Here is a 57,671-nt window from a genome sequence, read left to right as displayed (position 1 = left end):
TTCAGCACTGCGGCCAACAACAGGGCCTCGTTGCCCTTCACGCGGTAGGGACGGGGACGGGTACGACGCCCTACCTCAACAAAGTCCAAATCTACCCAGGTGGTGGGATAACGCCGGTGTACTTCTTCGTGGGCCTGCAGCAACAGCTCATCCAAATCCAGCAGCGCCATGGGCAGCAGGGCGGGGTCATCTGAGGCCCGCGCAATCTGCAGGAGTCCGTTGGTGAGGTCGTTCAGCCGGCGGGCCGAATCAAGCGTGGCTTGTACCACGCGCCGGTACTCTTCGGGGCTGCGCTGGGGTAGCAGCAACGTTACCTCCAGCTGCCCGATGAGGGCGGCCAGGGGCGTGCGAAGCTCATGGGAAGCATCGCGCACAAACGTGCGCTGGCCCACAAAGGCCGTTTCGAGCCGGACCAGCAGCTGGTTGAAGCGCTGGGCCAGGAGAGACACCTCGTCCACGCCCTCGGCCTGCGATAAGCGCTTGGTAAGGTCCGTGGCCGTGATGCCATCTACTTCTTCCACCATCAGGCGCACGGGGCGCAGGGCCTGGCCGGCAAAAAACCAGCCACCAATCCCGACTACAATCAGGGAGCTTAACAACCCGATTATGAGAATTTTCTGCAGGCTATTGAGTTTGTCCCGGCCATCGGCATCTACCGATGAGGCAACCACGACAAAATCGCCACGCGCCGGGTCGCGGTACAGCAGGCCTACCGTCTGGTGGTAGTTGGAGCCGCGCTCGAGTACATCTTTCCCGGTTTTGCGCACATCACTCAGCCAGTCGCGTGGCACCGCCAGGGAATGGCTCGCCTGGCCTTCCCGAAATACCAATCGGTTCTGGGCGTCGTACACACTGGCTTCTTCTTCGGGCAGGGTGCGGTAGAACTGGCGCAGGTAGCCCCGGTACGAGGCTTCGCGCTCGGCACTGGCGCCGTTCAGGCCATCTACGTACACGTGCGCTACCACCCGGGCCCGGGTAAACAAGCTTTGCGTAAACGACTCCCGCCGGGCCTGGTAGGTCGAAAAATAAATGACCAGAGAAAACAGCAGCAGCGTCAGCGCCAGAATAGCTCCAAACTGTAGCGCAAGGCGCAGACGGATAGACATCCCTTTTTGAATTATGAATTATGAGTTATGATTTAGCAATTATGCTTCTTTAAGTATAAAGCCTAACTCCCAATAACTCATAATTCATAATTCATAATTCCCTTCATCATTCTCCCTTCACGCGCCTTCCTTCATCACGTAGCCCATGCCTACCAGGGTATGGATGAGCTTGGGCTCAAAGTCTTTATCAATTTTCTTGCGCAGAAAGTTGATGTACACGTCAATGACGTTGGAGCCCGTGTCGAAGCTGGTTTCCCAGACATCTTCGAGCAGGTTCACCCGCGAAACTACCCGGCCCTGGTGGCGGAGCAGGTATTCCAGCAGGGCAAACTCCCGTGCCGTGAGCTGAATGCCCTGCCCGGCCCGCTCCACGCGCTTCGCCTGCGGGTCGAGGGTGAGGTCGGCCAGGCGCAGCACGGCTGCGGCAGCCGGGGCCTCGTGGCGCCGCCGGGCCAGTGCCCGGATGCGGGCCAGCAGCTCCTGAAACGCGAAGGGCTTCACCAGGTAGTCGTCGGCTCCGGCGTCAAGGCCCCGGATTTTGTCGTCGGTCTCACCCAGGGCGGTAAGCATGAGAATAGGCACCCCCGAGTCGTGGGAGCGCACTTGTCGGCACACGTCCAGCCCGCTCAGGCCCGGCAGCAGCTGGTCGAGAATAATTAAGTCGTAGTCCGATGTCTGGGCCCGGTGCAGGCCCAACAGGCCATCGGCGGCTAGGTCTACGGAATGCTGCTGCTCGGTAAGTCCCTGGTGCAGGAAGGCTGCAACCGCCGGCTCATCTTCAACTAAAAGAATTTTCATAGGCGCAATTACTCTCAGATTTTATAACAAACCGGATAAAATCCCGCTGGTTTAATATTCTGCGCAGAAAAAGCAAAAGCCCACCCGCATTGTGCGGGTGGGCTTCCATTTGGTATTCCCAAACGCGGGCTTACGCCTCGGCCGGTACTTCCGTCTCCCCATTCAGCACGCGGGCTTTGCCGGGCAGGGTTTTGTGGCGCTCCTTGCCCAGGGCGGCGCTGGGCTCGGGCACCCAGTGGTGGCGGCCACCGGCCTGCTCGTCGTTGAACTCGGTGGGGGCCGTGCCGGCTTCCACCCGCTCCTTCCAGGTGAGGTGCTCGGTGCCGGCGTCGGTGCGCTCCATGGTAATGCACTGCTCTACGGGGCACACCAGCGAGCAGAGGTTGCAGCCCACGCAGTTCTCCTCGATGATTTCCGGCACGCGGGTGCCTTCGCGCAGGCGAATGGCCTGGTGGGCGCCGTCTTCGCAGGCGGTGTAACACAGCTGGCAGCCAATGCACTTGTCCTCGTGAATATTGGCCGTCACCTTGTACTTCATGTTCAGGTCTTCCCAATGCTTCACATTGGGCAGGGCCCGGCCCACGAAGTCGTAGATGGTGTTGAAGCCCTTCTCCACCATGTACTGCTCCAGGCCGGCCGTCATCTCGCGGATGATGCCGAAGCCGAAGTGCATGGCAGCCGTGCAAACCTGCACGCTGCTGGCTCCCAGCAGGATGTGCTCTACGGCGTCGCGCCAGTTCTCGATGCCGCCGATGCCGGAGATGGGCAGGCGCACGTCGGGGTGCTGGGCGCAGTTTTTCACCATGTTCAGGGCAATGGGCTTCACGGCCGGGCCGCAGTAGCCGCCGTTGGTGCCCTTGCCGTCTACGATGGGGTAAGGCGCAAACTTGTCCAAATCAACCCCTACAATGCTTTGAATGGTGTTGATAAGCGAAATGGCATCGGCCCCGCCGCGGCGGGCGGCCTGGGCCGGCTCGGTGATGTCGGAGATGTTGGGGGTCAGCTTTACGATGACGGGCTTCTGGGCCACTTCCATCACCCACTCCACAATCATCTGCAGCACCTTGGGCTCCTGCCCTACCGCCGAGCCCATGCCGCGCTCGCACATGCCGTGCGGGCAGCCGAAGTTGAGCTCGAAGCCGTCGGCGCCGGCATCCTGGCTTTGGCGCACGATGTCGTGCCACTCCTGCCGGCTCTGCACCATCAGGGAGGCAATAACGGCGTGGTTGGGGAAGCGCTTTTTCACTTCCTCAATCTCGCGCAGGTTGTCGGCCAGCGGGCGGTCCGAAATCAGCTCGATGTTGTTGAAGCCCACCAGGCGCTTGTCGCGGTAGTTTACTCCGCCGTAGCGGCTCGATACGTTCACGACGGGCACGCCCAAAGTCTTCCACACTGCGCCGCCCCAGCCGGCGTCGAAGGCTTTCATTACCTGGTAGCCCGAGTTGGTGGGCGGGGCCGAAGCCAGCCAGAAGGGGTTTGGCGACTTGATGCCGGCAAAGTCTATGGATAAGTCAGGCATAATGTAGCGCGGACTTTCAGTCCGCGTTTGGATGATTGGAGAATTGCAGCGGCCCCGCTGGCCGCCCCGGTTCGCGGACTAAAAGCCCGCGCTATTGTAAATAAGCGTGAATAGCCCGGGCGGTGGCCTTGGCTTCGGCGGCGGCATTCACTACTTCGGCGCCGCCGTTCATGGCATCGCCCGACGTGAAGTACTTGGGGTTGGTGGTTTGCCCGTTTTCACCGGCCACGATGCGGCCTTTGGCGTCCAGCTTCAGGCCTTCGATGAGGCCCAGGAACTCGGTCTGCTTGGCCTGGCCGGTGGCTTTAATTACCATGTCGCAGGGCTCGATAAACTCCGAGCCCGGCACCTCGCGCACCTTGCCGTCGGCAGTTTCGGTGCGCACGAACTTCACGCCCTGCACATGGCCGTTGCCTACTATCTCGACCGGGGCCACGTTGAACAGCCCTTTCACGCCCACGCCCTTGGCCAGGTCGTACTCGAACTCGTAAGCCCCCATTTCCTCTTTGCCGCGGCGGTAAGCCAGAATCACGTCTTCGGCGCCCAGGCGGGCCGACTCCGAAGCGGCATCCATGGCGGTGTTGCCGCCGCCCAGCACAATCACCTTGCGGCCCACGGCCACCTCGTGGTGGTGCTGCCGCAGCTCGGCGATAAATTCCACCGCCCCCATCACGTTGATGCGGTCTTCGCCGGGCAGGCCCAGCTCGGAAGTGCGGCCCAGGCCGATGCCCAGGAAGATGGCGTCGTACTTGTGCTCCAGCGCCTGCAGCTCGGCCCGCGAGGTGATGGGCGAGTTGTAGTGCACCCGGTAGCCCAGCTGCCCCTGCAGGTAGTCCATCTCGGCCAGGGTTTCCTCGTTGGTGATTTTGTAGGGTGCCACACCGTACACCGTCAGCCCCGAAGGCCTGGCCTTGGCCTCGTACACGTCCACCTCGTAGCCCAGCGTGCGCAGCTCGCAGGCAGCCGAGATGCCGGCCGGGCCGGCGCCAATTACGGCCACCTTGCGGCCATTGGCTTCGCCAGGCCTCATGATTTTTTTATTCTGCTCGATGGCCTGCATGGTGGCAAAGCTCTGCAGGCGGCCAATTTCAATCGGCTTTACATCCTGCAGGTTGTACACGCAGGCGCCTTCGCAGAGCACTTCGGTGGGGCACACCTTGCCGCAGGCATTGCCGAAGTAGTTGGCCTCGTAGATGGTGCGGGCCGCCCCGGTATCATTACCCGAGTTAATCTGGCGGATAAACTGCGGAATGTCGATGCCCGAGGGGCAGGCCTTAATGCAGGGCGCGTCGAAGCAGAACAGGCAGCGGGAGCTTTCGTACAGCGCCTCCGTGCGGTTCATGTGGGGCTTAAGCTGCGCGAAGTTGAGCTGGAATTCCTGCTCGGTAGTAGGCGTAGAAAATTCGGCCATATGTTAGTTGTCAGTTGCTGGTTGTCAGTTGTTAGTTGATTAAGTGTCGGCTGTTGGTTGTCAGCTGTCAGGTCATTGCGCGCTTATGCTCCGGAACGACTCTGACAACTGACAACTAGCAACTGACAACTATTCTCCCTACAATTCCACCAGCTTCTCGTAGGTCTCGGGGCGGCGGTCGCGGAAGAACTGCCAGGTGGCGCGCACCTCGTCAATCATGTCGAGGTCGAACTCGCTGATAAGCAGCTCGTCCTGGTACTCGTCGGCCTGAGCGATGATTTGGCCGCGCGGGTCCACGAAGTAGCTGGTGCCGTAGAAGCGGCCCAGGTTCCAGGGCTTCTCCTCCCCTACGCGGTTGATGCAGCCCATGAAGTAGCCGTTGGCGGCGGCGTGCGCGGGCTGCTCCAGCTTCCAGAGGTACTGCGACAGGCCGGCCACGGTGGCCGAGGGGTTGTACACGATTTCGGCGCCGTTCAGGCCCAGCACGCGGGCGCCGTCGGGGAAGTGCCGGTCGTAGCAGATGTACACGCCCACTTTGGCGTACTTGGTCTGGAACACCGGGTAGCCCATGTTGCCGGGCTTGAAGAAGAACTTCTCCCAGAAGCCCGAAGTATGGGGAATGTGGTTTTTGCGGTACTTGCCAAGGTAAGTGCCGTCGGCATCAATCACGGCCGCCGTGTTGTAGAGAAAGCCGGCCTGCTCCCGCTCGTAGATGGGCACAATCATCACCATGTTGTACTTCTTGCAGTACTCGGCCATGCGCTCGGTGGTTGGGCCGGGTACGGATTCGGCCGAGGCATACCAGGCCTTGTCCTGGCCCGGGCAGAAATACGGCGTGTTGAAGATTTCCTGCAAACAGAGAATCTGCACGCCCTGGCGGCCGGCTTCCTCAATCAGCGGGATGTGCTTCTGAATCATGGCCTCCTTGATTTCCTCAATCGAGCCTTCTCCTTCGGTCATCGGCAAGCTCATCTGGATGAGGCCGGATTTGATAATTCTGGGCATTGTTAGTGGTGGGTTTTTAGTAGAATTAAAAAATGTGTAGCAAAGCGTCTGGCCCCTGAAATAGTGTCATTGCGAGGGCGCAGCCCGTGGCAATCCTTACTCTAGCAGCACAAACCCTTAAGCTGTGATGGGTATTAAATCTTAAAAGTCAGCTAAAAGCGGGCTTTAAGTTAAGCAAAAAGCAGAGCTTGTCACATCCTTCGGCTGGTCGCTGGGAGAGGACGGATTGGCTACGCCGAACTTCGTTTGCCACGGGCTATGCCCTCGCAATGACACGTTATCTACTCGCCCTTAAAACTGCGTTCGGCCGCGTTTAATAAACTGGCCGTAGCCCTTCTCCACCTTGGTGTCACCATCATGCACGGCTACTTTGCCGCGCAGCAGCACGGTGTCAATCTTGCCGGTCAGCTCCCAGCCTTCGTAGGCCGAGTAGTCGACATTCATGTGGTGGCTGTCGGCCGAGATGGTATGCTTTTTTTCGGGGTCGAACACCACCAGGTCGGCATCGGCGCCGATGCTGATGGTGCCTTTGCGGGGGAACATGCCGAAGATTTTGGCCGCGTTGGTGCTGGTTGCTTCCACGAACTTGTTGAGGCTGATTTTGCCCTGGCTCACGCCTTCCGAGAACAGCAATTCCATGCGGTGCTCAATGGCCGGGTGGCCGTTGGGAATCTTGGAAAAGTCGTCCTTGCCCATGAGCTTCTGCTCCCACATAAAGGGGCAGTGGTCGGTGCCCACCACCTGCACCAGGCCCTGGTTGAGGCCGGCCCAGAGCGTGGCCTGGTCTTTCTTCTCGCGCAGCGGCGGCGACATCACCACCTTGGCCCCATTGGCCTCGTCTTCGTAGAGCGAAGCGTCCAGCACCAAGTACTGAATGCAGGTTTCGACGAACACGCGCTGGTTGCGCTCGGTGGCGCGGCGCACCTGGTTGAGCGCCCCCTCGCAGGTCAGGTGCACGATGTAGGAGTTGACGCCGGTGTAGTTGGCAATGTCGGCGAAGCGGCCGGAGGCTTCGGCTTCGGTCACTTCAGGCTGTGAGAGATAGTGGTAGAGCGGCGTGAGCTTGCCCGCGGCCCGGTGCTGGGCGATGAGCGTGTCAATCATATCGCCGTTGGTGGCGTGGGCCGTCACCAGCCCGCCGTGCTTTTTCACTTCTTGCATCAGGCCCACCATCTGCGCGTCGTCAATCATGAGCGCGCCTTTGTAAGCCATGAAGGTTTTGAACGAGGTGATGCCCTCGGCCACCATGTCCTTGATTTCCTCCTTGGTGCTGGGGTTGAAATCCGTCACGGCCATGTGGAAGCTGTAGTCGCCCACGGCATTGCCGGTGGCCCGGCCGCTCCACTCCTCAAACGCCGAGCGCAGGGAATTGCCCTGCTTTTGCAGGATGAAGTCAATAACGGTGGTGGTGCCGCCGTGCAGCGCGGCGCGGGTGCCGGTCTCGTAGGTGTCGGAGCTGAAGGTGCCCATAAAGGGCATCTCCAGATGCACGTGCGGGTCGATGCCGCCGGGCACCACGATTTTGCCGGTGCAGTCGATTACCTCCGCCCCGTCGGCCGTTAAGTTGCGGCCAATGGACACGATGGTTTCGCCCTCGATGAGGATATCGCAAACAGCGTCGGAATCGGCCGTGACCACGCGGCCGTTTTTTAGAAGGATGGACATAATAAAACGGGCTACCCCACCCCAGCCCCCTCCCCTCCGGGAGAGGGGGAGCCAGTCGTGAAGTCTAGAAACAGTTATATTCTATGATGGAAAACGTCTGGCTCCCCTCCCCTGTGGGGAGGGGCTGGGGGTGGGGTTAGTGCGTATGCTTATCAGCAATGCTGATAGCCTCGGAAATAATGGCCAGCCCTTCATCCAATTCATCGCGCGTAATATTTAGTGGCGGGGCCACGAAAATGTAGTTCCAGCGCACGAAGGTGTACATGCCCAGCTCGCGGATTTTAGCCGCCACCTGGTTCATGATTTCCATCTGATTCGGGGCGGCGTTCCAGGGGGCCATGGGCTCCTTGGTCTGGCGGTTTTTCACCAGCTCGATGCAGCCCAGCAAGCCCGTGTTGCGCCAGTCGCCGATGCTGGGGTGGCGCTCCATCATTTCGCACATGCGGGCGTCAAGGTACTTGCCCATCTCCACCGTGTTTTCGAGCAGGTTGTCCGACTCGTAGATGTCGAGCACGGCCACGGCAGCGGCGCAGCTTACCGGGTGGGCCGAGTACGTGAGGCCCAGCGGCAGGGGCTTGTCGTCGAATGATTTGGCAATTTTCTCATCCACCATCACGACGCCCAGGGGCAGGTAGCCGGCGGTTATGCCTTTGGCCGAGCACAGGATGTCGACCTTCACGCCGTGGTGGTCGGAGCCGAACCATTTGCCGGTGCGGCCGAAGCCCGACATCACCTCATCGGCAATGAGCAGGATGCCGTGCTTATCGCAGATTTCGCGAATACGCGCCCAGTAGCCGGGCGGATATTTGATGCAGCCCGAGGTGCCCGACTCCCCTTCGAGGAGGATGGCCGCTACGCTGCCCGGGTTTTCGTAGCCAATGATGCGCTCCATGGAATCGGCGGCGCGCTGGGCGCACTCTTCGGGCGTGGAGCTGTGCCAGGGACAGCGGTAGAAAAACGGATTTTCAACGTGCACCGTGCCGGGCATGGCCTGGCTGTCTACGGCAAACTTGCGGGGGTCGCCACCCACGCTCATGGCGCCGTAGCTGGCCCCGTGAAACGACTGGTACAGGGATACAATCTTGTGGCGGCCGGTGTACACGCGCGCCAGCTTGATGGCATTTTCAATGGCCTCGGCCCCGCCCAGCGTGAAAAAGGCTTTGGTCAGGTTGGGCGCGGTAATTTCGGCCAGCTTGCGGCCCAGGTCGCCGCGGGCCTTGGTAATCATGCCGGGGTACACGTAGCTGAGCTCGCGCATCTGGGCCGCTACGGCTTCGGTCACACGCTGGTCGCCGTGCCCGATGTTCACGTTCATCAGCTGCGACGAGAAGTCGATGTAGCGCTTGCCGTCGCGGTCCCACACGTATACGCCTTCGGCGCGCTCGGCATTGATAGGGTTTAGGCCCGTTTGTTTTGACCAGGAAAACAGGGTGTGGTCGAGGTTGTCGTGTAGTATCTGGTCTTTATCGGTATCGAGGGTAGGCTGCATAAATGCTGGGGTTAGAAAGGAGGGGAAGTTAACGGAAGCGAAGAACTTCAATTCGTTGCCGCGCCTCAGGCCACCCGCTGCTGCCTTCTATCTCTACGGCAGGGGCTATGGGCATGAGAGGAGACGCGCAGCGCGGAAAAGAAGCTCTTCCTTCCGCCACGCCGAAGCTTGGGGCCCCGGGTGTTGAGTGGGAATTCTCTTTGTAGTTGTCAGTTGTTGGTTGTCAGTTGTCAGTTAAATCGTAAGGAGTTAGCAGGTCAAAAGAACGACCTGACAACTGACAACTGACAACTGACAACTAAAACATCTAGCTCATCCAGTTCACCCTTGACTCGGGGTTCCACTTGGTGGTGGTTTTCTTGAGCTGGGTCCAGAACTCGATGGAGCTTTTGCCGGTGATGTCGCAGGCGCCGAACTTGGACTCATTCCAGCCGCCGAAGGAGAAAGGCTCCCGGGGCACGGGCACGCCGATGTTGACGCCAATCATGCCGGCGTTGGCATTGTCCATGACGTAGCGGGCGCTGCTGCCGCTGCTGGTGAAAACAGCGGCGGCGTTGCCGTAAGGGTTGGCATTTTCGATGGCCAGGGCTTCGTCCAGGGTGTTGGTGCGCATAATGGCCAGCACCGGGCCGAAAACTTCTTCCTGGGCAATGCGCATGTCGGGCGTCACGTAGTCGACCACGGTGGCACCCACGTAGTAGCCGTCTTCGTGGCCGGGCACTACGGCGCCGCGGCCGTCGAGCAGCACTTTGGCACCGGCGGCCTCGGCCTCGGTGATGTGCTTTTCAATGCGCTCTTTGGCTTCCCGGCTGATAACCGAGCCCAGGTTCTGGCCGGGCACAATCTTGCGGGCCTCCTCCACGATTTTAGCCACGATGCTGTCGATAGAACCAACGCCCACCATGGTGGAGCCGGCCATGCAGCGCTGGCCCGCGCAGCCCGACATGGAAGCCGCCACGTTGGAGGCCGTCATTTCGGGGTGGGCATCGGGCAGCACCATGAGATGGTTCTTGGCCCCGCCCAGGGCCACGCAGCGCTTGAGGTTGCTGGTGGCGCGGATGTACACCACCTTGGCAATCTTGGTGGAGCCCACGAAGGACACCGCCTGAATATCGGGGTGGTCGCAGATGGCTTCCACAATTTCGCGGTCGCCGTTCACGATGTTGAGCACGCCATCGGGCAAGCCGGCTTCCTTAAGCAGCTCGGCAATTTTTACGGCGCTCAGCGGCACTACTTCCGAGGGTTTCAGAATCATGGTGTTGCCCAGCACCAGGGCGTTGGGGATGGTCCAGTGCGGCACCATGTTGGGGAAGTTGAAGGGCGCGATGCTGGCCACCACGCCCAGGGGCTTGCGCTCGATGCGGCATTCTACGCCCTTGCTTACTTCCAGCAGCTCGCCCTGAATGAGCTGGGGCATGGAGCAGGCAAACTCGGTTAGCTCGATGGCTTTTTCTACCTCGGCCCGGGCTTCGTCGAAGGTCTTACCGTTTTCTTCCTGCACCAGCTGGGCCAGGGCTTTCATGTCGCGCTCCAGCAGGGTTTTGTAGCGGTAGAAAATCTGCACCCGCTCCTTAATGGGCATGGCCGACCAGTTCGGAAAAGCAGCTTTAGCGGCCTGCACGGCTTCATCGAGCTCGGTGGCGCCGCTCAGGGGCACGGTAGAAATGACGGCACCGGTAAGTGGGCTATACACGTCCATCGTGGCCGTGCCGGAATCGTTTGCAGGTTGGCCAGCCACAAAATTGCGGATTGCCGGATACTTTAAAGTTTGGACTTCCATGTTACCGTAATGTTAAGCGGGGCGCAAGCTAAGGTTTTTGCATGAAATGTCGCAGAATTTCCCGCAAACGGTTGCAGGATTTTTTAATTAACCAGCGATTGAATAGCTAGTATGGAGAACTAAAGACATGTTTTATCAAGCAGTTATCATCCATCACACCCCGGAATAGCTTAATTTTTGTGGGCAGAAAAGCACGCAGCTCTCAGCTGGCAGCGGCTACCTTTGCGGTTCTTTACCAAAACTGTGAGCTCTACAATACAAGGACTGCTCCCCCACTCCCCTGCTCCTTGCCGGCTTGCCATGGTGAGCTCCTGCCCGGAAGCCTGGGGCGGCAGCGAAGAGCTATGGGCCGGGGCCGCGCTACACCTGAAGGCGGCAGGGCACGAGGTACAGGCCTTTAAAACAAATGTCGACTACCAGCACCCGCGCATTCTCGGCCTGCATGCTGCGGGTTGCCAGGTCACCGACCTGGAGCAGCTGCCCGCCTTGCGAACCCGTCTGCTGAACCGGCTGCTGCCTTACCACCGGCAGTATAGCCGCCGTCGGCTGGCTCAGCAGGTACTGCGCCGGGGCCTGCTGGCATTTCAGCCGGGGTTGGTGCTCGTTTCCCAGGGCTCAAACTTTGATGGCATCCCCTACGCTCAGGTTTGCCAGGAGCTGGGGCTGCCGTTCGTGCTGCTTGCCCAAAAGGCCGTCGACTTTTTCTTTCCACCCTGGTACGAGCGGGAGGTAATCCAGGCCGCCTACCGGGCAGCACGGCACTGCTATTTCGTAGCCCGGCACAACCTGGAGCTGACTCAATTTCAGCTGGGCCAACAGCTGCCCGCCGCTTCGGTGGTCTGGAACCCCTACAACGTCCCCTTTCACAGCGAAAGCCCCCTGCCATCCATTACGCCAGAGGCTACCATCCGCCTGGCCTGCGTGGCCCGCCTGGAAGTACTCGACAAAGGCCTGGACCTGCTGCTGCAGGTACTGTCCCAGGACAAGTGGCGGAACCGGCCGCTGCAGGTAACCTGCTTTGGAAGCGGGGCCGACCGGCAGGCACTTGAAGAGATGACAGCCATGCTCCGGCTGGGAGACACCGTGCGCTTTGCCGGGCAGGTTTCCGATGTGCAGGCTATCTGGCAAAGCCACCACGCGCTGGTACTGCCTTCCCGCAACGAGGGCCTGCCCCTGGCCCTGGTAGAGGCCATGCTGTGCGGCCGGCCGGCCATTGCAACCAATGCCGGAGGAATCGGCGAGATATTAGTCGACAACGAAACGGGCTTCCTGGCCGAGTCTGCCAGCGTTGCGGCACTGGACCAGGCCTTGGAGCGCGCCTGGCGGCACAGAACCGACTGGCAACGCCTGGGCAGCGCCGCTGCCCGACACGCCCGGGCAACGGTGCCAACCGACCCAGCCCGCCACTTTTCCGAGAAATTGCGGAGCTTGGCCCTAGTATAGTAGTATATTTTACCTGCCAATTATTTCATGGGCGCTGCGCTGGTCTCTATCATCATTCCTACTTACAACCGTGCCCACCTGCTGGGGGCGGCCATTCGGAGCGCCCAAAGCCAAACGTATCCAGCTACTCAAATCATTATTATCGATGACGGCTCGACCGACGATACCCGCGCGGTGGTGGCCGCTTTCGATGGAGTAGAATATTACTACCAGCCGAACCAGGGGCAGGCGGCGGCCCGCAACGCCGGCCTGCGCCACTGCCGGGGCGAGTTCATGGCCTCGCTGGACTCCGACGATGTGTGGGACCCGGATTTTCTGGCCAGCAGCATTAGCCAGCTGCAGAAGCACCGCCTGGACTTCGTGTTTTTGAACTGGAATGCCACCAATGGCAGCAATGGCTTTGTGCGCTTTTTCGCGCTTCCCGGCAAGAAGCGGCGCTTCTGCACCCGGGCCGAAGGCGAGTGGTGGCTGCTCGACGCCGCCCAGACCCGGCGCCTGTTTGTGGAAACCTGCCCGGCACCGTCCTCGTCGCTGGTTATCCGGAGCAGCGCCCTGCAGGGGCAATGGAACGAAGAGATGCACATTGCCGACGACTGGTGCCTTATTCTGGACATGGTGCTGAGCCGGGGCTGCCGGTCGGCCTTCACCATGCAGCCGCACTGGCTCAAGCACGTTCACGACCACAACATCTACGACGGACGCGACGAGCTGATTGTGATTCAGGAGCTGGGGTTTCACGACGAGAAGCAGCTGGCGCAGCGTTACCAGTCCCGGCTCAGCTTGCTGGAACGAGGAATCTTCCGGCGGCGCATGGCCCAGCACTACTTCAGCTTCGCCTACATTAGCTGGAAGCGGGCGGCGCCGCTGCGCACCGTGGCCCAGCACCTGGCCGCCGCTTTCTGGCTCGCCCCAATCGACGTGGGCCGCAGCACCGTGAGCGGCGCCATGTCCTATCTGAAAAAGCGACTGGCAGCACCGAATCAATGAGGACGCTGCCCACTTGCCTTATGCCACATTACGGCCAGCACCTGCCCTATTGCCCGGGCGCTGCGCCAGCTATGGCGGCCAAACAGCAGCAGGTGCAGCCCCAGCGCCAGGCTTGCGCCGGGGTAGCGCCCGGCCTGCAGCAGCAGAAAAGCCAGGGGGTAAAACACCTCGTAGTATTCGTTGAGCACAATGCGGTGGTTGGCCTGCGGCTCGGCCACTACCAGGCGCACCTGCCATACCCGGACGCGAAACCACTCCAGGCCGGCGTACAGCAGCAGAAAGAGCACCGGCAGCCACTCCCGGCTCAGGCCCAGCACCCCGGCAAACCCCAGCAGCTCCAGCGGAAACGCCAGGCCGTGGGCCAGCCGCCGGCCGGTGGCCCGGCCTCGCCGCGTGACGAACGTAGTTACCCCGGCCTGGGCGTCGTGGTCGGCGTCGCCCAGCTGGTGCCAGAGAATGTTGCGGATGCCGCAGCCCAGGGCCCAGCACCCGATGGCGGCCAGCCACCCGCCCGGCAGTGGCATACCCGCCCAACTGCTCACGGCAGCTGCGGTGAGCAGCTGCGGAAAAAAATGGGCGCCCGCCGCATCGGCCAGCAGCCCCCAGAAGCTCCGCTTCTTGAGGCGAAACGGGGGCAGCGAGTACAGCGAGTACGCCAGCCAGGCGCCCAGGTACAGCCCGGCAGTGAGCGGGCTGAGGCGCCAGAAATAAACGCCAAATCCCAAGCCTGCGCCCAGGCAGAGCAGCAGGGCCACCACCACCCGCAGGGCAGGCTGCCCGGCCAGGCGGTTGGCTTTGCCACTGGCAGCATCATCGGCCCGGTCGGTCCAGTCGTTTATCAGGCTCACGTAGGTGGCCCCCACGGTGAGGGCCAGCAGCAGCAGCAGCAAGCGGGGCAGCAGCGGCCCGATGGACCGTCCCGCCAGGGTGGCCGTAGCATAAGCCGTGGCCAGAATCGGCGCAAACTTGTACGCCCACCACTCGCCGGCACGCGCCATGCCAACCAGCCTATGCCCCAGGGCCGGCCGGGTGCCGGGCGGCGGGCCTTCGTTATCTACCATGCATTGTTTTTGCGGACTGCGGCATAAGCGGCTCGCATCTGGCATCAAATGAAAGAAACAATTTACACTTCGCAGTCGCCATTGCAGGCCCCGCGGGCGTTTCTACGAGCCGTGCGCGACGACCTGCGCGTGGTGTACCACATCGGCTGGCAGCTGTTTGTGCGCAACCTCAAGGTGCAAGTGCGCCAGAGCCTGCTGGGCTATGCCTGGATGCTGCTGCCCCCCCTTATTGCCGGGCTGGTCTGGATTTTCCTGGGCCGGGCCCGGGTGCTGAACGTGGAGTCCGGCGCCGTGCCCTACCCCGCGTTTGTGCTGGCAGGCGTCTTTCTCTGGCAGGGCTTTGTGGAAGCCCTGAATGCCCCGCTGCAGCAGCTCTCCTCGGCCAAGGCCACCCTGGCCAAGGTGCGGGTGCCGCACGAAGCATTTGTAGCGGCGGGCGCGGCAGTGGTGGTATTCAACACGCTAATTCGGATGAGCATTCTGCTGGCGGTCATGCTGTGGCTTAAGGTTCCCCTGACGGGCGCCCTGGCGCTGGTGCCGCTAGGGCTGCTGGCCCTGCTCGGCCTGGGCCTGGCCCTGGGCTGGCTGGTAGCCTTGCTCGGGCTGCTTTACGCCGACGTATCCAATGCTCTCGGCGTATTGCTCAACCTGTGGTTTCTGGTTACGCCCATCGTGTACACGCTCCCCGCCGGGTATGGGCGCTGGCTGCAGCTGAACCCAGTAGCCCCGTTGCTGATTACTACCCGAAACTGGCTGCTGGGCGGCCCGCTGGCTCCCACTCCCGGGTTTTGGCTGGTGGCGGGGCTGGCCGGGCTGGCACTGGGCAGCAACTGGCTGGCTTACCGCCTGGCCCAGCCCCACCTTATTTCCCGCTTCTGATGGCCGAGCAGACCCCGGTGGTTACGGTGCGTAACCTGTCCAAGAAATACTGTCGCCAGCTGCGCACTTCGCTCTGGTACGGCCTGCGCGACATTGCCGCCGACCTCTGGCCGGGGCCCCGAAAACCGGCCACGGCCTTGCGACGCCACGAGTTCTGGAGCCTGCAGGACATTTCCTTCGAGTTAAACCGGGGGGAGTCGCTGGCCATTATCGGCGACAACGGAGCGGGAAAAAGTACCCTCCTCAAGCTGCTCAACGGTCTTATCAAGCCCGATGCCGGCTTTGTCCGCATGCGGGGCCGCGTGGGCGCGCTGATTGAGCTGGGCGTAGGCCTGGACCCGGTGCTCAGCGGGCGGGAAAACATTTTCGTGCGGGCGGCCCTGCTGGGCGTTGCCCGGGCCCAGGTGCTGCCGCTGCTGCCAGCCATTATCGAGTTTACCGGGCTGGGCGAAGCCATCGAGATGCCGGTGCAGTTCTACAGCTCGGGCATGGTGTCGCGCCTGGCTTTTGCCGTGGCGGCCCACCTGCACCCCGACGTGCTGCTGGTGGATGAGGTGCTGGCCGTGGGCGACTTCGACTTTCAGCGCAAGTGCATCAACCACATGATGGGCTACCTGGCCGGGGGCGGCTCCATCATCCTGGTGTCGCACGTACCCCACCACATCCAGGCCGTGTGCCAGCGCGGCCTGGTGCTGGAAAAGGGAGCCGTGGCTTTCAGCGGCTCGGCCACCGAGGCCCTGGACTATTACTTTGCCCACCAGCAGCTGGCCCCGGACAGTGCCTCCTCCCAGGCCGCAGCGCGGGAGCTAACGCCGTTGCAGCCGGTTCGCATTGAGCAATTAATCGTAACCAGCGCCTCCGAGCAAATCGCCCCGGGGGCCGACCTTACCCTGCACCTTACTTACCGCGCCCTGCACGAGCTGGAAGGCTGTGGATGGGCCTTTTTCATCTATACAAACGAAGGCGCGGTGTGCATCACCAGCGGCTACTTTCCGGAGTCCTTTTCCCTGCAAGCGGGCGCACATACTTTAAGCTGCTGCCTGCGCCGCTCTCCCCTTACGGCGGGTGAGTACCAGCTGCGCGCCGCCATCTACCAGCGGGATACCCTGCAGCCTCTGGCGCTGCTGGGCTGGGAAGATGCCCCCGTCCCCCTGCGCGTTGAGGCAGCAGCCAGCCTCGAAAAAAATGTGCAGGCCATGGTACGCCAACTTATTTCCGTAGAAATTGTATGGAACCAGCAGCCTCTGTAAATCAAGCCCTCAGCCCTCCCCGCTTGGAGCAGGCCATAGTGGCAGGCCTCGCCTACCTCAGGCAACACCAATATCCTAACGGAGAGTTTTGCTGCTACTATGCCCCCGACGACCCCATGCAGGAGTGGTGCCAGCCGGACAGTGCCCTGTTTCCTACGGCCCTGGTGGCGGGCTGCATGCTCTCGCTCCAGGCCCTGCCGGTGGCCAATGATATGCTTACATCTGCCACCAACTTTCTGCAGTACCAGATGCTGCACGGGGGCCTCTGGACGCATTACGGCCGGGCGCACGCCTGGCATCGACTCTGCCCACCCGATGTGGACGACACCAGCTGCGTCTCGGCCATTATGCGGGCCCGCGGCATCGACTGCCCTCACCCCAGCAATGTGCCCCTGCTGCTCACCAACCGCAACCGGGAGGGCCTGTTCTTCACCTGGTTTCTGCTCCGGCTGCGCTGGAACGCCAACCGCACGTACTGGCGCGTGGTCCTGCCCGAACTGCTGCGCCCGGTGCAGTCCTTCGTGTATTGGCGCGAGGTGGAAGCCCACCGCAATGACGTTGATGCCGGGGTGAATGCCAACGTGCTGTTTTACCTCGGCGACCGGCCGGAAACCCAGCCCGTCATCGCCTGGCTATTGCGCATCATCGCCGAGAATCGGGAAGCCGAATGCGACCGCTGGTACCGGGACCCTTTTTTTATTTACTATTTTTTTACGCGCTGCTACCACGCTGGTATCCAAAAGCTCGAACCCCTCCGCGCGCCCATTATCGCCCGCATCCTTGCTCAGGCTCAGCCCGATGGCCGCTTAGGCACTACCCTGGCCGACACGGCCTGGGCCGTGTGCAGCCTGCTGAACCTGGGCAGCTACCCCATCGAGCTGGAAAAAGCGGTGCAGTACCTGCTGCGCCACCAGAACAACAGCGGCGAATGGCCCCGCTGGCGCCTCTACTACGGCGGCCCCAAAAAGGCCATCGGCTGGGGCTCGGAGGAACTGACCACCGGCTTCTGCCTTGAAGCCCTGGCCCGCTACCAGCAGCATATTACGAGCGGCTAAATAGGCCCGCTGCCGGGTAAGGCTGCGGGCAACGGCGGCGTGAGCCCGACCGTAGGAAGTGGACCGGATTCCCCGCGCCTCATTCCTTTTCGCATTCTATGCGCAGCATTACCCTGCCCCGGGCCAATGGCTTGCTCCTGCTGGCTGTACTTATCCTGGCTACCCTGTACTTCGGCCGCTTGTTTCTGATGCCGCTGGCCTTTGCCGGTCTGCTGGCCATGCTGCTGCGCCCGGTAAGCAACTGGCTGGAGCGGCGGGGACTGGGCCGGGCCCTGGCCGCGCTGCTGTGTTTGCTGGTAGTGCTGGCCGTGCTGAGTGCCCTGGGCTGGATGATAGCAGAGCAGGGCAGCAACATCTCCGACGACTGGCCTCAGCTGAAAAAGCAGTTTTTCGCGGAGCTGGGCAAGGTACAGCAGCAGGTGCAGGAGCGGTTTGGCGTGGGCCCTAAAAAGCAGATGAGCTTTCTGCAGGAACAGATGGCCAACGCTACGGCCGCGGTGAAGAGGTTTGTAGCTGCCACCCTGAAGGGCCTGCTGGGCGCGCTGGGCGGCTTTCTGCTGGTGCTGCTTTACTTGTTTTTCCTACTCTGGCAGCGCCACCGGCTGCGGCAGTTCGCACTCAAGCTGGTCGAGCCCGAAAACCGGGGGGAAGTGGCCCATATCCTGGAGCAGGTCAGCAAGGTGGGTGGGCAATACCTTATCGGGCGCTTTGTGTCGATGTTTTTCATTGCCACCGTCTACGCCATCGGTTTTACCATCATCGGGCTGAAGAATGCGCTGCTGCTTAGCGTCATTGCCGTGCTGCCCACCATTGTCCCTTACGTAGGTGCCTACATCGGGGCCGCGTTTCCGCTGGCCATGGCCCTGGCTGCCGGCGAGCCGGGCACGGTGCTGCCCACGGTGGGCGTCATCATCCTGGCGCAGTTTATCGATAACAACATTATCGAACCCATCGCCATGGGCTCGGCCCTGCACCTCAACCCCTTCTTTACCATCATCGCCGTGGTGGCAGGCGAGCTTATCTGGGGGGTGCCGGGCATGATACTGTTTGAGCCGCTGTTCGCCATCATCCGCATTGCCTGCAGCCACGTGCCGGCACTGCAGCCGTACGCCGAGCTGCTCGGCGACGAAGACGAAGAGCCCGGCTGGCTGAAAAAGGTGAAAGGGCTTTTTAAACGCAAAGCCTGAAACGCGAGGCATGAGACCGGAGACAGCTCTAAGGTAGCGCGGTTCTCCGGTCTCATGCCTCGCGTTTTCTGTCTAAAAAACCTACTCGTGGTCGCTGAGCCGTTCGAGCAGGGCTTCCACTTTGCGCTCCAGCGCGGCCACCCGCTCGTCGAGCAAGGCCGGCGGGCGCAGGTGGGTGGTGAATACCCCGCGCACTTCCCAGATTTCCAAGGCCTGGGTTAGCTCCAAATCCTGGCTGCCGTAATCGGGGTTATCGGCGCGCAGCTTTAGGGTAGTGCCGTCGGGCAGGCGGCCGGCCAGGCGTCGAATAAGAATTTTGCTTTGCGTGACGAAAGCATACACGCGCCCGTTGTGCAGCGTGGGCTTGGCCTTATCTACCCGGCAGCACAGCACAATGTCCTGGTGCCGCAGGCCCTGCCGGTGCAGCAGCATGTCGGCCCCGGAAACCTCAAACGCCCGCGTGGGTCCGCTCAGGTCGTGGGGCATCTGCACCCAGGGCAGGGAGTCGATAAAGGCAGGGTCGTGGTGGTGGACAATGTATTCCAGCGCCCGGTTGCGGTACACCAGCGGGGTGACGTGCTGCTTGCGGTCGGCCTCCGCCAGCACCTCCGGCGCCGGAGCTTCCTTCTGCAGCTGCTCCTTAAAAATATCGAAATGATAGAGCTCATTTACGGTCAGCTCTTTCGTAAGTAGCAGGTCGACGGACAAGCCAAAATGCTGAGCAATCTGTATCAGCGTTTCCATCTTCGGCTCAGACCGGCCTTCTTCATAAGCGCCCACACTGGGGCGGGCCAGGCCAAACAATTCCGCAAAAGCCGCCTGACTCAGCTTTTTAACTGCACGGAGCTTGCGAATATTTTTTCCAACGTAGGACATGTTACCAAAAAATTAATTCGCTCAAACTTTGAGCACATTCAAAACTTTCCTTAATATTGTGGCGTAAAGCTAGCACAACACCGCTGAAAGCTTTTACTTACCGCTACTTTTTTGAGCCAAGCACTTCTCTCACCACCTCGCCTATGCCCAACCCCTACTTTCCTACCGTTCGTGGCTACCTGCTGGAGCTGGGCTTCGACATCTGCCACGCCGACGAGCACGAGGGACTTTTTGTAGTTGACAAGCCCGAGCTCGCCATACGCAACCTCGTCATCGGCTGCGCCGACCCGCTGCTGATTCTGGAGCAGTACCTGCTCGACCTGCCCGCCCCCTCGCTGGAAATCTACCGGCGCCTGCTGCAAAAGAACCGCGACATCATCCACGGCGCCTTCGCGCTCGACGACACCGGCCACCGCCTCATCTTCCGCGACACCCTGCAAATCGAATCCCTCGATTTGGGCGAGCTGGAAGCCTGCATCAACTCCCTGGGCCTGCTGCTCAGCGAGTTTTCTGACGAGCTGATTCAGTTTTCTAAGGGGGACTTGGAGTCTTAAGGTCTTAGGGACTTGGTTTTTGCCAGTTCCTAACTCCCCTCTCCTCTCCCGCCTCCGAAAATGTTTAGAACTCAACCAAGACCCTAAGTCCCCAAGACCCTAAGACCCTAATAGCCATGAACATTCTCAACCGACTCTTTAAAATCGGGCAATCGGAAGCCCACGCCGCGGTCAACCAGCTGGAAGACCCAATTAAAATGACTGAGCAGGGCCTGCGCGACCTGCGCCAGGACCTGGATAAGAGCCTGCACGGCCTGGCCGAAGTAAAGGCCATGGCTATCCGGGCCCGTAACGAGGGCGAAACCGCCCGCGCCAAGGCAGCCGACTACGAAAGCAAAGCCGTGCAGCTGCTGCAGCGCGCCCACCGGGGCGAGATGGAAGCCAGCGAAGCCGACCGTCTGGCCAGTGAGGCCCTGCTGAAGAAAGCAGAAAATGAAGGCCAGGCCGGTCGCGCCGCAGGCGACCAGGAAAAGTTTGAGCAGGCGGCGGCCCAGATGGACCAGAACGTGCAAACGCTCAAGGCCACCATCAGCCAGTGGGAAAATGAGCTGAAGACGCTCAAGGCCCGCGTGACGGTGAGCACGGCCACCATCAACATCAATAAGCAGCTGGCCCAGCTCGACTCCTCGGGTACGGTGGCCCTGCTGGAGCGCATGAAGGAAAAGATTGCCGTGCAGGAAGCCCTGGCTGAATCCTACGGTGAAATTGCCCAGACCAGCAAGAGCATCGATTCTGAAATTGACAAAGCCCTGGGTAGTACAGGTAGTGGCAAAGCGGCTGCAGACCTGAAAGCCCTGAAAACCAAGCTGGGTATTGCCGAATAAAAAAAGCGGGCGGGCAAGCATTGGTATCTGTATAATTTTCCTACCTTTAATATGCCCTGAACATGCCCATGACTGAACTTTTACAAGCCGCCGTATTGCCACCCAATCTGCTGCCTACGGCCCTGCTGGTGTTTGTGCTGCTGTACTGGCTCACAGTTATCGTCGGCCTGCTGGATATGAAGACCGTGGATTTGAGCTTGGACGACCACGGCCACCTGCACTTCGACTCCGATGCTGCGGCCGGCGAGGCAGGCACCTCCTGGCTGAACGGCGCCCTGGCCTTTTTCAACCTGGGCCGCATTCCGCTGATGATATTCCTCAGCTTCGTGATTCTGCCGCTGTGGGTGGGCAGCATCCTGGCCAACTACTACACCGGCAACACCTCGCTGCTGCTGGGCCTGGGCTTCTGCCTCCCGCTGTTCATAGCCAGCCTGTTTGTGGCCAAATTCCTGACGCTGCCTTTCGTGAAGCTGTTCACGGCCATGGAAAAGGAGCACGGCGGCGGGGAAGTGGCCATTGGTAAAGTATGCACCGTGCTATTGCCCGCCACACCCGAGCACCTGGGCCAGGCCTCGGTGCGCATCGATGGCGCCCCGCTCATGCTGAACGTGCGCAGCACCAAGGCCCCGGTAGCCAAGGGCGAAACGGCGCTGGTAATCGACTACGACGCCCACCGCCGCTGCTACCTGATTGAGCCCTTTATAACCAATTAAAAATTAAAAATTGAGAATTGAGAATTAAAAACAGGGCACCTATGCCACAACTTCTCATCAGCACAAAATTTTTAATTTTTAATTCATAATTTTTAATTCAACTCATTGACAAACTTTTACTTCTGAACCCATGCTAGCTTCTCTTTCCTGGGCCGTGCTCTTTATGCTCGGCTTTTTTCTCCTGGGCTTTCTGGCCGTCATCGCCAAGATGTACAAGAAAGCCGTGCAGGGCGAGGCCCTGCTGCGGACCGGCATGGGCGACGCCAAAGTCTCCTTTTCCGGCATCATTGTGGTGCCCATCCTCCACAAGCTGGAGGTGATGGACATCAAGCTCAAGACCATTGTCATTTCCCGGGCCGGGGCCGAAGGGCTGGTGTGCAAAGACAACATGCGCGCCGACGTGAAGGTGAACTTCTTTATTCGGGTGAACAAGACCCACGACGACGTGGTGAACGTGGCCCAAAGCATTGGCACCCACCGCGCCTCCGACCCCGCGGCCCTCGAAGCCCTGTTCGACGCCAAGTTCTCGGAGGCCCTGAAGACCGTGGGCAAGCAGTTTGACTTCATTGAGCTGTACAACTCCCGCGAGCAGTTCAAGCAGGAAATTCTGCGCATCATCGGCACCGACCTCAACGGCTACGTGCTCGACGACTGCGCCATCGACTACCTGGAGCAGACGCCGCTGCACTCGCTGAACCAGGACAACATCCTGGACGCCGAGGGCATTAAGAAAATCATTGCCCTGACCTCGGAGCAGAAGATTCAGGCCAACCAGATTCAGCGCGACCAGCAGAAGACCATTAAGAAGCAGGACGTAGAGGCCCAGGAAACCATTCTGCAGCTGGAAAAGCAGCTGGCCGAAAACCAGGAAAAGCAGCACCGCGAGATTGCCAACATCAAGGCCCGCGAAGCCGCCGAAACTGAGAAAGTGCGCCAGGAAGAACGCCTGAAAAGCGAAAAGGCTCGCATCACGGCCGATGAGGAAATCAAGATTTCGGAGCAGAACCGCGACCGCCAGATTCTGGTGGCTGAGCGCAACAAGCAACGCACCGATGCCGTGGAAACCGAGCGCGTGGAGCAGGCCCGGGCCCTGGAAGCCAACGAGCGGGAGCGCATCGTGGCCCTGGCCCAGATTGAAAAGGAAAAAGCCCTGGAAGAAGAGCGCAAGAACATTCAGGGCATTATCCGCGAGCGTATTACCGTGGAAAAAGCGACGGTAGTGGAAGAAGAGCGTATCAAGGATACCCGCGCCCAGGCCGCGGCTGACCGCGACAAGCTGGTGGCCGTGACCAAGGCCAAGCAGGAAACCGAGCAGGCCACCATTGCCCTGGTGGGCAATGCCGACATGGAGAAGCAGGCGGCTGAGTACCGCGCCAAGCAGGCCCTGATTGACGCCGAAGCGGAGAAAGCCGCCGCCGAGCACCGCTCCCAGGCCATTCGCATTCTGGCCGAGGCCGAAGCCAGCAAAGCCACGGCCGTGGGCCTGGCCGAAGCCCAGGTAATGCAAGCCAAAGCCAGCGCCCGCCAGAAGGAAGGCGAGTCGCAGGCCAACGTGCTGCAGCTGACCGCTGCCGCCGAAGCCCAGGCCATTCAGGCCAAGGCCCTGGCCCAGGCCGAAGCCGACGAGAAGCTAGGCGTAGTAGCCGCCAAGGTAAACCTGGAAAAAGGCTTGTCTGAAGCCAGCGTCATCGAAGCCAAAGCCGACGCCGAGCAGAAGCGCGGCCTGGCCGAAGTGACGGTGAATGAGCAGCGCTTCACGGTGGAAGCCAAGGGCATTGAAGCCAAGGCCGACGCCATGAAAAAGCTCGACGGCGTGGGCAAAGACCACGAGGAGTTCAAGCTGCGCCTCGACAAGGAGAAGTCGGTGGAGCTGGCCCAAATCAACATCCAGAAGGACATTGCCGGCGCCCAGGCGGGCGTGATTTCCGAAGCGCTGAAGTCGGCCAAAATTGACATCGTGGGCGGCGAAACCATGTTCTTCGACCAGATTATCGGCTCCATCACCAAGGGCAAGATGATAGACCGGGCAGTTCACAATTCCGACGTGCTGGGCACGGTGAAAGATGCCTTCTTCAGCACCGAGCACGGCGGCGACTTCAAAACCAACCTGCGCTCCTTCGTGAACCAGTTCGGCCTCAGCTCCGAGGACATGAAAAACCTGAGTGTGTCGGCCCTGCTGCTGCAGATGATGAACAAGGCTGGGGATGAAGCCACGCGCAGCACCATCACGCAGCTGGCCAGCACAGCCACAGCACTGGGTATCAGCGACAAGCAGGTAAAGACGCTGAATTTGAACTAGGGCGGTTACCCCATCCCCCGGCCCCTTCCCCTCCGGGGGAAGGGGAGCCATGGCGGCGTAGATGTTTTGTTCTATTTAGTCTTTTAAGACTGATACCTCTAAGATGGATTCTGAACAAAAATCAGAACAGAGTCGTCAGGCTCCCCTTCCCCCGGAGGGGAAGGGGCTGGGGGATGGGGTGATTTACCCCTACGGCATGTACACTACGGACGCCAAGCGCTGGATAAAATCCTTAAAGGACTATGCCCGGCACAACCGCAAAACCGCCACACCAGCCGAGAACCACTTATGGCACGAGCTGCGAGGTAACAAGCTTGGTGCCCCGTTTCGCCGCCAGCATGCCATTGGCCCCTTTATCGTTGATTTCGTCTGCCTCGCCGCCTGGCTTATTATTGAAGTGGATGGCAGCATTCACGGCGATGCCAGCCAGGCCGAATACGATGGCGGGCGCACCCACGAATTACAGGAGTGCGGCTTCCTGGTGATTCGCTTCACGAACGCCGAAGTTCTTTCCCGAACACCAAGCGTGTTGCAAACAATAAGTGAGCATCTAACGCTGCTCTACCCACACTATGAGCCTTAATACGAAAACGAAAAACGAAAACATAAGCGCCTCCGTGGCTCCCCCTCTCCCGGAGGGGAGGGGGCCGGGGGGTGGGGTAAAGCTCGAAGGCGGCACCTACGAAATCCTGCGCAACCGCCTGCAGAAAAGTGGCGACGACCTGCGCGGCCGCCTGGAAAAGCTAAACTCCGAGCGCAAAGCCGTGTTTGGGGCCATCGACACCAAGCTGATTGGCACCGGGCGCATCAACACCGAGCACAACTGCGTGCCCTGGGACATGGCTACGGTGGGCAGCAACTTTCTCTTTGGCTACAACGTGGTGCTGGGCCTGAAGACGGAAGTGGAGCTGTCGGACGTATTTGGTGCCTACTCCTACCGCGACCACGAGTTTCACCCGCTGCCGCTGGATATTATTGGCAATGCGCAGTTTGCGGAGGAGTTTCGCAACCTCTACAAGTACTACAAGCACACGCAGTTTGTGAAGTTTGCCGTCATCGGCACGCACCTGTTCATGGTGTTTCGGGTGGGGAAGAGCGTGAACGACATCAAGACGTTTAAGTGGCTGCTGCAGGGCGACACACTCACCTACCTCGACAACCGCAGCGACCACGAGTACGTGTTTCCACCCCAGCACGAGTTTAGCTGGAAGCGCACCACGCGCGATATGCAGCGCTCGGGCAAGCACCCGCACATCAGCATCGAGGACAAGGTGTTTGTGGAGACCATTCACGGCGACCTCACCATCAAGGTGGAAAACAACACCGAGACGGGACGCGGCATCTATTCCGAGCCGGTGGCCGACAAAGACCAGACGCTGGACGACTCGGAGATTTACTATGCGGTTGTCGGCAACATCATCCTGCTGAAAATCCGGCCTTACCAGGAGCAGGACTACCGCTACTTCATCTTTAACTCCAAGTTGAAAACGGCCCAGCGCCTGGATGCGCTGGCCGACGCCTGCGTGCTGCTGCCCGACAACCAGGGCCTGATATTTCCGCACGGCTTTTACCTGCAGACCGGCGAGGGCAAGCTGTTCGACAAAGGCCTGCGCGACATGCTGTTTGAGAAGCGCATGGCTTCTCCCAATGGCGAGGACTTTCTGTACGTTTTCTTCAACAAGGAAAATGGCGTGTACCTGCTGCTGTCCTACAACATCATCGCCCAGCGGGTGGATAACCCCATCAGCTGCCACGGCTACGCGCTGTTTGAGAACGGCGAGCTGTGCTACTTCCGCAAGGACGACGAGCCCAAGAAGCACCACGCCGTGCAAATCTGGCAGACGCCCTACGTGGCCCCTAACTTCGAGCTGCCCGTCACGTCCGAATCCTACCTCTACAAGCTGGGCAACAAGGAGATAGTGCGGGCCATGGCCGAAGCCCAGGAAGTGCAGACCCTGCTGAACAAAGACGACAGCTACGCCGGCCTCTACCTCGACCTGATTCGCCTCACCTCCACCCTCACCGACACCTACCACTGGCTGCGCGAGCCGGCCACCTACGCCCTGGCCGAGCCGCTGCGCGACATTCAGCAGGCGGCCAACGCGGCGGTGGAGGAATTCGACAAGGTGCTGAGCATTCGCAAAAGCACCGGGCAGGAAACCCAGCGCGTGCTGGGCAAGGCCGACGAGCTGATGGGCCGCATCAAGCGCACGGCCCCGGCCGAGGTAAACGAATACGTACAGCTGCTGGCTGAATTGCGCACGGTACGCGGCGAGGTCATCTCCCTGAAGGAGCTGCGCTACGTGGAGCTGCCGGCGGTGGAAAAAACGGCTGCCGAGCTGGAGCAGACCAGCAAGGATGTGGCCCAGCAAACGGTGGAGTTTCTACTGAAGCCCGAGGCCCTGCAGCCCTATTCGGTGCGCGTGCAGGCCATTGCCGACGGCATTGAGCAGGTGCAGAAAACCACCGAGGCCAACGAGCGGGAAAAAGAAGCCGCCGCCGTAGCGGGCGAGCTGGAGCTGCTGATTGAGGTGGTGAGCAACCTGCCCATGGAAGACCCCACGCAGACCACGCGCATCATCGACAGCATCTCGACGATTTATGCCAGCTTCAACCAGATTCGGGCGGCACTCAAGCGGCGGCGGCAGACCCTGGCCGGCACCGAGGCCCAGGCCGAGTTTGCAGCGCAAATCAAGCTGCTCGACCAGGCCCTGGTAAACTACCTGGACCTGTGCGACGCGCCGGCCAAGTGCGACGAGTACAGCACCAAGCTGCTGGTGCAGCTGGAAGAGCTGGAAGGCAAGTTTCCGGAGTTCGACCAGTTCCTGAGCCAGATTGCCGACAAGCGCGAAGCCGTGTACGAGGCATTTGAGAGCCGCAAGGTGAGCCTGGTGGCGGCCCGCAACCAGCGGGCCTCGGCCCTGCTGCAGTCGGCCGAGCGCATTCTGAAAGCCGTGCAGAACCGCATTAGCCGCTTCGAGGCGGTGGCCGACATCAACGGCTACTTCGCCGCCGATGTGATGGTGGAGAAGGTGCGGCAGACGGTGCAGGAGCTGCTGGCCCTGGGCGACCCGGTGAAGGCCGACGATATTCAGAGCCGGCTCAAAACCATTAAGGAAGATGCGCTGCGCCAGCTCAAGGACCGCGCCGAGCTGTTTACCGACGGCGGGCAGGCCCTCAAGTTTGGACCCTACGCCTTCACCGTGAACACCCAGCCGCTGGAGCTGACCATGCTGCTGCGCGAGGGCGAGCTGCACTACCACCTCACCGGCACCAACTTCTTTCAGCAAGTAAGCGAGCCCGCCGTGCTGGCCGCCCGGGTTGTGTGGGAGCAGACCGTAGTGTCGGAAAATGCTGACGTGTACCGCGCCGAGTACCTGGCCTGGCGGATGCTGCAGACCGCGCAGCTAGCCGGGCCGGAAAGCGCCGGCCTGTCGCTGGTCGAGCTTTCCCACCTCACCGTGGGCGAGCTCACGACGCGGGTGCAGCAGTTTATGGCCCCGCGCTACGCCGAGGGCTACCTCAAGGGCGTGCACGACCACGACGCAGCCCTCCTGCTCGAAGCGCTGGTGCGCCTTACCCGCACCGCCGACCTGCTGCGCTACCCGGCCGAAACGCGGGCCGCGGCCGCTCTGTTCTGGCAGCTGTTTGCCTCTCACAAGCGCAAAACCGTGTGGCAGCGCCAGCTCAAAGGCATCGGGGTGCTGCTGCAGGTATTTCCCGATTCCCGTGAGTTCGACGCCCTGGTGCAGGAGCTACAGCAGGGTGTGGAGAAGTTTGCCAGCGAAACCGGCCTCTTTACGCTGGCCGAGGTGGCCGAAGCCGGCGAGTACCTATTCCACGAGCTCACGCGCGGCGAGACCTTCATCATCTCCGAAGAAGCGGCCCACCTCTACGAGTCTTTTCAGCACTCGCTGCGGGAGCGCAAGGCCGTGGATGCCTTTGAGAGCTCCGTGGCCAACCTGGCCGAGCAGCCCGCCGCCCAGGTCGCGCTGATTCGGCAGTGGCTGGGGGCGTTTTTGCGGAATACCGGTCAATCCGGCTCCGGGAACCCCACCCCCAGCCCTTCGCCGCTTGATGCGCGGAATCCATTGGGGGAGGGGAGCCCGTCGAGCACTGCTTCGGAGCTGGCTCCCCTTCCCCTCGGGGGGAAGGGGTCGGGGGATGGGGTACACGAGTGCGCTGCCCTCCTCGCCACTGCCACCTTCTCCCCTGCCCGGGTTATTCGCACGCCGCTGCACGAAACCCTCACTGGCTTGCAGGGCAGCCACGCCCGCATTCAGGAGCGCAGCTACCAGCTGAATTTTCCGGAGTTCCGGCGGCGGCTGCTGGCCTATGAGCAGGGTATTGTGCCGCAGTTTGAAGCCTTTGGCGAGCTGAAAAAGCAGCTGCTGGCGGGTTTTGCCCAGGAGCTGCGGCTGGAGGAGTTCCGCCCGCGGGTGCTGTCGTCGTTTGTGCGCAACAAGCTGATTGACGAGGTATACCTGCCGCTGATTGGCGCCAACCTGGCCAAGCAGATTGGTACGGCCGGCGAGAACAAGCGCACCGACCTGATGGGGCTGCTGCTGCTCGTATCGCCGCCGGGCTATGGCAAAACCACCCTCATGGAGTACGTAGCCAACCGCCTGGGTTTGATTTTCATGAAAATCAACGGGCCCGCCATCGGGCACGCCGTCACGAGCGTAGACCCGGCCCAGGCGCCCAACTCCGGCGCCCGCGAGGAACTGCTCAAGCTGAACCTGGCGTTTGAGATGGGCGACAACGTCATGATTTACCTTGACGACATTCAGCACTGCAACCCGGAGTTTCTGCAGAAATTCATTTCCCTCTGCGACGCCCAGCGCAAGATTGAGGGCGTGTACCAGGGCCGGGCCCGCACCTACGACTTCCGCGGCCGCAAGGTGTGCGTGGTGATGGCCGGCAACCCCTACACCGAAAGCGGCGAGCAGTTCCGCATCCCCGACATGTTGGCCAACCGGGCCGACATCTACAACCTGGGCGACATCATCGGCGACACGGCCGCCACCTTCCGCCTCTCCTACCTGGAAAACGCGCTGGTGGCCAACCCCGTGCTCAACCGCCTGGCCGCCAAAAGCCAGACCGACGTATACCCGCTGCTTCGGCTGGCCGAGTCGGGCGCCAGCGAGGGCCTGAGCTTTGAAGCCAACCACTCGCCCGAGGAAATCCAGGAGTACGTGGCCGTGCTGCAGAAGCTGCTCAGCATTCGCGACGTGGTGGCCAAGGTAAACGAGGCCTACATCGCCTCGGCTGCCCAGGCCAACGAGTACCGCACCGAGCCGCCGTTCAAGCTGCAGGGCTCCTACCGCAACATGAGCAAGCTGGCCGAAAAGGTGCGCCCGGTGATGAACGACGCCGAAATCCGCAGCCTGCTGGCCTCCCACTACGAAAGCGAAGCCCAGACCCTGACCAGCGGCACCGAGGCCAACCTGCTGAAGCTGCGCGAGCTGCTGGGATGGCTGCAGGAATCCGAAGCGGCCCGCTGGGAGGAAATCAAGGCCACCTTCCGCCGCAACCTGCGTAGCAGCAGCGGCGGGCAGCTGCAAAGCGTGCTCACCCAGCTGGAGAATATCTCGACCGGATTGGGCGGGATAAAGCAGGTGCTGGAGAAATAATACGTGCCGCCCAGTGCAGCAGAAAGCCCGGCTCGTTACCACACCAGTCGGACTGTTTCGAGAAGAAAAAAGGGCCGCTCCATTAGGAGTGGCCCTTTTCAATTCGACGCTACGAGCTATTATTCGAGCACCACTTTGCGGGTGAGCACCTCGCTGCCTAGCTGCACGCGCAAGGTGTAGACGCCGGAAGCCAGACCGCGGGTGCTCAGCGCCTGCTCAGCCGTGTGGGCCGATACCGCTTTGCGCAGCACTTCCTGGCCCAGGGCATTGAGCAGGGTGGCCTGGCCGGCAATGTGGCCAGCCATCAGGCGCAGGGTAAGCTGGCCGCTGCTGCTGGGGTTGGGGAACACCAGCAGGGCGTTGGTTTCGGCCTGGGCGCGGCTGCTCAGGGCGGTGCCGCTCACGGTGAAGGTGCCCGGGGTATCGGAGCTGCCGAAGCCCGAGACGGCCACGTAGTAGCGCTGGCCGGGGGTCAGGCCGGTCACATTCACTGTGCCCACGCTCTGGTTGTTGCCCGGGCTGGCGCTGCAGGCTACGGAGGTGAAAGGCCCATTGCAGCTGGGTGCGCTGTACACGCGCACCATGCCCGCCGAGTTACCCGAGAACGAGAGGGTGGTACTGTTGCCGGTGGGCGTCATGGTGAACCATACGTCCTTGGGCGCAGCTGCGGGCGAGCAGGCCGGCAGGGAAATGCCCGGGTGCAGGCTGGTGGTGGCCCCCACGTTGTTGCCCGTCAGGCTGTTGCCCGATAGGGAGATAGCGCCGCAGGGCTCGTCGTTGTTAGGAGCCGAAAGCGGCGTGGTAAAGCAGGTGGGGCCCACAAAGGGACTGCTGCCGGTGCTGGGGCAGTCCTGGCGCACGTAGAAGCAGTAGTTGGTGGCCGGCGACAAGCCGCTGAGCGTGGTGCCGGTGCTGGTAATGCCCGTAATAGTGGTGCCGGTACCGGGGGTGAAGCCCATGGGGCCGTATTCCACAGTGTAGGTAGCGCCAGCGGGCGGGTTGGTACCCGGCGCCCAGGTTAGCTGGGCCGTGGTGTTGGTAAGGGTGCCGGTACCGGGCGCCGTGGGCGACGAACAGTTGGAGGGCGAGGTGACGCACACGCCTACCGGGCCGAAGGTGTTGTTGTTGAAGCTCCACACCCGCACGTAGATAACCTCGCCGGGGGTGCGGTTTGTGAGGGTAAGCAGCGAGTACAGCCCCACGCCGGTGCCGTTGTCGTTGCAGCCCAGCTCCACCAGGCTGCCGCAGGCGCCCGAGTACAGGGCCATGCCCGTATCGGTAACCGGCGAAATCGGCGAGGTCGCTACCGTGCGCACCGTCACGGTGCCCGTGGCGGGCACTACCGTGCGGAACCAGATGTCGGCCCCGCGGTAGGAACCACAGACCGGGTCGGCCGCGCCGTTGCCGGTGCTGGCCGTAGCCGAGGTGATGTCGCCGGCGGTGTAGCCCTGGCAGGTGGTGCCGAACTGCACCGGCACGGTGAAGGCGCCCGCGCAGTCGTCGTTAGCCGGAGCCGGCGGGGCCACAGTCACGCACAGCGAGAAGGTAGCGCTGCTGCCCGTGGGGTTGGGCAGGGTAGTGGCGTAGATGCGCAGGAAGTAGGTCTGCCCTACCGTGAGGCCGGGCACAATGGCCAGGCGGGGCGCCGTAGCCGTGGCCGTATTGCAGTAAATGCTGGTCGAGCTGGCGCAGGTGCCGCTGCGCAGGTCAATAACCGCGCTGAAGGCGGGCGCGAAGTTGAGCAGGTGGGCCGTGCTGGTGGCCGTGAAGCTGTACCACACGTCGTTGGCTACGGTGCCAAAGCCGCAGCTGGCCGTAGGCGCCAGGCTTTGGCTGGCTGCTGCTACCGTGCCCGTCGTGGGCGTGCTGCAGTTGGTGGTGACGGGCAGCGGCGTAGCCGACGCGCACTCGTCGTTGGTCGGCACGGCCGGGCCGGGGTTGAGGCAGAGCGTGAACGTGGCGTTGGCCGCCGTGGGCTGCGCGGTGCTGTTGGCATACACCCGCAGGAAGTAGGTTTGGCCGCTGCTGAGGCCGGTGAGGGCTATTCCGTTGGAGCTGTTGGCCACGATGGTATTGCAGCTCATGGCCGTGGACGCGGCGCAGGTGCCCGAGCGAAGCTCCAGTACCGCCCCGAAGCGGGAGTTGAGCGTTACCAGCTGGGTAGCGCCGGTGGCTACAAAGCGGTACCACACGTCGACGGCAGCCCCCAGGGTGCCGCAGGTGCTGGGCAGCAGGCTCTGGCTGGCGTTCAGCACGGTGCCATTCAAGGGGTTGGTGCAGTCCATGGTAACTGGCAGGACCGTAGCGCCGGCGCACTCGTCGTTGGCCGGCGGCATGGCGGGGCCGGCGGTCAGGCAGAGGGTAAAGGTGGAGTTAGCAGCCGTAGGGGCCGTAGCGGAGTTGTTGTAAATCCGCACGAAGTAGGTCTGCCCCACCGTCAGGTTGCCCGGGAGCGCGGGGGCTGTATTGCCGCTGAAGTACGTGCCGCAGAATACGGTGGTGGCGTTGGCACAGGTGCCGGTACGCACTTCCATCACAGCCGAGAAGCGCGGGTTCAGCAGCAGGGTTTGTGAGGTGCCCGTGGCCACGAAGGAGTACCACACGTCGTGGGCCGGGGCCGTGCCGGCGCAGGCGCCAGGGCCATAAGCCGAGGTGGTGGCATTGAGCACAGTGCTGTTTACCGGCGAAGTGCAGTTAGCAGTGACGGCCAGGGCAATGGCCCCTGCGCAGTCGTCGTTGGCCGGGGGCGTCGGCCCGGGGTTGAGGCAGAGCGTGAAGGTGCTGTTGGCCACGGTGGGCACCACGGCGCTGTTGGCGTAGATGCGCACGAAGTATGTTTGCCCACTGGTGAGGCTACCCACCACGCTGCCGGTGGTGTTGCCGCTGAAGGCCGTGGTGCAGTAGATGCTGCTGGAGCTGGCGCAGGTGCCGCTGCGCACTTCCAGCACGGCCGCGAAGCGCGGGTTGAGGGTGAGGAGCTGGGTAGCGCCGCTGGCCACGAAGCTGTACCACACATCGTTGGTAGCGATGCCGGCAATGCCGCAGCCGGCAGTAGCCGTCACCCCGGCCGACTGCGTGGCGCCGGCTACCGTGCCGGTCAGGGGCGTGGTGCAGGCAGTGGTTTCGGTCAGCGCGGCGGCGCTGGCGCACTCATCGTTGGCCGGCGCCGGCGGGCCCGGGTTCAGGCACAGCGTGAAGGTGCTGCCCTGGCCGGTAGGCTGAGTAGCCGAGTTAGCGTACACCCGCAGGAAGTAAGTCTGGCCCGCCGTGAGGTTGGAGACGAGCACGGGCGTGGTGTTGCCGCTGAAGGCCGTGGTGCAGAACAGGCTGCTGGAGTTGGCGCAGGTGCCGCTGCGCACTTCCAGCACGGCCGCGAAGCGCGGGTTGAGGGTGAGCTGCTGGCTGCGGCCGGAGGCCACAAAGCTGTACCACACGTCGTTGGCCGCGATGTTGGCCGTACCGCAGCCGGTGGTAGCGGGCAGGCTTTGGGTAGCGCCCAGCACCGTGCCGTTGAGCGGCGTGGTGCAGGCCGCCGTTTCGGGCAGGGCAATGGCCGTGGCGCACTCGTTGTTGGTGGCCGGCGCCGGGTCGGTCGTAAACGAGCCGGGGTTCGACTGGGTGCTGTTGCCGTTGGTGCCGCCGCAGTTCTGGGTTACGTAGAACTGGTACGTGGTATTGGGCGTGAGGCCGCTAATGGTGGTGCTGGTACCGCTAACCCCGGTGATGGTGATGCCGCCGGTGGCGGGGTTAAAACCATTTGGGCCATACACGATGGTAAACGGGCCGGAGGGAGAGTTGGCTACTGTATAGCTCACCGTGGCCGTGGTGTTGGTAACGGTGGCGGTAAGGTTGCGCGGGGCCGGGCAGGGACTGGGCGCCGGTGGGGTAAACTGGTAAATCTGCCCCGTGGCCGGGCGGTCGGCAATCTGGTCGGCCTCCGTCACCGAGCTTACGCCGGGCGTGGCCGTGGCGTTGCTCAGGCTCAGGAAGGAGCCGCTGCCCATGCCGGCCCCCGACAAGCCAATGGAGGCCGAGGCCCCGGAAAAGGTGCCCGCGGGTTCCTGCCGGTACACGAAGCGCACCACGTTAGTCCCTTCAAACAGCTGCACCTGCATGGAAAGCGTGGGCCCGCCGGTGTTGCCGAAGCGGTACCAGTTCAGCCACTCAAAGGTGAACACGCGGTTGGGCGCCGTGCCCGTGGTGAGGTAGCTGGCCGTGCCCTGCCCGCCGTGCATATCGTCCCAGTAGGGCGCTACGCGCGGACGCTCCGCGGCAGCGCCGTTGTCCAGGTCGTTGGTGAGGCTGTTGCCCGTGGCGGCGGTGTTAAACGTCAGCCAGCCGTTCGACGAGGCCTTGATGTCGGTGTAGGGCGTCCCGTCGAATACAAAGGTGAACCCGATGGGAATAACCCCGGAAAGGGCATCGTCCGACTGAATGGCTGCCACGTTCGTTGCCGTGGCCGGCAGCGGCGTAAACATGCCCGAGGAAGGCGCAAACTGGTAGTTGTCGACCTGCGCCCGGGCTTGCAGGCTGCTCAGCAGCAGTACGGCGGCCAGCAGCGCCCGCCCTGAGCTGAAAAGCCTCGCACATGTTGTCTGGAAGAAGTGCATCATAGAATGGAGGGTAAAGTGAGCAAAATGGGAATACGCCAAACCGGGTTCGACGGGTTGTCTAATCTAAATGTAAAGCATTGTCACGCAAATTGATACTCAGTGAAGCTGCTCTTTCTGAATACTTAGTTAAAAGCTGAAAGGTAAAAGCAAAAAACCAGGAGGCCTGCTCTTTAACTATGAGCCCTCCAGTTTTGCCTGTCTGAGAAACAACTCAGCATTGGTAAAGCTGCTCTCACATCATAATGCTGTTCCAGCCCCGTGGCCGGCGCCTCAGCGCGGCCGGCCTGGCCTGGAGGCCTCGCCCCCAGCCCTCTTGCCAGCTGCGATGTCAATGTCGAGGCCAGCTTATGTTGAAGGCTTAGCCCAGGCCACAAGCGCTGGTATCAGCTTACTCCAACGCTGCCACCTTCTGCTCCCGGGTAAGCCATAGGCCCAGCAGTGGCCCCGGCGCCAGGAGCAAAAACAGGTAGCGCGGTTCCACCCAGGCCTGCAGCACGGCAAAGCATTGCAGGCTCACAATAGTTAATGCAAATCCCAGGCAGGTGACCAGCGTGAGGGCGGTGCCCTTGGCAGCGGCCGGGGCCCGCTGGGCCACCAGGGCCGAAAACTGGGGCGAATCGGCCACCACGGCCATGCCCCAGAGCAGCAAGGCCGCCGCGAAAGCTGGCCCGGGCAGGAGCAGCAGCCCCGGACTCAGCAGGCAGGCCGCCGCGGATATAGCCAGGGCCAGGCGGGCAGTGCGCAGGCTGCCCCAGCGCTGGGCCAGGTAGCCGCCCGCTACGCAGGCCGGCCCGCCCGCCGCGATAATGGCAAACGACCAGCCCGGCCCGAAGCTGCCAGCCCCGGGATGCAGCGCGCTGTGCGTGGCCAGCAGCAGCGGCACAAAAGCCCAAAACGTGTACAGCTCCCACATATGCCCGAAGTAGCCCAGCGCTGCCTGCCGGAACGCCCGCGCCCGGAATACCTGCCATAACACGCCGGGCTGCAGTCCGGCGCCGGGTCGGCGGTAAGGGCCGTCGGCCACCAGCACCCAGAGCAGGACGGCGCCGGCAAGCGCCAGCACCGAAGTGGCCAGCACCACCGCCTGCCAGCTGGCGCCCACGCTCAGCCAGCGCAGCAGGTGTGGCAGGGCCGTGCCCAGCACCAGGGCGCCCACCAGGTAGCTCAGGGCCCGGCCCAGGCCCTGCTCGTAGTAGTCGGCCGCAATTTTCATTCCCACGGGGTAGATGCCAGCTAGGCACAGGCCTGTGGCGCAGCGCAGGGCCAGCACCGCGGCCGGCGCGAGGCCGGGCAGCAGGCCGGCGTTGGCGGTGCTGCCCAGCACGGCACAGAGCAGAAACAGCCGCACCGCCGCTACCCGGTCGGCCAGGCGCAGCAAGGCAAACCCCAGCGTACCCAGAATAAAGCCCAGCTGCACAGCCGACACCACCGAACCGGGGTCGAGCCCTGCGAAACGCTTTTCCCGCAGCATGTCGGGCAGCACGGCATTGCCGGCAAACCAGAGGGCGGTGCCGGCAAACTGGGCAAACACGATGGCCGGCAGCACCCACCAGGGACGCCCCGCAGCCGGTGTCGGCAGGCTCATGTTAGCGTAAGCAGGATAACCCTTGGCATGGCCAAACCTACCGCCGGATGCGGCCGAAACCAAACGCCCGGCGCGAAGTGGCCCTATCCCTGGCGGGCTGCCTCGGGACCGAACAGGCCCTGCGAGTGCAACAGGGCTTCGCGGCTGTGCTCGAAGTAGCAGGTGGGCACGCCAGCAGCCTCCACCTCGGCCAGGGCGGCCAGGGCTCGGGGCCGGCCCCGGGGGCTGACGTGCCGCAGGTACACGGCCCGGATGCGGCCCGGGTAGTGCTGCACCACCTGGGCATAGATGAGCGGGTCCTGCTGGGAGTCGTCGCCGAGCAGGGTGAAGCGCTGCCCGGGGCAGGCGTCGAGGATGCGCGCAATGCGGTCGAGCTTGGTGGCGTGCTTGTTCTGCCCGGTTTGCAGCAGCTGGCCAAGGCCCTTGAGCTGGCTCAGCTGAAACACGCCCTTGGGCAGCTGCTGATGACTGGTAAACTCCAGCAGAAAGTCGTACAGGTTCCACTCGCTGCTCGACACGTAGAAAAACGCGTGGGCCGGCTGGGCGCTGCCGGCCCCGGCCCGGGCCAGCCACTGGTAGTGGGCCGCCACATCCAGAAAGGCCGCGCGGCTGCGGGCGTTGCGGCTCAGCAGCACCCACAGCCGCTGAAAGCGGGTGGCCGAGTGCGACACCAGAAAGGTGTCGTCGATGTCGGAGATAAAGGCGTACGGCGTTTCGTAGGGTACCTGCACCTCGGCGCTGGCCTGAGCCAGCACGGCGCCGCTGCGGGCATCGAGCAGCTCGGCCGTGGCCGGGTGCCAGCCCGGAGGCAGCGGCGCCGGCAGCTCCACGTCGAGCCGAAAAAACCCGTCGGCATCGGTGCGGGCGCCCGCGGTTTGGCCACCCACCGTTACGCGCACCGGTGCTTCGGGCCAGGGCCGCACCACAAACAGGCGAAGCAGGCCCCAGGCATTGGCCCAGAAGCCCGCGCCAAAGCGGCGGCGCGGCAGCGGACTCAGCCGGAAGGCATGGCCCTGCAGCACCAGGCGGCGCGGGCTGCCAAACCCGCGGTACAGCTTCAGGGTGGGCTGCCGGCTCAGGCGCAGCCAGGCCAGGATTTTTTCAAGCATCAGGGGGAAAGTTCGACCGTAGCAGCCTGAAAAACGTTAGGCCCAGAAATCAGTTGCCTGGCGCATTGCCCTCCCCGCTTCAGGCCTCCCTCCTGCCATGTCTGCCTCCCCTGCCCTGCGCTTTTTGTTTGCGGTAAACCCCGCTTCCGGCAGCACCGAAAAAACGGACTGGGAAAAAACCATCCGCGCATTTTTCGAAGGCCTGCCGCATACCGCCGAGCTGCTGACACTAACCGGAAAAAACGACGAACAGGCCCTGCGGGAAAAGGTGGAGACCCTGCGCCCCCACCGCCTGGTGGCCGTGGGCGGCGACGGCACGGTGAAGCTGGTAGCCGAGCAGGCCCTGGCCGCGGGCCTGCCCCTGGCCATTCTGCCCGCCGGCTCGGCCAATGGCATGGCCCGGGAGCTGGACCTGCCCCTGGCCCCGCAGCAAGCGCTGGAAGTGGCCGTACACGGTGAGGAAAAAGCCGTGGACGTGCTTTACCTCAACGGCCAGGACTTGTGCCTGCACCTGAGCGACATTGGCCTGAACGCCCAGCTGGTACGCTATGCCCAGCACCAGAACTGGCGCGGCATGCTGGGCTACGCCCGGGCTGCCTGCTGGTCGCTGCTGCACAAGCGCCTGCTGCAGGTACACATTGAGGCCGACGGCCAGCAGGTGGAGCGGGCTGCCTTAATGGTGGTGCTGGCCAATGCCCGGCTTTACGGCACCGGCGCCGCCATCAACCCCGACGGCGACGTGGCCGATGGCCACTTTGAAGTAGTGGTGCTGCGCCGCCTGCGGGGCTGGGAATTGCTGAAGATGTTCTGGCGCTTCCGCCCCTTCGACCCCGCCGTGGTCGAAACCTTCAGCACCACGGCGGTGCAGCTGGAAATCCGGCGCCCGGTCGATTTTCAGGTGGACGGCGAGTACCGGGGCAAGACCACGCACGTGGAAGCCAGCATCCGGCCGGCCGCGCTGCGGGTGCTGGTGAGCGCGCCGAAGCCGGCCGCGGCATAAGCACCCGCTTGCTTCAACACCATGGCGCGTCAGGCAAGCTCCTGCTTACGGGCCAGAAAGCACATTGGCTCAAAGGCCGATGCTGGCCTTCCCGCTTCTTTTCCCCAGGGCAGCCTTGCGGCCCTCTAGCTCCCCCATAGTGGGTGGCTAGCCAACAAAGCCCGGCCCTCGACAGTACCTACTCGTAACTTGCTGCTGCCAAATTCCAGCCTTAGCCCCCATGATAGCCGCCGTGAATGAAGTAGAACGCTCTTTTGACTTATTGTATGGCAAGCTGCTGGGCTGGTTCCGGCAGCTGGTGGTGATGCTGCCCAACCTGGTGGTGGCGGCCCTGCTGCTGGTGCTCACTTTTGTGGCGGCCCGGCTGGTGCAGCGCCTGGTGCGGCAGCTGCTGCCGCGCGTGTCGGCCAGTGTTACGCTCAACAACCTCGTGGCCACCCTGATTTATGTGTTCACCCTGATGGTGGGCATCTTTTTCGTGCTCACGGTGCTCAACCTCGACAAGACGGTGACCTCCCTGCTGGCGGGCGTCGGCATCATTGGTCTGGCCCTGGGCTTTGCCTTTCAGGATATTGCGGCCAACTTCATCAGCGGCGTCATCATTGCCGTGCAACGGCCGTTCAACGTGGGCGACGTCATCGAAACCGACAAGTTTTTCGGTACCATCGAGCGCATCAGCCTGCGCACGCTCAACATCCGGCAGACTACCGGGGAGCTGGTGATTATGCCCAACCGCAAGGTGTTCGAAAACCCGCTCATCAACTTCACCCAGCAAACCATACGGCGCGTCGACCTGGACTGCAACGTGGCCTACAGCTCGGAGCTGGAGCACGTGCGGCGGGCCGTACACGAGGCCATCAGCACCATTCCCGAGCTGATTTCGACCCGGCCCGTGGAAGTAATGTTTACCACTTTCGGCGAGAACGGAATCAGCTTCCAGGTACGGTTCTGGATGCCCTACCGCCGGCAGTTCGACTACGTGAACGCCCGCAGCGAGGCCATTATGCGCATCAAGCGCACCTTCGATGCCGAGGGCATCGTGATACCGTTCCCCATTCGCACACTGCACCTGCCCGCCGAAACCGCCAGCGTGCTGGCCGGAAAGCAGCCGCTGCACCCCACTGGCCCGGGCTAACCGAGCCAGCAGCCTCTCAACTGCCAGGGGCCCCGCCTTCTTGAAAAGCGGGGCCCCTGGTATTCTAATTTAATATGGTTTCTCTTCCTATGGATTGAGTTAACAGTTAAGAGTTATACTCGTCACAAAGTGAATTGAGAAAATAGGCTGGCGGATGTAGAGACGCAACATTTTGCGTCTCGTCGTTGAACGATGAAAAATAGAACGTTGTAACGGCACAGTCCCGGAGACGCAAAATGTTGCGTCTCTACATCGTTCTCGCAAACCACTTCGCGACAAGTCTAAAAAGCAGCACCCAGCCTTGAAAAATGCCCTTACGGCGGGGCAGGCTAGGGATTCGTGAGCTGCCCCATGAAGAGAACGGCGTTGCTGGCTTTCTCGCGAATGAGGAAAAGGAAGGGCCGGTTGATGTACACGGCCGGCGGCAGCGAGGTGGTGCCCACGCCCACCGACGTCACGGCGGCGGCCTCGCTGCCTTCTTCGTTTACTTCCAGCACCGCCTTGTGCTTCACGCTGCTAATCGCCAGGTTAGTGGCCCCGTTGGCCAGCATCTGGCTGAAGTTGGCCTGCCCGCCGAAAGCCACGCCCATGCCCAGCTGGGTGAGGGTCTGGTTCAGCTCCTGCTCGTAAGCCAGGCGGAACTTGGGCAGGTGCAGATGCCAGGTGGTGCTGTCGGCCCGGGCCAGCCAGGTAGCCAGCTGCCCGGCACTGAGGCGGCCGGCTACGTCGGCCAGGGTAGCCGTGCCCTGGGGCACAATCAGCGTCATGCTAAACTGCTTGTTGCCGTAAGGCAGGTCGATTACCTGCTGCTGGCCATCCTGGTATTTGAGGTATTTGCCGCGGGTCATCATCATCATGTCCACCAGGGTGCTGCCGCCGCCCTCCAGCTGAAAAGGCTCGCGGCGCGTCAGCTGGGGGTCGAAGCGGTACGTCCAGTCGCCCTTGAAGTACAGGGCATTGATGAGGTACATCACGTCATCGGCGCTGGTCCCGTCGAGGATGGTGGGAATTTTCCCCTGCGTGCTGGCCGACACCCAGCTGTTGATGGTGTTGGCTGTAGTGGGGCTGGCGAAGTTGACGCCCCGCACGCTGGCGTTGAAATAGGTCTGGTTTTTCTGCACGAAGGGTGCTGCCAGCTGGTACTGCTCGCCGTGCCAGATGGAGTTGGCCACCGTGAACCGCACGCGGTTGTCGAGCCCGCCGAGCAGCCCAAAAAGGCCCTGGTAGGCTTGGTTGATTTCCAGGTCGGTAAGCGGCGTAAAGCCCAGCGTGCTTTTCATGGCCGTCTTGGTGCTGCCGTCGGCCCCGTTGTAGGCCATGGTGAGCGCCGCCGATATGCTGAGCGGCGAGATAAACAGGTTGGCGGCCGGGGCGCCCTGGCGCAGCGCCCCAAAGGCCCGGTAGGCGAAGTCGTTGGCGCTGCCTACGGTCTGGCGCTCGGCCGCAGTGAGCGGGCGCAGGTTGGGCACGTTGCCGGTGGGCGGGGGCGCCACGGTTTCTTTCTGGCAGGCAGTGAACAGGGCAGCCGCGCCCGCCAGCCCCAGGAGGGTGGTTTTTATTCGGGTCAGAAACATAAAAAGCAGGGTGAGGTGAATGGAATAGCCCGGCACTCCGCGGCTGCCGTGCTGCCTCCCTGACCGCCCACCCCCGCCGATGGTTGCAGCCCCGGCCGGCCCTACAGCAGAATGTCGTTGAAGGGCTGAATGCGGGGCGGCAGGTCGGTTTCGCCCAGCATCTCGCGCAAATCAATTTCGATGTTGCGGCAGATGGCCGTCATGGGCACATCGTTTACGTAGTTTTCGAACGGGTCCTCGGAGTTGTCGCCTACCACTTCAATGGTGGCGAAAATCCAGGAAATCAGCACCGAGAACGGCACCGCCAGCCAGGTAGAGCCGCCCGTGCCCAGCTTGCTGAACTCGCCCACCAGCCCAAAGGGCAGCAGCAGAATGAATATCCAGACGAAGATGGTGCTGAAGTAGGCGTACTGCCGCGGGAAAGGCGTGTTTTTGATGCGCTCGCAGGCGCCCTGCAGGTTGTAGCACTCCCGAATGGTTTGCATCAGGTCCAGGTGGCGGAAGCTGTCGAGCAGGCCCGCGTCGAAGAGCTGCTGCAGTGCCAGGCTTTGGCGGTGCAGCAGCTGGGCCGGCGGGCTGCCCTGGCTCATCACCTGGCGGCACTCATTGTCGGGCAGGAAGGTGCTGACCAGCGGCTCGCCGGGCTTGCCGTCCGAGAGCTGCACGTGGGGCACGTAGGAGATGTTGTGCCGGTCGTGAATGGTGGTGCGGCGCAGCTGCAGGCGCAGAGCATTAAGCCAGGCCAGCTGCCGGTAAATCAGCTCCCGGTGCTTGTCTTTGAGAGCGGCGGCCGTCAGCGGCGCGGAGGGGTTAAAATGGTTGGAGACGTAGCCGCTCACCTGGCTGGCCCAGGTGCGGGAGTTGTTGACGATGCCACCCCAGGTTTTGCGGGCTTCCCAGAACCGGTCGTACGACTGGCTGTTCTTGAAGCCCATGTAAAAGGCCACGGCAATGCCGATGGTGCTCAGCGGCAGGAAGGGCAGGCGGATATCAATGCCCCGGGGCAGCAGGTAGCAGTAGCAGCCCGTTACCAGCAGCGACCAAAAGGTGAAGCCAATGAGGTTGCGCCAGGCAAACTGTAGAATCAGCCCGGCCCGGATGTTCCGGCGTACATACATAAGCGCAAATCAGAAAAGCAGACAGCATGGAAAGCTGCCGCCGCAGCAGCTTTTCCACCGCTTGCCGTCAACGTTAGCCGCGGCGCAGGCCCAAGCGCTCGACGGTTTCCCCTTCAAAGTCAAACTCGATGAGGACGGCGGGCTCCTCGCCCACCACCCAGCCGTCGTGTCCTGGTGCAATGGCCACTACCTGCGGCGCCTCAAAGGCTTCCTGCGTGCCATCGGCATACTGGATAGTGAAGCGCCCGGCTGCCAGAAAGCCCACGTGCGCGTGCTGGCACAGGTCGGTGCCCACCACGGGCCGCATCTGCTCCGACCAGCGGAAGCCGGCCGGGTACACCACGCGCTTTACCCGGGAATTGCCGGTGCGCACAACATCAACTTGCACGCCGCCGACTTCGCGGCGCTCGGCCCCTTTCAACGGGGCCAGTAAGGAGTGGAGGTCAGTCATAGAACAAAGCAGTAAGTGCTGAAAGTGGCTTTAAATATAGGCCATTGCTTGTGGAAAACACGGGCTTGCTGGGGGCGCATCCTTTCCCGGCTTGCATCGGTATGATGAAGGCGCTGGCCACTGGCTTCGGGTATGAAGAAATGGTAGTTGCGAAGGCGGGTTTCACGCAGTGTTTCGCACTGGCAGGCAGAGTAATCAGCGCTGTTATTCTGCCCGTTAAAGACCACCGCAACCACAGCCTTAAAAGACCACGCTGCTATACCCCTTGTCTTGTTATCCTCCCAATTTCATCAACGCTCTTAGGCGCGCATCGTAGCCCCGCAGCCCTTCCACCTCGGCCAGCTCAATGTGCCGGAAGCGGTAGGTAGCCGCCAGCGTGTTCATGGTTTGCAGAAAGAAGGGGCAGGAGTCGGCCAGGGTGCCATCACAGTCGAAGATGACGAGCTTGTACTTCATGCTGGGCTGGCAAGTAAAACGCCGCGCAGCGGGCCACCAGGGCTCCGCTACGCGGCGTTTTTTCTGGGTTGAATCCGGCTATTAGTTGAGAAATACCCGGTGGCGCACCTCAAAGCGGTGCGGAGCGAAGGCATTGTAGTAGGGAGCCTCCCCACGGAATTCCAGCACGTGGAGCAGGGGCATGCCTTCGAGGCGGCTTTCCACTACGCGCACGGCGTAGGTCTGGCCTTCCACGGGCCAGTCGCCTGCGTGGTTCAAGGGGCGGTTGTCGGCGTCTACGCACACGGCGTAGTCGAGGTAGGGAGCGCTGCGGGTCGCTTCGGCGATGGTGTGGGCGGTTACTTCCATAAGGCAAAGGTAACAACGGGTTTTTCGGTTCGGTTCGAATCAGGGCTGCACCAGAATCAGGGCCGTAGACGCGGGCAGGGTGAGCGGAGCTCCGGCTGCCAGCTCCAGCTTTTCGATGCCCTGCTCGTTTAGCTGGTCACCGCGCAATACTAGCGAATAATTCCCGGGCGGTACGCTCACCGGCGTTGCGCTTCGGTTCCCATTGAACAGCACCACGATGGTGCCCCAGGCATCGCCGCCGGCGTGGCCCAGCAGGCGGTAGCCGATGGTGCCGCCGGGCAGGGCGGGCAGAAACTCCAGGTGCTTGGCAATGAGCTCCTGGCTGGGCAGGCGGAACGCCGGGTGGGCCTTGCGCAGGGCAATGAGGCGGCGGTAAAACTTGTTGATACTCAGATACGCCGCCTTACGGGCCCAATCCAGCTGGTTCACGCTGTCGGGCTGGTTGTAGGAGTTGCTGGAGCCGCCCTTGCTGCGCAGAAAGTCGTCGCCCACCGGCAGGAAGGGAATGCCCTGCGACGTAAACACGATGGTGTTGCTGAGCAGGTCCATCTTTATCAGCTCGGCTTCAGTAGCGCCGGGGTTGGCGGCAATGAGCTTGTCCCACAGCACCCGGTCGTCGTGGCAGGCCACGTAGTTGATGGCCTGCGTGGGCGACCGGGCCCAGGGCGCTTTGCTGTAGTTCACTTTGCCGTAGTCGAGCTGCGGGTGCTGGGTGGCGGCCACGATGCCGAACTTCACGCTTTCCTCCAGGCCGGGCTTGCCGCTGGCGAAGCCGGGCTCGCGCTGCTCGGCGTAGTGGCCCTTCACGCCGTCGCGCAGCTCATCCCCGAAGGCCGCCACGCGGTCGAGCTGGCCCACATTGGCCTTCACGGCCCGCTCCGCTTCCGGCAGGGGGCTGGGCCCGGCCGCCCAGCCCTCGCCGTACACCAGGATGCTGTGGTCAATCTGGTCCAGGGCCCGGCGCACGTCGCGCATGGTGCGCAAATCCAGGATGCCCATCAAGTCGAAGCGGAAGCCGTCGACGTGATACTCGCGGGCCCAGTAGGCTACCGACTCCACGATGAGCTTGCGCACCATGGGCCGCTCCGAAGCCACTTCGTTGCCGCAGGCCGAGGCGTTGGACAAGCGGCCGTCGGCATTCTGGCGGTAATAGTAGCCGGGCACCAGCTGCTCGAAGGCGCTGCGGCCGGCGTCGGCGGTGTGGTTGTACACCACGTCCACCACCACGCGCAGGCCCTTGTTGTGCAGGGCCTGCACCATCTGCCGAAACTCGCGGATGCGCACGGCGGGCTCGGCGGCGTCGGTGGCGTAGGAGCCCTCGGGCACGGTGTAGTGCAGCGGGTCGTAGCCCCAGTTGTAGCGGGCGCCGGGCTGGCTTTCGTCGATGGACGCGAAGTCGTTGGTGGGCAGCAGGTGGGCGTGGGTGATGCCCAGCTCCACCAGGTGGTCGAGGCCGGTGTGTACGCCCTTGGGGCCGCGGGTGCCGGTTTCGGCCAGGCCCAGGTACTTGCCCTTGTGCCTGATGCCCGACTCGGGGTGCATGGAGATGTCGCGCAGGTGCAGCTCCCCGATTATCACGTTGCTGGGCGCTTTCAGCCGGGGGCGCAGGTCGTCGGCCCAGCCGTCGGGGCTGGCCTGGCGGGGGTCGAGTATGGCGCCGCGCTTGCCGTTGAGGCCCACGGCGTGGGCGTAGGGGTCGGCCACCTCAGCCATCTGCCGGCCGTTGATGGTAGCCTGCACGGTGTAGAACGAGCCGGGCAGCTTCGCGGGCAGCTTATACACCCAGGTACCGTCCTTGTCGGCCTGCATGTCGTAGCTGGCCACGTAGTCGCCGCCGGTTCCCTGCTTATACAGCCGGAGCTGCAAGCCGGAGGCCGTGGGCGCCCACACCCGCAGCGTGGCCTGTCCCGCGTTGAATGTCAGGCCCAGGTCGGGGCCATAGTAGGTAGGATAGGTGGAGTACTGGCTCAGGGCCGGCCGCCGCGAGCTGGCACAGGCAGTGGTCATCAGCAGCATACCTATCAAAAGCAGGTCTTTCATGGAAAACAGGACGCCAGGTGGCGCGGGGCAAGTTCCGGAAAATTGCCGTTATGGAAAATCCGCGTTTTCATTTTGAAAAAAATTAAGGCGCATCCAGGTGGCCGCCCTCATTACTGCCTGCATTCACTTCTTGATTTCCAGTTTTTTATGCATAAATCTGCCAGTACCCGATAAAATGGGCACTGGAGTTGGCATCTGGCAGCCGTCACCAACCTACACGCTGCCATGCCTATTCTGGATAATCTCGCCAAAGCGGCCAAAGACTTTTTCGTCGAGGACGAGCACCGGGCGGCCCCGGCCACTCCCCCACCGGCCGTACCCGCTGCTTCTCCGTCTCCCTCGGCCGCCCCGGCTGCTGCCGGCCTGCAGCAGCCCGAGCAGCGCCACCTCGACCACATTGCCAGCCTGCTGGCCGGCGACGGCAAGGACTTCATCGCCTTCACCAAAATGGTGAAAAGCATGGCGGCCAGCGGCATGAGCGGCCCCCTGCTCTACCAAACGGCCTTCAACGCCTTTGCCGCCGTCACCGGCCAGGACCTGCCCGCCCTGCTGGCATCGGCCGAGCAGTACGAGCAAAAGCTGGGCGACGACCGGGCCCGGGTGCAGCAGCGCCACCGCGAAAAGCAAGGCCAGGCCGCCCCGCTGAAAGGCCCGCCCGGACCCGTCGTGCAGCTGCAAAGCCAGGAAAAGCAGCTCCAGGCCGACGTAGCCGAGCTCACCCGGCTACTGGCCGACAAAACCCAGCAGCTGCAAGCCACCCAGCAGCAGCTGCAGGCCGAGCGCCAGAAAGCCGACGCCGCCCTGGCGTCCTACGAGCTGGCCAACGCCGCCGCCCTGGCCGACCTCCACGCCCACCGCCAGGCCGCTCAGTCTTTTCTGGCGAAGTGATGAGGTGATGAGGTGATGAGGTGATGAGGTCAAAAAGTCTTCTGACTGCCTCCCATCCTCTCACTTTTCACGCTTCCCCACCTTCCACTTCATCCCTTCATCACCTCTTCCCTTCATCACCTCATCACCTCCTTACCTCATCACCTCCTTACCATGAATACTCCCCTACTCAGCACCGATTCCGATACCGGCTTGCCCAAGTGGCAGCAGCCGGAGAAAGTTGCCGGCCGCATCGTGCTGCTCGGCCTGGTGGCCGCCGGCGTGTACTTCTGGGGCCAGATTGTGCCCTACCTCGTCGACATTGTGTTCGACACCGTGAAGCTGGGCATTGGGCTCGGCACCTTGTTCGTCCTGTTTCTGCTCGTCACCAACAAGCGCATCAAGGCCGGGCTGTGGTATGCCGGGCAGCGCATCCTGCGCACGGCCGCCGGCATCTTCGTCAACACCGACCCCATCGGCATCATGGAAGACTACATCCAGAACACCGAGAAGGAAGCCCGCAAGATGGAAGCCGAAGTGGGCCACATCGAAGGCGCCCACGAGCTGGTGAAGCGCAAGCTGGCGGCCAACGCCACCCAGATGAAGGAGTACCTGGCCCTGGCCGACTCCGCCACCCGCCAGGGCGAGAAGGACGCCGCCGAAAGCTACGCCTCCCGCGCCGCCCAGCTGCAGGACTACAACCAGCGCCTGCAGCCCATGGCCACCACCACGGCCAACGTGACGGTGGTGATGCGCCAGATTCTGAAAGCCGCCCTGCGGCAGATTGACGGCAGCAAGTTCAAAGTCAACCTGCTCAAGGACGAGTACGAGCTGGTGAAGCGCACCAGCTCCGGCATGCGGGCCGCCATGAACATCCTGCGCGGCGACCCCGACAAGAAGTACTTCTTCGACCTGGCCACAGACCGCGTGGCCCAGGACATGGCCCAGCAGCTTGGTCAGATTAAGCAGGCCATGCGCTACTCCCAGGAGTTTGTGAAGGAGATGGACATCCAGAACGGCGTGATGAGCGAGAAAGGCCAGCGCCTGCTGGAGAAGTACCAGAAAGGCGACTTCAACGCCGTGCTCGACCAGCAGCCCCGCCAGCCCCAAAGCATCCAAGCCACCCGTCAAGCCACCAACGATGCCTATTCTAGCCTGCTTGATTAGCTTTTTACTGGCCGGCTGCGTGCTGTAGCGCGGACTCTGCGAGTCCGCGCCTGCCCGAACAAGAGCCTCAGCCGACCCTGCGAAGCGCAGTGGAAGCAACAGTACTAAAACCATTCAAAGGGTCCGGGAAAATCGTTTCAGCAAGCAGAAGCTGACGCCACCCTCTGGGAGAATACCCGGGCCATTCAACCTTTTTCAATTCACCTTTTAACCATACGCGGACTCCCAGAGTCCGCGCTACTTAATCATGACAACCCGTGGTAAAATCGTAATTGGGGCCATTATCGTGGCCATCCTTTACTTCGGCATCAACAAGGTCGTTTCCTCTGGTGCCATCTTCAAGAAAGCCGAAACCCAGTCGGTACTGCTCAACTCCATTGAGCTGCCGGCCGTGGCCGCCGGCAGCCGCGCCACCACCGTGGTGCCGCTGGCCCCGCTGCCCGGCACGGCCCCGGCCGACAAAGGCACCCCCGTGGTGTGGGAAGTAATGGCCTGGAACTCCCAGATGGCCGGCATGCTGGCCAACGGCGGCCCGCGCAGCACCATGGGCTCGGCCATGGCGGCCAATGGCCTGGACCTGCAGATTGTGCGGCAGGACGACGTGGCCAAGATGCAGGCCGACCTGGTGAAAAACGCCCTGGACCTGCAAAACAACCCCGACACGCCCGGCCTCATCGTAAGCATCATGGGCGACGGCCTGCCCGGCTTCTCGGCCGTGCAGGAGCAGCTGCAAAAGGCCGGCACCGGCCTGCAGATTCTGCCCTACAGCTGCGGGAAGTCGTTTGGCGAAGACAAGCTGATGGGCCCCAAGGAGTGGCTCGACAACCCCAAAGCGGCCCTGGGCAAAACCATTGCCTGCTACCTGCGCGACGGCGACCAGAACATTGCCCTGAAGTGGTGCGCCGACAACGGCCTCAAGGTCAACCCCGACGAGACGACCTACGACCCCGAAGCCGTCAACTTCATGGCCTCGTCCGACTTCCTGGTGGCGGCCGAGAAGTACATCCTGGCCAAGCCCGAAGCCCGCACCAAAGTGGTGAAAGGCCACAGCACCGGCGTCAAGGTTGACATCATTGCCGACGCCGTAGCCACCTGGACGCCCGGCGACGTGAACATTGCCAAGCAGAAAGGCGGCCTGGTCAACATCGTATCCACGAAAGACTACTCCAACCAGATGCCCAACATCATGGTGACCACCAAGCGCTGGTACGACGCCCACCCCAAAGAAGTGGAGGGCATCATGACGGCCCTGGCCGTGGCCGGCGACCAGGTGAAGTCCCACCCCGAAGCCCTGAGCCGCGCCGCCGACATCTCGGCCCAGGTGTACGGCGACCAGGACAAGCCCGGCGCCTATTGGCTGAAGTACTACAAGGGCGTGAGCGAAGCCGACCGCAACGGCGAAGTAGTGGAGCTGGGCGGCAGCAAGGCCTTCAACTTCGCCGATAACCTGACACTGTTCGGCCTCGACAACGGCGGCACCAACATCTACGCCGCCGTGTACAAAACCTTCGGCGACGTGCAAAGCAAGCTATACCCCAAGGAGCTGCCCAGCTACGTGCCCCTCACCGAGATGCTGGACCTGACGCCCCTGAAAAAGCTGCAGGCCAAGTACCGCGACAAGGCCATAGCCCCGGCCGAAGCCCCCAAGTTTGCCGCCGACGATGAAATCCGCCAGAGCGTGAGCAAGCGGGCCTGGAACATCGAGTTCAACACCGGCCAGAGCAGCTTCACCCCCGCCGCCCAGCGCGAGCTGAGCCAGCTGTTCGACGACCTCATCGTGGCCGGCCGCCTCAAAGTGGCCGTGCACGGCCACACCGACAACCAGGGCGACCCGCAGCGCAACCAGCAGCTGTCCGAAGACCGCGCCATGGCCGTGCAAAAGTGGCTCGAAGCCAAAAGCTCCAGCGCTTTCCCCGCCGGCCGCGTGCAGGTGTACGCCCACGGCCCCACCGAGCCCATCGCCAGCAACGCCACCGACGCCGGCCGGGCCCAGAACCGAAGGGTGGAGATTGTGCTGGGGAACTAACCCCACCCCCGGCCCCTCCCCAAAAGGGAGGGGAGCCAAACGACTGATAGTAGCATCTCATTAACTATACATCTTATACTAACTCCTTCGCCAGGCTCCCCCTCCCTTTTGGGGAGGGGGTCGGGGGGAGGGGTTGGTCATGCGCCCATGAAACTCCTCTTCTCCCCCAACGCCCAGCCGCCCCGCGCCACCTTCCTGCTGATGGTGGCCGGCCAGGGCCTGGTGCTGCTGCTGCTCTGGCTGTTCTACCCGCTGCAGATATTCCCCCGCCTGGGCGAGGTGTTCCAGGCCCTGGGCGACCTTATCGGCAGCCAGGGCCTCATCCAGGAGCTGTGGGCCAGCATGACCACGGCGCTGCAGGCCCTGGGCGTGGCGACGGTGCTGGCCCTGGGCATCTCTTACCTCACGGCCCTGCCCTTCTTCCGGCCCATTGCTTACGCGGCCAGCAAGATGCGCTACCTCACCCTCACCGGCCTCACCTTCTTCATGGCCCTGATGCTCAGCTCCGGCCACCAGGTGAAGCTTTCGGTGCTGATTTTCGGGGCCACCGTCTACCTCGTCACCGGCATGACCAGCGTGATTCTGACCACCACCCAGGAGGAAATGGACCACGCCCGCACCCTGGGCATGAGCGAGTGGCGCAGCTTCTGGGAAGTAGTAGTGCTGGGCAAGCTCGACGAGATGCTGGAAGTGGTGCGCCAGAACTTCGCCATCATCTGGACCATGATTACGCTGGTCGAAACCCTCTACCAGTCGGAAGGCGGCATCGGCCTGCTGCTCTACAAGCAAAACCGCTACCTGCACCTGGACGGCGTGCTGGCCATTCAGCTGGTGATTCTGACCACCGGGGCAATTCAGGACTACGTGTTTGTGCTGCTGCGGAAAGTGTTTTTCCCTTACTCGACGCTAGGGCAAGCGTAGCGTGGACTCTGAGAGTCCGCGCCTGAGCGAACGACAGCGGTTATGCGCGGCAGGGCGCGGACTCGCAGAGTCCACGCTACATCGGGGCGAGGTAGGTGTTTGGCCACTGCTCCCAGGTTTCTACCAACCCCGCTTTTACTGGATTTTCAACTACATAAGCCACTACCCGCTCCAATTCTCCTTTTCGCACGACATGGTCGTAGCTCTCAGCCTGCCAGAAAGGGCCTGTTCGCCCAAGCAGCTTGTTCGCCTGTGTGGCCGTGTAGCTTTTCAGTCGTTGCAGCGTTTTCACCAAAGGCGGAGCTTCTTCCAGTATTCTCACCACCAAGTGTACGTGGTTTGGCATCAGGCAATAGCATCGCAGGTCGTAGCCCGTGCCATCGAAGTAGCGCAAGGACTCTGCCACCAGCGCCGCGATGTTGGTTTGCCGCAGATAAGTAGGGCCGTACCCGCCCTTGTTTAGCTGCTCGTCGAAACGACCGAAGTAACGTTTCTGGGCTGCGTACAGCTGGTCTGGCTCTAACTCAAAGCGTTGCCGGGCCAGCTCGGTTTCGGCCTGGAGCTGCTCTACGACTGTGCGCGGCAGCGAGCCCGCCAGCCGAAATGTGAGAAACACTACATCGCCTGGCGGCAAGCGGTGCGGCAGGTTGCGCTCATAATAAATCAGGTTCGACACAGGCGCAATGTAGTGTGGACTCTGCGAGTCCGCACCTTACTGCGCAATTCCTAACCCTTGAACGCGCGGACTCTCAGAGTCCACGCTACACATCACCATGAATCCGCTTCCCCACACCTACCAGGAGCCCATCCTCACCCTCAATAAGGTATCGATGCAGTTCAACGGCGAGCTTATCCTGCGCGACATCGACGCCCAAATCCGCAACGTGGTGCGGCCCGGCCTGAGCCAGGGCCAGGTGCTGGGCTTCTACGGCCGCTCGGGCATCGGCAAGTCGGTGCTGTGCCGGATTATGGCCGGCCTGCTCGCCCCCAGCCAAGGCACGGTGCAGGTGGGTGCGGCGCAAAAGCCCGTGCTGCCCGGCGCCGTGGGCTTCGTGCAGCAGCGCTACCCCCTGTTCAACCACCGCACCCTGCACGACAACCTGCTGGTGGCCGCCCTCCGCAAATACCCCGAGCCCGAGGCCCGCGAGCAGGTCGAAACCTACCTGGAGCGGTTCTGCCTGGGGCCCCACCGCACAAAGTATCCCGCCCACCTTTCCGGCGGGCAGCGTCAGCGCGCCGCCATTGCCCAGCAGCTGCTCTGCTCCGAGCACCTCATCCTGCTCGATGAGCCCTTCTCCGGCCTCGACGTGGCCATGATTGACGAAGTCAAGAAAATCATTGTCGAAGTCACCACCATGCACGAGCTCAACACCGTCGTCATCGTGTCGCACGACCTGGCCACCACCACCGCCCTCGCCGACCGCCTCTGGCTGCTGGGCTTCGAAAAAGACGCCAGCGGCGCCAGTATCCCCGGCGCCACCATCACGCAAAAGCACCAGTACAACCTCGCTGAAATGGGCTTCGCCTGGCAGCCTAATCTGGAGTCAGAAGCTGAGTTCGCCCAGTTCGTGGAGCATTTGAAGGAGGAAATTCGGGGAGGGTAGAAGTAGAAGCAATTAGTAATTCAGTCCAATGCTACTGCCCCAGCCAATACTTTTACCCATAATTCATAACTCCCTTCCACCCATGCCCACCGGCACCCTCCTGCTCATCGACGACGAAGCGCGCCTGCGCCAGCTCCTGGCCCGGGTGCTGGAGCTGGAAGGCTACACCGTGCTGCAAGCCCCCGATGCCGCCCGCGGCTTTGAGCAGCTGCAGCAGCACGCCGACGACATCCTGGTCATTCTCTCCGACGTGAAGCTGCCCGACGCCCACGGCGTAGACCTGCTGCCCCGCTTCAAGGCCAAGGCGCCCGATGCGGAAGTGGTGCTGCTCACGGCTTACGGTACCATTCCCGACGGTGTGAAAGCCATGAAGCTCGGCGCCTTCGACTACCTCACCAAGGGCGATTTCGAGCAGCAGCTGGTGGTGGTGGTGGACCGGGCCGCCGAAAAAGCCCGGCTGCGCAAGCGCGTGGCCGAGCTGGAAAAGCGCGTGGGCCAGCACTACCGCTTCGAGTCCATGGTGGGCCACTCGCCCGAGCTGCTGCGTACCCAGAACCTGGCCCGGCAGGTGGCGCCCACCGACTCCACCGTGCTGCTGGAAGGGCCCACCGGCAGCGGCAAGGAGCTGTTTGCCCAGGCCATTCACCATGCCAGCAGCCGCAGCGGCAAGCCCTTCGTAGCGGTGAACTGCAGCGCCTTTCCCAAGGATTTGATGGAGTCCGAGCTATTCGGCTACCGCAAAGGCGCCTTCACCGGGGCCCTTACCGACAAGAAAGGCCTGCTGGAAGAAGCCCACGGCGGCACCTTGTTTCTGGACGAGATTGGGGAGCTTGAGCTCAACGTGCAGGCCAAGTTCCTGCGGGTGCTGGAGATGCAGCAGTTCACCAAGCTCGGCGACACCAAGACCAGCAGCGTGAACGTGCGCATCGTGGCCGCCACCAACCGCAACCTCAAGCAGGAAGCCGCCGAAGGCCGCTTCCGCCCCGACCTCTACTACCGCCTGTCCGTGTTCACCATTGCCGTGCCGCCGCTCAAGGAACGGCCGGCCGACATCCTGCCCCTGGCGGCGCATTTCCTGCAGTACTTCGCGGCCCGGCTCAGCAAGCGCTTCCCCGGCCTGGCGCCCGACTGCGCGCAGCTGCTGCAGCGCTACCCCTGGCCCGGCAACGTGCGCGAGCTCAAGAACGTGCTGGAGCGCGCCGCCATCCTCGCTCCCAGCGGCGAGGCCCTGGCTGCCGACTTCCTGCCCGATGAGTTCCATGCCCACCGCGTCCTCAGCGACCCCGGCGATGAAAGCCTGCGGGCCCTCGAAGCCCGCCACATCCGCAAGCTCATGCAGGAGCAGGAAGGCAACAAGCCGGAAGTGGCCCGCCGCCTCGCCATCGGCCTCACCACCCTGTACCGCAAGCTGCAGGAGTACGGCATTGAGAGCTGATTTTTAATGTGCTGATGTTTTGATGTGCTGATGTGCTGGTCGTCGAGGCCTCCGGCCTCGCAATGACACGCTCCGAAGGCTTGCTACAATCAGGACAAACCGCCACCAGAACGAGCTGACAATTGACAACGAACAACTGACAACGAAACCCCGATGTCGTTAAAGCTTAAAATTCGCCTCAGCATCATTTCCCTGTGGGTTTTGCTGATGGCAACCGGCCTGTATGCCCTCTACGCCACGGGGCGGCCCCAGGCCAGTGCCGCCGATGCCCGTTTGGAGCAGCAGCTGCTCATTGGTCTGCTTTCGGGCAGCACCTTGCTGGCCCTGCTGCTGGCCGTGCGCCTGCCCCGGCAGGTAACGCGCCCGCTACGCCGCCTGGTGCACGACGTAGAGGACGTAGCCGGCCCCGGCCCGGCCACCCGCGTGTCTATCCGCAAAAACGACGAGGTAGGCTCCGTAGCTGCGGCCGTCAACCGCGTGCTGCGCCAGGCCCAGAACGAGCAGCGCGCCACCCTGGCGGCCCTCATCACCGAGCGCAACCGCATGGACAGCCTTGTCAGCAGCCTCGACGAGGGCCTGCTGGTGCTGGATGCGCAGGGGGTCATTGTGCTGGCCAACCCCGTAGCCTGCGACCTGCTCGGCCTGCCGGCCACCGGGCTGCTGGGCCAGCCGGCGCAGCTGCTGGCGGCCAGCCATGCCTCGCTGCGCGCGTGGATGCAGCCCCTGGCCGAAGCCAACCTGGCCGGCGACGACATACCGGACCCCGTGTTTACCTACCCGCACAAAGGCCCGTCGTGCCACTACCAGCTCAGCATCAGCGTCATCAAAAGCCAGGACCACCGCGGCGAGCTGGTGCCCGATGGTCACATTCTGTGCCTGCGCAACGTGTCGGACTTCAAAAAGCTTGATGAGCTGAAGTCCAATTTCCTGGCCACCATCTCTCACGAGCTCAAAACGCCCCTTTCCAGCATCAACCTCAGCCTGATGCTGCTTCAGGACGAGCGAACCGACGCCGAGGAGCGCCAGCGCATCGCCGCCGGTATCCGCGAGGAAACCCAGCGCCTGCTGGGCATGGTGGGCCAGCTTATCGACGTGTCGCGCCTCGACGCCGGTGCCGGCATCAAGCTCAACGTGCAGGTGCTGCACCTGGCCGAGGTAATCCGCTACGCCACCGACACTGTGCGCCCCCAGCTCGAAGACAAGCAGCTTCAGCTGGCCCTGGAAGTGCCCGAAAACCTGCCCCCCGTACAGGGTGACGTGGAAAAAACCACCTGGGTGCTCACCAACCTGCTGGCCAATGCCATTCGCTTCTCTCCGCCGGGTGCGCCGCTGCTTATCCGGGCCATGCAGTGGGGCGAGATGGTGCGCCTCAGCGTGCACGACCAAGGGCCGGGCATTCCCACGGAGTACCACAAGCGCATCTTCCAGCGCTTTGCCGGCGTGCCCACGCCCAGCGGCCACAGCGGCGGCTCGGGCCTCGGCCTCAGCATCTCCCACGAGTTTATCTCAGCGCAGGGCGGCCTGCTTTGGGTAGAAAGCAAGCCCGACTTGGGCAGCTGCTTCCTGTTCACCCTGCCCCAGGCAAATTGAGCAATTTGTAGCGTGGACTCTGCGAGTCCGCGCGTGTTGAACGTTCACACGCGCGGACTCGCAGAGTCCACGCTACATTTCAACCAACAAGGCCCCGACAACTGGATTGCCGGGGCCTTGTATTGGTACGACTGACGACCAGAATCTATTTACGCCGTAGCGGATGGTCTTCCAGCTGGGCGTAGCTGAGCTTCCAGGTAGCGTCTTTGCCCTCGCCCACCTGCTTCCAGACCATAATGTAGTTGCCTTCGCCAAAAGCGGAGGGCTGGCCGGGGGCTTCGGGCAGCACGTCGACGGAGAAGGTGCCGGCGGCGTAGGCCAGCTTGGAATCGGCGCCGGAGCTTACCACGCTGGTTTTTAGGTTGGCGATGGTGCCGCTGGTGGCGCGCACCCACTTGTCGCCCACCTCGCCTTTGCCGCTGAAGTGGGAGTTGCCCTGCAGAAACTGCACGTCATCGGCCAGGTAGCCCAGGGTCTTGTCTACTTCCTTGTTGTTCCAGGAGGTAATAAACTGCTTGTTCAGCTCCTCAATGTTAACCGCCTCGGGGGCTTTGGTGCAGCTGCTCAGCAGGGCGGCAGCAGCTACCGCAAACATGAAAGGTTTCATGGAATCAGGTTTTAAGATGGTGTAGGGTTGAGTGAAAAAAAACCCAAGCCGGAGCTTGGGTTTTTGAAAAAGCCAGGGGCTCAATTACCAGCTCTTACGCTTGTACTCCGACTCCGAGTAAGGCTTGGAACGGTCTTCGGGCGTGTTGTTCACGATGTACATGGAGGTCGGCATGGCCGTCTGGGCATCGGCGTAGGCCATTACGGCCGGGATGGCAGCGGCATCGGGGGTAGCGGCGTTCTTGGCAGCGAGGGCCTCGGCGCGGGCATTGGCAGCTTTGGCCTTGCGCTCGGCGGCAATGGCGCGCTGGTTGGCACGGTAGGCGGCATGACGGGCTTCGGCGGCGCGGGCCTCGGCGGCTTTCGCCTTGTTCTTGTTGTCGATGCTCTTACCTACGGCATAGCCGCCGGCACCACCCACAACACCCCCGACTACGCCACCCACTGCCCGGTTGCGCTTGTTGATAACAGAACCAAGTACGGCCCCGCCGGCGGTACCAATAACGGCACCCTTAGCCTGGGGGCTCCAGCCTTTACGCTCCTGGGCGTACACCGAAGAAGTGAGCGTGAAGGACAGCAGGAGAATGAAGCAGATGAAATTGATGGCAGTTTTCATGATTGTAGAAGTTAGGCGGTTGGATAAAATCACAAGCTCTGAACAGCCGTTTTGCAACCACCGTGCCATAACGATGCAAACCGGGCCGGAGTTACAGGCGCTCCGGCTACTGCGAGACGGACTGCGCTTGGGAATCAGTTTGGCTTATTGCGGCTCCCACATTTCCGCTACTGCCGTGGAAAGCCTGACCTTTTAGGATTTCTGCTTCATCCATTGTCTTTCAATTTGCACTGGGCCAGTATTGATAAATCCGGCTACCCTTCAGGAACTCCAAACATAAAAAAAGGCCCCGCTACCCAGGCCTGGGCAGCGGGGCGGTAAAAAGCGGAAGCCGGCAAGGCTATTCCACCGCCAGCTTTTGCTGACAGCTGCGGCCACCACTTTCGAGCTGCAGCAAGTACAGACCGGCGGCCAGGCCCGTGGTACGGAGGTCGGCCTGCCCCGGGGCCAGGCGGGTGCTTAGCACCTGCCGCCCATCGGTACTGAACAGGCTGGCCCTGGTTTCCTGCCCGGTGGGCAAGCCAGCCAGCTTTACGAGTCCACTTGCCGGATTGGGGTATACCCGGATGGCGGGCTGGCTGCCTGTGGCCGTTCCTGATACGGGTGAGTTGTACTTCACTACCCGGGCGCGGGCGCCGGCATCGCTGCCCACGGCATACCCAACCTGGGGAGTGGGAAAATACACGGCCGCGTAGGTGTCTACCGAGTTAAGGGACTGATTGGTCCAGGTACCGCCGCCGTCGCTGGTGCTGCGCAGGTTGCCATCATACCCTACGCCGTGGCCATTGAGGGCATCGGTGAAATGCATGCTGTAGAAGGAGCCAAACGTGCGATGGGCCACGATGCTCCAGGTTTGTCCACCATCGCTGCTTCTGAACAGCCGGTCCTGCACGTCGGCCACGTAGCCGGTCTGAGGGGTAGGGAAAGCCACGGCAGCCGCGCCGCCCATGGGTGCACTGCCGGACAGGCTGGGCAGCAGCTGCCAGGTCTGGCCACCGTCGGTGGTTTTCACTACCTGGGCCACGTTGCCAAACGAGCCCGAGTAGCCGCCCACGGCATAGCCCACCTGCGGCGAGGCAAACTCCAGAAAGCGAAAGGTGAAGATGCTGAGCGGGCCATTGTAGGTATAGATGGGCGACCAGGCGCTGCCGCCGTTGGTGCTCGCAAAAATCCGGTCGCCCTGCGTCACCAGCACCCGGTTGCCGGAATGGGCATACACGCCGTTGACCGAGGCGCCGGTGTTGAGCAGGTCGCGGCGCTGCCAGCTTTGCCCGCCGTTGGTGGTGCGGATGATGACGCCGGCGTTGCCCACCACGTAGCCGGTGTCGGGCGTTACAAAAAACACGTCGCGCAGGCTGCTTTGCACCCCGGTGGGCAGGTCCTGCCAGGTTTGCCCGCCGTCGGCCGTTTTCATAAAGCCCCCGATGGAAGCCGAGGCAAAGCCCTGGCTGGCATTGAGAAAGTGGACGTCGGTAAGGGAATACAGGCTGGCGGGTGGGCGCTGCACGGCCCATTGGGCCGAGGCCGGGGCGGCTGACAACAGGGCGCCCAGCACAAGCAAGGGCCGCAACGAGGTGGGTAGTGCAAGCTTCATAGCATTGAAAAGGTAAATGGAAGGAAATAAGGGGTGGAAACCGGATTTCTCTGCCCGGCCACTGCTGTGACCGTTCTGCCCGGCCCGGCGTTGCCTCCAGGCATAAGCTTTTGCCCGTACTGCTGGCCGGACAATGCCTTGTTATAACTTGCCTTGGGCATTGGCGCACTACAAAGCTCAGTAAGGGTAGTGCTGGCAAACCCCAGACTAAACGCATTCGGAATGGAGCGCTAAATTGGGCGCTTTGCGCCGATGTCGCTGCTCACTCACCTAGCCCAAGTA

Annotated in this window: 44 protein-coding genes (1 of these 44 running past the window's edge); 21 read left to right on the top strand and 23 right to left on the bottom strand. The window is 62.3% G+C overall.

Going from position 1 to position 57,671, the window contains the following annotated elements:
* The 8 genes from ABD919_RS16700 to ABD919_RS16665 all read right to left on the bottom strand — a co-directional run.
* On the bottom strand, positions 1-1,106 hold the 5' portion of the coding sequence (locus tag ABD919_RS16700; RefSeq protein ID WP_345237182.1) for a sensor histidine kinase. 304 nt of this gene lie to the left of the window's left edge; the window shows 1,106 of its 1,410 coding nt (coding positions 1-1,106); the start codon lies at positions 1,104-1,106; its stop codon lies off the left edge, out of view.
* Positions 1,107-1,223: 117 nt separating this feature from the next.
* Complete coding sequence (locus ABD919_RS16695) at positions 1,224-1,904, bottom strand: response regulator (RefSeq protein ID WP_345237181.1); 681 nt, start codon at positions 1,902-1,904, stop codon at positions 1,224-1,226.
* A gap of 130 nt (positions 1,905-2,034) precedes the next feature.
* Positions 2,035-3,423 carry an NAD-dependent dihydropyrimidine dehydrogenase subunit PreA gene (gene preA / locus ABD919_RS16690; RefSeq protein WP_345237180.1) on the bottom strand — a complete coding sequence of 463 codons (1,389 nt, stop codon included), beginning with the start codon at positions 3,421-3,423 and terminating at the stop codon, positions 2,035-2,037.
* 91 nt (positions 3,424-3,514) lie between these two features.
* The gene (locus ABD919_RS16685; RefSeq protein WP_345237179.1) at positions 3,515-4,834 is read right to left on the bottom strand and encodes an FAD-dependent oxidoreductase; all 1,320 of its coding nucleotides are present in this window, start codon (positions 4,832-4,834) and stop codon (positions 3,515-3,517) included.
* A 138-nt stretch (positions 4,835-4,972) separates the two neighbouring features.
* A complete protein-coding gene (locus ABD919_RS16680) occupies positions 4,973-5,839 on the bottom strand; it encodes a nitrilase-related carbon-nitrogen hydrolase (protein WP_345237178.1) in 867 nt (288 codons plus the stop codon).
* 291 nt (positions 5,840-6,130) lie between these two features.
* Entirely contained in the window at positions 6,131-7,504 is a 1,374-nt protein-coding gene (gene hydA, locus ABD919_RS16675) for a dihydropyrimidinase (protein WP_345237177.1), read from the bottom strand.
* A gap of 136 nt (positions 7,505-7,640) precedes the next feature.
* A complete protein-coding gene (locus ABD919_RS16670; RefSeq protein WP_345237176.1) occupies positions 7,641-8,993 on the bottom strand; it encodes an aminotransferase class III-fold pyridoxal phosphate-dependent enzyme in 1,353 nt (450 codons plus the stop codon).
* A 307-nt stretch (positions 8,994-9,300) separates the two neighbouring features.
* Complete coding sequence (locus ABD919_RS16665; protein WP_345237175.1) at positions 9,301-10,731, bottom strand: CoA-acylating methylmalonate-semialdehyde dehydrogenase; 1,431 nt, start codon at positions 10,729-10,731, stop codon at positions 9,301-9,303.
* A gap of 342 nt (positions 10,732-11,073) precedes the next feature.
* On the opposite strand from ABD919_RS16665, the gene ABD919_RS16660 reads away from it, so the two are divergent.
* Together ABD919_RS16660 and ABD919_RS16655 are read left to right on the top strand one after the other, a co-directional pair.
* Positions 11,074-12,216 carry a glycosyltransferase gene (locus ABD919_RS16660; protein ID WP_345237174.1) on the top strand — a complete coding sequence of 381 codons (1,143 nt, stop codon included), beginning with the start codon at positions 11,074-11,076 and terminating at the stop codon, positions 12,214-12,216.
* 27 nt (positions 12,217-12,243) lie between these two features.
* Positions 12,244-13,203, top strand: a complete 960-nt coding sequence (locus ABD919_RS16655; RefSeq protein WP_345237173.1) for a glycosyltransferase family 2 protein — start codon at positions 12,244-12,246, stop codon at positions 13,201-13,203.
* On the opposite strand, the gene ABD919_RS16650 is transcribed toward ABD919_RS16655, so the two are convergent.
* Positions 13,197-14,264, bottom strand: a complete 1,068-nt coding sequence (locus tag ABD919_RS16650; RefSeq protein ID WP_345237172.1) for a UbiA family prenyltransferase — start codon at positions 14,262-14,264, stop codon at positions 13,197-13,199. The genes ABD919_RS16655 and ABD919_RS16650 overlap by 7 nt on opposite strands.
* Positions 14,265-14,312: 48 nt before the next feature.
* Between ABD919_RS16650 and ABD919_RS16645 the strand changes: the two genes are divergently transcribed.
* From ABD919_RS16645 to ABD919_RS16630, 4 genes are all read left to right on the top strand, one after another.
* Complete coding sequence (locus tag ABD919_RS16645; protein WP_345237171.1) at positions 14,313-15,143, top strand: ABC transporter permease; 831 nt, start codon at positions 14,313-14,315, stop codon at positions 15,141-15,143.
* Positions 15,143-16,393 carry an ABC transporter ATP-binding protein gene (locus ABD919_RS16640; RefSeq protein WP_345237170.1) on the top strand — a complete coding sequence of 417 codons (1,251 nt, stop codon included), beginning with the start codon at positions 15,143-15,145 and terminating at the stop codon, positions 16,391-16,393. The genes ABD919_RS16645 and ABD919_RS16640 overlap by 1 nt, the downstream gene beginning before the upstream one ends.
* A 23-nt stretch (positions 16,394-16,416) precedes the next feature.
* A complete protein-coding gene (locus ABD919_RS16635; protein WP_345237169.1) occupies positions 16,417-17,448 on the top strand; it encodes a hypothetical protein in 1,032 nt (343 codons plus the stop codon).
* A 98-nt stretch (positions 17,449-17,546) separates the two neighbouring features.
* The gene (locus ABD919_RS16630) at positions 17,547-18,635 is read left to right on the top strand and encodes an AI-2E family transporter (protein WP_345237168.1); all 1,089 of its coding nucleotides are present in this window, start codon (positions 17,547-17,549) and stop codon (positions 18,633-18,635) included.
* Positions 18,636-18,716: 81 nt separating this feature from the next.
* On the opposite strand, the gene ABD919_RS16625 is transcribed toward ABD919_RS16630, so the two are convergent.
* The gene (locus ABD919_RS16625; RefSeq protein ID WP_345237167.1) at positions 18,717-19,511 is read right to left on the bottom strand and encodes an XRE family transcriptional regulator; all 795 of its coding nucleotides are present in this window, start codon (positions 19,509-19,511) and stop codon (positions 18,717-18,719) included.
* Positions 19,512-19,654: 143 nt separating this feature from the next.
* Between ABD919_RS16625 and ABD919_RS16620 the strand changes: the two genes are divergently transcribed.
* From ABD919_RS16620 to ABD919_RS16595, 6 genes are all read left to right on the top strand, one after another.
* Positions 19,655-20,065 (top strand): YbjN domain-containing protein, encoded by a 411-nt coding sequence (locus tag ABD919_RS16620; protein ID WP_345237166.1) that lies wholly within the window; start codon positions 19,655-19,657, stop codon positions 20,063-20,065.
* 116 nt (positions 20,066-20,181) lie between these two features.
* The gene (locus ABD919_RS16615; protein WP_345237165.1) at positions 20,182-20,889 is read left to right on the top strand and encodes a PspA/IM30 family protein; all 708 of its coding nucleotides are present in this window, start codon (positions 20,182-20,184) and stop codon (positions 20,887-20,889) included.
* A 68-nt stretch (positions 20,890-20,957) separates the two neighbouring features.
* Positions 20,958-21,602 carry a hypothetical protein gene (locus ABD919_RS16610; protein ID WP_345237164.1) on the top strand — a complete coding sequence of 215 codons (645 nt, stop codon included), beginning with the start codon at positions 20,958-20,960 and terminating at the stop codon, positions 21,600-21,602.
* A 130-nt stretch (positions 21,603-21,732) separates the two neighbouring features.
* Positions 21,733-23,901 carry a flotillin family protein gene (locus ABD919_RS16605; protein WP_345237163.1) on the top strand — a complete coding sequence of 723 codons (2,169 nt, stop codon included), beginning with the start codon at positions 21,733-21,735 and terminating at the stop codon, positions 23,899-23,901.
* A gap of 103 nt (positions 23,902-24,004) precedes the next feature.
* Positions 24,005-24,484, top strand: coding sequence for an endonuclease domain-containing protein (locus ABD919_RS16600; RefSeq protein ID WP_345237162.1), 480 nt, complete (start codon positions 24,005-24,007; stop codon positions 24,482-24,484).
* Positions 24,485-24,518: 34 nt separating this feature from the next.
* Positions 24,519-29,534: a DNA repair ATPase gene (locus ABD919_RS16595; protein WP_345237161.1), complete on the top strand. Its 5,016-nt coding sequence runs from the start codon at positions 24,519-24,521 to the stop codon at positions 29,532-29,534.
* A gap of 119 nt (positions 29,535-29,653) precedes the next feature.
* Here the strand turns inward: ABD919_RS16595 and ABD919_RS16590 are convergent, their stop codons facing one another.
* The 3 genes from ABD919_RS16590 to ABD919_RS16580 form a co-directional block, all read right to left on the bottom strand.
* Positions 29,654-34,147 carry a fibronectin type III domain-containing protein gene (locus ABD919_RS16590; protein WP_345237160.1) on the bottom strand — a complete coding sequence of 1,498 codons (4,494 nt, stop codon included), beginning with the start codon at positions 34,145-34,147 and terminating at the stop codon, positions 29,654-29,656.
* A gap of 388 nt (positions 34,148-34,535) precedes the next feature.
* Positions 34,536-35,732 (bottom strand): MFS transporter, encoded by a 1,197-nt coding sequence (locus ABD919_RS16585; protein ID WP_345237159.1) that lies wholly within the window; start codon positions 35,730-35,732, stop codon positions 34,536-34,538.
* An 83-nt stretch (positions 35,733-35,815) separates the two neighbouring features.
* On the bottom strand, positions 35,816-36,841 hold the full coding sequence (locus ABD919_RS16580) for an App1 family protein phosphatidate phosphatase (RefSeq protein WP_345237158.1): 1,026 nt from the start codon (positions 36,839-36,841) through the stop codon (positions 35,816-35,818).
* Positions 36,842-36,938: 97 nt separating this feature from the next.
* Between ABD919_RS16580 and ABD919_RS16575 the strand changes: the two genes are divergently transcribed.
* A complete protein-coding gene (locus ABD919_RS16575; RefSeq protein ID WP_345237157.1) occupies positions 36,939-37,841 on the top strand; it encodes a diacylglycerol/lipid kinase family protein in 903 nt (300 codons plus the stop codon).
* Positions 37,842-38,061: 220 nt separating this feature from the next.
* Positions 38,062-38,976, top strand: a complete 915-nt coding sequence (locus ABD919_RS16570; RefSeq protein ID WP_345237156.1) for a mechanosensitive ion channel family protein — start codon at positions 38,062-38,064, stop codon at positions 38,974-38,976.
* A 329-nt stretch (positions 38,977-39,305) separates the two neighbouring features.
* Here the strand turns inward: ABD919_RS16570 and ABD919_RS16565 are convergent, their stop codons facing one another.
* The 6 genes from ABD919_RS16565 to pulA all read right to left on the bottom strand — a co-directional run bounded on the left by ABD919_RS16565 (position 39,306) and on the right by pulA (position 44,963).
* Positions 39,306-40,550 (bottom strand): serpin family protein, encoded by a 1,245-nt coding sequence (locus ABD919_RS16565; protein WP_345237155.1) that lies wholly within the window; start codon positions 40,548-40,550, stop codon positions 39,306-39,308.
* A gap of 101 nt (positions 40,551-40,651) precedes the next feature.
* Positions 40,652-41,668 (bottom strand): bestrophin family protein, encoded by a 1,017-nt coding sequence (locus ABD919_RS16560; protein WP_345237154.1) that lies wholly within the window; start codon positions 41,666-41,668, stop codon positions 40,652-40,654.
* Between the two features lie 73 nt (positions 41,669-41,741).
* The gene (locus tag ABD919_RS16555) at positions 41,742-42,119 is read right to left on the bottom strand and encodes a cupin domain-containing protein (RefSeq protein WP_345237153.1); all 378 of its coding nucleotides are present in this window, start codon (positions 42,117-42,119) and stop codon (positions 41,742-41,744) included.
* Between the two features lie 273 nt (positions 42,120-42,392).
* Positions 42,393-42,575: an HAD hydrolase-like protein gene (locus ABD919_RS16550; protein ID WP_345237152.1), complete on the bottom strand. Its 183-nt coding sequence runs from the start codon at positions 42,573-42,575 to the stop codon at positions 42,393-42,395.
* Positions 42,576-42,656: 81 nt separating this feature from the next.
* Complete coding sequence (locus tag ABD919_RS16545; protein WP_345237151.1) at positions 42,657-42,923, bottom strand: hypothetical protein; 267 nt, start codon at positions 42,921-42,923, stop codon at positions 42,657-42,659.
* A 39-nt stretch (positions 42,924-42,962) separates the two neighbouring features.
* Entirely contained in the window at positions 42,963-44,963 is a 2,001-nt protein-coding gene (gene pulA, locus ABD919_RS16540; RefSeq protein ID WP_345237150.1) for a type I pullulanase, read from the bottom strand.
* Between the two features lie 225 nt (positions 44,964-45,188).
* On the opposite strand from pulA, the gene ABD919_RS16535 reads away from it, so the two are divergent.
* The 4 genes from ABD919_RS16535 (at position 45,189) to ABD919_RS16520 (ending at position 49,944) form a co-directional block, all read left to right on the top strand.
* On the top strand, positions 45,189-45,851 hold the full coding sequence (locus ABD919_RS16535; protein WP_345237149.1) for a hypothetical protein: 663 nt from the start codon (positions 45,189-45,191) through the stop codon (positions 45,849-45,851).
* Between the two features lie 153 nt (positions 45,852-46,004).
* The gene (locus ABD919_RS16530) at positions 46,005-46,997 is read left to right on the top strand and encodes a hypothetical protein (protein ID WP_345237148.1); all 993 of its coding nucleotides are present in this window, start codon (positions 46,005-46,007) and stop codon (positions 46,995-46,997) included.
* 247 nt (positions 46,998-47,244) lie between these two features.
* Positions 47,245-49,023 (top strand): OmpA family protein, encoded by a 1,779-nt coding sequence (locus ABD919_RS16525; protein WP_345237147.1) that lies wholly within the window; start codon positions 47,245-47,247, stop codon positions 49,021-49,023.
* A 147-nt stretch (positions 49,024-49,170) separates the two neighbouring features.
* On the top strand, positions 49,171-49,944 hold the full coding sequence (locus ABD919_RS16520) for an ABC transporter permease (protein WP_345237146.1): 774 nt from the start codon (positions 49,171-49,173) through the stop codon (positions 49,942-49,944).
* Between the two features lie 76 nt (positions 49,945-50,020).
* On the opposite strand, the gene ABD919_RS16515 is transcribed toward ABD919_RS16520, so the two are convergent.
* Complete coding sequence (locus tag ABD919_RS16515; RefSeq protein WP_345237145.1) at positions 50,021-50,620, bottom strand: transposase; 600 nt, start codon at positions 50,618-50,620, stop codon at positions 50,021-50,023.
* A 97-nt stretch (positions 50,621-50,717) separates the two neighbouring features.
* Between ABD919_RS16515 and ABD919_RS16510 the strand changes: the two genes are divergently transcribed.
* The 3 genes from ABD919_RS16510 (at position 50,718) to ABD919_RS16500 (ending at position 54,573) form a co-directional block, all read left to right on the top strand.
* The gene (locus tag ABD919_RS16510; RefSeq protein ID WP_345237144.1) at positions 50,718-51,548 is read left to right on the top strand and encodes an ATP-binding cassette domain-containing protein; all 831 of its coding nucleotides are present in this window, start codon (positions 50,718-50,720) and stop codon (positions 51,546-51,548) included.
* 82 nt (positions 51,549-51,630) lie between these two features.
* Positions 51,631-52,983, top strand: coding sequence for a sigma-54-dependent transcriptional regulator (locus ABD919_RS16505; RefSeq protein WP_345237143.1), 1,353 nt, complete (start codon positions 51,631-51,633; stop codon positions 52,981-52,983).
* A gap of 153 nt (positions 52,984-53,136) precedes the next feature.
* Entirely contained in the window at positions 53,137-54,573 is a 1,437-nt protein-coding gene (locus ABD919_RS16500; protein ID WP_345237142.1) for an ATP-binding protein, read from the top strand.
* 145 nt (positions 54,574-54,718) lie between these two features.
* Here the strand turns inward: ABD919_RS16500 and ABD919_RS16495 are convergent, their stop codons facing one another.
* The 3 genes from ABD919_RS16495 to ABD919_RS16485 all read right to left on the bottom strand — a co-directional run bounded on the left by ABD919_RS16495 (position 54,719) and on the right by ABD919_RS16485 (position 57,389).
* On the bottom strand, positions 54,719-55,180 hold the full coding sequence (locus tag ABD919_RS16495; RefSeq protein WP_345237141.1) for a YybH family protein: 462 nt from the start codon (positions 55,178-55,180) through the stop codon (positions 54,719-54,721).
* An 84-nt stretch (positions 55,181-55,264) separates the two neighbouring features.
* A complete protein-coding gene (locus tag ABD919_RS16490; protein ID WP_345237140.1) occupies positions 55,265-55,795 on the bottom strand; it encodes a glycine zipper domain-containing protein in 531 nt (176 codons plus the stop codon).
* Positions 55,796-56,135: 340 nt separating this feature from the next.
* Positions 56,136-57,389 carry a YCF48-related protein gene (locus ABD919_RS16485; RefSeq protein ID WP_345237139.1) on the bottom strand — a complete coding sequence of 418 codons (1,254 nt, stop codon included), beginning with the start codon at positions 57,387-57,389 and terminating at the stop codon, positions 56,136-56,138.
* Between the last annotated feature and the right edge of the window lie 282 nt (positions 57,390-57,671).

Source organism: Hymenobacter saemangeumensis, from assembly GCF_039541835.1.
Classification (GTDB): Bacteria; Bacteroidota; Bacteroidia; order Cytophagales; family Hymenobacteraceae; genus Hymenobacter; species Hymenobacter saemangeumensis.
Note: the sequence above shows the minus strand (reverse complement) of the source record. Positions and strands in the feature narration are given on the sequence as shown.

Coding starts and splice junctions, on each gene's coding strand:
- ABD919_RS16640 (WP_345237170.1), top strand. CDS start 15,143: ATGGCCGAGCAGACCCCGGTGGTTACGGTGCGTAACCTGTCCAAGAAA.
- ABD919_RS16680 (WP_345237178.1), bottom strand. CDS start 5,839: ATGCCCAGAATTATCAAATCCGGCCTCATCCAGATGAGCTTGCCGATG.
- ABD919_RS16525 (WP_345237147.1), top strand. CDS start 47,245: ATGACAACCCGTGGTAAAATCGTAATTGGGGCCATTATCGTGGCCATC.
- ABD919_RS16490 (WP_345237140.1), bottom strand. CDS start 55,795: ATGAAAACTGCCATCAATTTCATCTGCTTCATTCTCCTGCTGTCCTTC.
- hydA (WP_345237177.1), bottom strand. CDS start 7,504: ATGTCCATCCTTCTAAAAAACGGCCGCGTGGTCACGGCCGATTCCGAC.
- ABD919_RS16520 (WP_345237146.1), top strand. CDS start 49,171: ATGAAACTCCTCTTCTCCCCCAACGCCCAGCCGCCCCGCGCCACCTTC.
- ABD919_RS16670 (WP_345237176.1), bottom strand. CDS start 8,993: ATGCAGCCTACCCTCGATACCGATAAAGACCAGATACTACACGACAAC.
- ABD919_RS16600 (WP_345237162.1), top strand. CDS start 24,005: ATGGATTCTGAACAAAAATCAGAACAGAGTCGTCAGGCTCCCCTTCCC.
- preA (WP_345237180.1), bottom strand. CDS start 3,423: ATGCCTGACTTATCCATAGACTTTGCCGGCATCAAGTCGCCAAACCCC.
- pulA (WP_345237150.1), bottom strand. CDS start 44,963: ATGAAAGACCTGCTTTTGATAGGTATGCTGCTGATGACCACTGCCTGT.
- ABD919_RS16645 (WP_345237171.1), top strand. CDS start 14,313: ATGAAAGAAACAATTTACACTTCGCAGTCGCCATTGCAGGCCCCGCGG.
- ABD919_RS16495 (WP_345237141.1), bottom strand. CDS start 55,180: ATGAAACCTTTCATGTTTGCGGTAGCTGCTGCCGCCCTGCTGAGCAGC.
- ABD919_RS16530 (WP_345237148.1), top strand. CDS start 46,005: ATGAATACTCCCCTACTCAGCACCGATTCCGATACCGGCTTGCCCAAG.
- ABD919_RS16535 (WP_345237149.1), top strand. CDS start 45,189: ATGCCTATTCTGGATAATCTCGCCAAAGCGGCCAAAGACTTTTTCGTC.
- ABD919_RS16560 (WP_345237154.1), bottom strand. CDS start 41,668: ATGTATGTACGCCGGAACATCCGGGCCGGGCTGATTCTACAGTTTGCC.
- ABD919_RS16620 (WP_345237166.1), top strand. CDS start 19,655: ATGCCCAACCCCTACTTTCCTACCGTTCGTGGCTACCTGCTGGAGCTG.
- ABD919_RS16590 (WP_345237160.1), bottom strand. CDS start 34,147: ATGATGCACTTCTTCCAGACAACATGTGCGAGGCTTTTCAGCTCAGGG.
- ABD919_RS16510 (WP_345237144.1), top strand. CDS start 50,718: ATGAATCCGCTTCCCCACACCTACCAGGAGCCCATCCTCACCCTCAAT.
- ABD919_RS16505 (WP_345237143.1), top strand. CDS start 51,631: ATGCCCACCGGCACCCTCCTGCTCATCGACGACGAAGCGCGCCTGCGC.
- ABD919_RS16615 (WP_345237165.1), top strand. CDS start 20,182: ATGAACATTCTCAACCGACTCTTTAAAATCGGGCAATCGGAAGCCCAC.
- ABD919_RS16695 (WP_345237181.1), bottom strand. CDS start 1,904: ATGAAAATTCTTTTAGTTGAAGATGAGCCGGCGGTTGCAGCCTTCCTG.
- ABD919_RS16585 (WP_345237159.1), bottom strand. CDS start 35,732: ATGAGCCTGCCGACACCGGCTGCGGGGCGTCCCTGGTGGGTGCTGCCG.
- ABD919_RS16575 (WP_345237157.1), top strand. CDS start 36,939: ATGTCTGCCTCCCCTGCCCTGCGCTTTTTGTTTGCGGTAAACCCCGCT.
- ABD919_RS16660 (WP_345237174.1), top strand. CDS start 11,074: ATGGTGAGCTCCTGCCCGGAAGCCTGGGGCGGCAGCGAAGAGCTATGG.
- ABD919_RS16565 (WP_345237155.1), bottom strand. CDS start 40,550: ATGTTTCTGACCCGAATAAAAACCACCCTCCTGGGGCTGGCGGGCGCG.
- ABD919_RS16630 (WP_345237168.1), top strand. CDS start 17,547: ATGCGCAGCATTACCCTGCCCCGGGCCAATGGCTTGCTCCTGCTGGCT.
- ABD919_RS16605 (WP_345237163.1), top strand. CDS start 21,733: ATGCTAGCTTCTCTTTCCTGGGCCGTGCTCTTTATGCTCGGCTTTTTT.
- ABD919_RS16650 (WP_345237172.1), bottom strand. CDS start 14,264: ATGGTAGATAACGAAGGCCCGCCGCCCGGCACCCGGCCGGCCCTGGGG.
- ABD919_RS16555 (WP_345237153.1), bottom strand. CDS start 42,119: ATGACTGACCTCCACTCCTTACTGGCCCCGTTGAAAGGGGCCGAGCGC.
- ABD919_RS16570 (WP_345237156.1), top strand. CDS start 38,062: ATGATAGCCGCCGTGAATGAAGTAGAACGCTCTTTTGACTTATTGTAT.
- ABD919_RS16655 (WP_345237173.1), top strand. CDS start 12,244: ATGGGCGCTGCGCTGGTCTCTATCATCATTCCTACTTACAACCGTGCC.
- ABD919_RS16500 (WP_345237142.1), top strand. CDS start 53,137: ATGTCGTTAAAGCTTAAAATTCGCCTCAGCATCATTTCCCTGTGGGTT.
- ABD919_RS16685 (WP_345237179.1), bottom strand. CDS start 4,834: ATGGCCGAATTTTCTACGCCTACTACCGAGCAGGAATTCCAGCTCAAC.
- ABD919_RS16625 (WP_345237167.1), bottom strand. CDS start 19,511: ATGTCCTACGTTGGAAAAAATATTCGCAAGCTCCGTGCAGTTAAAAAG.
- ABD919_RS16485 (WP_345237139.1), bottom strand. CDS start 57,389: ATGAAGCTTGCACTACCCACCTCGTTGCGGCCCTTGCTTGTGCTGGGC.
- ABD919_RS16610 (WP_345237164.1), top strand. CDS start 20,958: ATGACTGAACTTTTACAAGCCGCCGTATTGCCACCCAATCTGCTGCCT.
- ABD919_RS16550 (WP_345237152.1), bottom strand. CDS start 42,575: ATGAAGTACAAGCTCGTCATCTTCGACTGTGATGGCACCCTGGCCGAC.
- ABD919_RS16580 (WP_345237158.1), bottom strand. CDS start 36,841: ATGCTTGAAAAAATCCTGGCCTGGCTGCGCCTGAGCCGGCAGCCCACC.
- ABD919_RS16545 (WP_345237151.1), bottom strand. CDS start 42,923: ATGGAAGTAACCGCCCACACCATCGCCGAAGCGACCCGCAGCGCTCCC.